The following is a 54,985-nucleotide window of genomic DNA, read 5'->3' on the forward strand; positions in this document are numbered from 1 at the left end:
ATCCGCGCATCCGCAAATCCCCATTCTTCCGGGGAGCAGTGAATCACGCCACTAACGCCTGCGCTAGCACTTCTTCAACAGCCTGCTAAGGGGCTTTGGTCCCTACCGCCAGTTGTTGCGGAGACGTACCGAGCGTGCCAAGCGGCTTGTTGCAGCAGGCAAGACTCCGTTGTCCTAAGTGGCACACGCCTGCGGCTTTGGCAGCCAGAGCCACTTTTCGCCCGCTTCCGAGAGGTAACCGGGCTGATCTGTGGGCGGCTCCCTGCCGCGGCCTGGCGTTTATTGCCGACAGCCAATATCTGAATTGCTATTCTTTGCAGCTTCGAGGAGCGAAGCAGTTCTGTTGATCCAGCCCCCTCCTGAAGCCGCGCCATGCAAGCTATACGTCTTCGCTGCGACACCTGTCACGGTCACGTTCTGTCATGTCGACAATGAAAGCGTTGCTGCAAGCAGCTCGGTCCACCATTGACGAGAGTTGCGACGACACTACGGCTCGACAGAGGCTATGCCTCGACAGCTGGGTCCTGCGGGTCGACTTCGATCGCAAATCCCGCATCGATCGCACTTTGTGCAATGAGATCGCTAAGTTCCCAGTCCGTGAGTTCGCAAAGCGGAAGCATTCTCCTCACGGTGAGACTGACCTCCGATACCGAAATGCTCGGGCTATCAATGTTGTCGATCAGGTAACAGACAATCGCCTGGCGAACGTCTGAGAAGCTGGGCGTCTGCATCAGCGCAGACATATGGTCTAAATCCGGTCCCAATCTGGAAGCAGCCTGCTGCGCACCGGCCGCTTGCCACTGTGGCGCTGCTCTGGTCGAAGAATCCCAGCGTTGTGACGAACATCTCTGGTAACGCCGCGCCTCGAGCCATGAGACGAGCTGGTGCGGTCACGTATGGCAGCGCACGCCGCCGCTCCTCATCGCCGCGGGGTGCTTGTCGGCGAAAAGCAATTTTGAAGATTGCATTCTGGCTTTCACGCAGTTGTAACATCGCCTGGATGTGGATGCATCTTCGGCAGCGGCACTTCAGCATCAAATAACCCAAGCAGCCCGGTCAGTCGGTGGCACCTGTGTACAGCATAGCGCTGCGTGGTCATTTCTCCTCAACGTCCTGGGTCATCCGCTGAAAAATCTGATCGTCACATCATCCAATAGTGGGTCCCTGGACAGGTACTCACCGTATCAAATTTGATGTACATTCCTTTGGGGTAGCTGCGAGGTTGCTCTTGGGCGGGGGTAGTACATGGCATACATTTCACAGCCGTCGTTTCTCGGAATCGAAAGTATTCCATCCTACGTCGGACTTAACAACGATGACATGGCGCTTATCAGGGCGTTGAAGTTCACGCCGAAGTGCTATCCAGCGGAGACGGTTGTCGTCGGTCAGGGCGAGGCCTGCGATCGCGTCTTCATAGTCGACTCGGGCTGGGGCTGCATTTCTCATGAACTCGCGGGCGGGCAGCGACAAATTCTGGATTTCGCCCTGAGAGGCGATATCATTCTGCCTCAGTCAATCCCGGGCAACGCTCTTGAAACTTTTATGGCTCAAACCGAGCTCTCGGTTTTGGTGACTTCCACCGAGACATTTTTCACAGCTGCGATGAAGTCGCCCCATCTTTTCTTCCTTATTCTCGAAACGCTGGTACACCACGCAGCGGTTATCGCTCAACATCTCACCAATGTAGGCCGACGCAGCGCCTTGGCACGGACGGCGCATCTGTTCCTCGAGCTAAGGGCGCGCCTCGAACGAATAGGCTCCGTCACCCGTAACACCTATGAATGCCCTCTCACCCAGCACGATCTCGCGGACGCTCTCGGCCTCACGCCAATTCACGTCAACCGAATGCTGCGGGAACTGCGCGAGCGTAAGGTCCTCGAATTCCGCAAAGGCCATGTTCGCGTGCTCGACCAACCAGGCCTGACGAAGCTCGCTGGATTCCAGAGCGAATACATCGATCGTAGAGGGCATGTCGGTTTACGGCGCCTAATGTTTTAGCGATGCAGAAGCCGACGCCAGGTTACGACATCGACGTCGCTTCCGACCGGGCGCTCGGGCCTCAGAGCCAGCAATGTCGGCTTTCTCTGTCGTAGTCGTGCAGCGATCGATGATGCGTTTCGAACGCCGGATCGGCGCCTGTCGCCAAAAGCAGGCGGATCACGTCGACGCTGCGAACGGCCACCGAATAGCGAAGCGGCATCCAGCCGCCCCACATGCTGGGATTGTCGCAACCTCGATCAGCTCGGATGATTTATGCTGGCTCAATATCCGCGAAACAGGAGTTTCCTGGTTAAATCGACCACACGGTCCCGCTCGGACGTGGGCCAGCCTTGAGGATGGCGCGTCTCGATTGCGAACGCGCCCTCGGAAGTGGCAGTTAACTTGGTATGGCCGTCGCGAAATCTCAGTGCCTTTCTTGTATAGCCAAGGTCCTCCAACGTGGAAGCAACGGCGTCGCCACAATATCCCGAAGTTGCAAAGAGAATGACGCGTGGGGTGAGGGACGCGATCTCCTCCTTCAATGCCGTGAAATGAGGTTCCGAAATTCCCCGCCAGCGATGCGCAGGCGGTGGCCTGGAACCGCCAATCTCGTCCATTTTGCAAATGTTCGTCCACGCGACCTTGCGACGACTGGGATCAATCAAATCCAGCATCTGCCAAAAAGCAGATTTGTTTCTCCTCTCAACCATCCACTTGGTGGACGCGAAAACACTTGCCGCCTGATCATGGTTGCAGGCAACCAACTTACCAAGCGGCCCTGCGCTCTTGCCAACATAAAGCAGTGCAAGCTTACCGCAGGGATCGTATTCGGGGCCGATGCCCGGCGCGAAAACTCCAGATGAAGCCCATCCGGCGTCAACTGAAATGCGATTGCAATCGATGAGCTTTTTCCAAGTTCCTGCGGATATTGGAAGTGCTCGATCCATATTCTCCCCCCAAATTCCGCGATCAAAGCCGCAGCTGAAGGTGGCGTCAAGTCTATCCCCTGTTCATCCGCATATGTGAGTGAGCACGGCGCTATCCGGGCGTGGCTTGGCGGTCCGACAAAATCGCTCGAGCTCTTGTCAGTGACCTCGAATGGCACAAACAGTTTCTCTGGCGTGCTGGGCGATGCGCGTGGTCAGGGCCTGGCGTCACCGAAAGAGGGCACATTAGTGCGGCGCCGATTGCTCCAACTGGCGCGACCGATCTACGCGACCAGGCGCTCGAGCCGTCTGAGATCCGCCCGCACCGACGCTCTCATCATTGCCGCCATGAATGGAACCAGAAGTTTGCGTTGCCATAGTTGCGGATGACGACTTCGGATCCCTCGCCGACCGGCAGGATAGAATAGTCCACTCCGCCGGCAAATGGTCCGGAGACATACTTCATCCGTACCAAGCGTCCTGGTTCGAACTCGGTGACCTCGGTCACCCATGCAAATGATCGGCCAATGAAGGCACCGTGCCGCCGGACCCGCGTGCCAATGCCATAGGGTGGCAGCGCAATCACCTCAACACGCTGTACCCCACCGATCCACTCCGGATCACGGCTGGGATCGAACATGACCGTCGCGATGCTGTCCGCGGCGGCTGCCATCGTAGACCTGACAGTGATATCGACCATCTTCTTGCCTTGGCGCCAGTCTGCCAGCAATGTCATGGGACTGCCATACATCTGGGCTCCATGCACCGGCAAACATCGTGCCCGTCGCTTCCAATGCAACATACCGATCGAATGGACAATGTGGTTGCTATCGAAGGCGCGGCAATCGCGGTGGCTGAGGCCCAGGCGGTCCCATTAGCCACGCGCCCGCGCCTCGCTCCGTGCGCTCAGTCTTGGCAAGCGAATCTTATCTCCTCAGCGGAGGGCCGGTTCGGTTCGTCGGGCAATCCTGGCATGAGATTTGGGCGCCAAGGAATCTGCTATTGTCAGAAGGGCCAAAAACCAGCCGAAAGAACCAGCACTTGACTGCACCACTGCGTCAAGTTTTTGGCACCCGCCGACATCCTTCATAAGCAACCCTGCGGTGCTGCGCTCGGGCCAGCCGCCATGGAGGCCCCCGATCTACGATCGTGTCATCAGGGTCGAGAGCTGGTCGGTGTCGTAGCGGTCTCACAGATCGGCAAGCGCCTTTGGGTGAAATAATGCTCGTGGCCGGGTGGAGAAACGGTCATCAGCACGCGAGTCGGTTTCTCGCTGACATTCGCAGTGTGTGCGGCACTCCGGGCGGGATGAACAGAAACGTTCCGGGCGTTGCGTGAATCGTCTCGTCGCCGAAATGCCACTCACACTCACCCTCGATAAGATAGAAGGTCTCCTCCCGTACCCGGTGGACATGTCGGCCGGTGGCGAACTCCGGCGGCATTGTCCAGTCGAACATGCTCGCGTGTTTTCGCGGTTAGCAAGAAAGTCATAGGATGGCCACGCAGCATGACGCCCTTTTTCTCATCGGGCCTGCGGACGACGGCGTTAGCGCGTCACAGGCCAGCTAGGCTAACCCGGTAGTAGGCGAGCTTGATGATAGAAAGCCCGTCGCAGCAAATGAGCGAAAGCGACGGGCTGACTTGGAAGCGGCTACACCCAAAGGATCGACCGCTACCCTGACAACTGATAGCCAATGAAATGGTTCCGCAATTTTCTTCGTCTCCTTCCCGTTCTGTGCGACAGTGGCCGAGCCGCGTCCGAGGCGGCTGCAATGTCATTCTCGGTTGACAGTGGTGTCTACTGGCCCGCTGATCTGGATATGCTCCAGCGGGTATTTGACCGGTTATGCGTTGAACGTCGCTTAGCTAAGAAAGACCGCGAACAGCGAGAATCCTTAGCCACGGAAATCTTCCAGGTTTTTGAAGACGGGACGAGGGACGAAGAGGACCTTTTGCGGACGCTTTCCAAGCGGCGCAGGCGCTTTTAATAAGCGCCGGGAAAACGACAGGCTTCCCGGTTCTTATGCCTCAATATTGACTTCGCCAAATGGGATCGCCACAGCGCTTTGACTCCTTTTTCCTTGGCTTGCTGGTGGCATGCGAAACATCCAGACAGGCGATCTGCGAAAGCATCTATTGTGATCAGGTAAGAATTCAACCTGACCCACGAGCGCTAATCTGCGTCGCTTGCATAAAAGCTGAATGCGCCGCGCCCGCCCATGTTTGCTGCGGTAAAGGGCGAGGTCGGCTTTCCGTGATAATTCGTCCAAAGACAGACCATCGTCGGGTGCAACGGAAATCCCGATGCCGGTGCCGATCGACACCATACGTCCGCAGACCTCGAACGGCTCCTCCATTGCCGCCACCAGCGACCTGCCAGGACCGTAGCATCTGACGCGCGATGGATATCGGTCTGCACAATGGCGAACTCGTCGCCGCCGAGATGGGCGACCGTGTCGTGCTCGCGAACCGACGCGCGCAATCGGTCAGCGACCTGTCTTAGAAGTGCATCTCCCACCTAGTGCCCAAACTATCGTTGACCAGTTGGAAACGATCGAGATCCAGGCAACGGACGGTTATCGTGCCGCGCCGTTGCTCGGTAGCGTCCAGATAGGTCGTTACGCGACCTGACATGGTCCTATGCGCGACCTGGGCCGTATTCCCCCTTTCGGCATTGAATCGGAACAAATCCTCCATGTTGGGAAAGCCATCAGTAAAAAGCTCCGGCGGATATCCAGCATCGGTTTTTGCTGTTCATTGCAAAGGACCATCCGCAGATCATCGTCAAAGAGCGATATGCTTCCGGGAAAATTGTCGACGACTGCCTCGAGTAGTCGAATTCTTTCCCGCAACAGCTCATCGGACGGGTCGACAGCTTCCTCCCCTGCCGGTTCGCTGTCTTGGACAGCCTTTGAGGCTTGCAAAGCTGACATACGTTTCCCATAGACGGTTGAAGCGGCCATTAGCATTGCGGCATTTCTTTAGATCACGTTTAGCAAATCGGGATTGGGCCGCAGCTGCCCGCGCCCAAGTCCAGATCGTCGTCCAGATGCCGGTCCCATGTGGTCCATCACGCCGAATCCGGGCATGAGCTTTGAAGCGAGGCGTTCCTAGTTCTGTCCTCCGTGGCGGCACCAGCTAGGCGCACGCAGACACACCGATCTTGCCGGTTACGCGTCGCAGAACGCCGCCAAGGACCGTTCGATTTGCCGGTGAACGGCGAAAACGGGTGGCGTTTGCAGACCGGTGGCTTTTCATCGCATGTTCCGCCCGGCTCTTAGGGTCACGCGCCGACCCGCCGAAATCTGGACGATATTATTCGTATCTACGGCGTCATCCCTTATTGTTTTTGCTAAAGTATACTCGCTCCCGCAGGTTCGCTAAGCAAATATTGGCTAAAATTGCAGAACATCCAGGGACCATTCCCAGAACCAATGCAGTTACATCAGGACGAGTCCTGGCTGAAAATCAAATGCTGGGACAGCTCCGAGTTTGATTTGATTGGTGTCAAGCGACAGGCCGGCAAGTGGACCGAGGGGCTGTTCGCACGGGACGGAAAGTACATTGGCAAGGCTGTCATCGCCAGGAACCAACGCAATCAAGGACCGGCTATGGAACCGTGTGCAGAAGGACAAGGCGGGGCCGCCGGTTGGCGTTCCCACGGCGGAGGTCACTCCGGAGGTGGAATGGGTCGAGCCCGGCATCACCGCACGCGTGAAGATCCTGCGCGGCGAGCATAAGCTTCGCTCATGCGACGGTGCAGGATTTTGGGGAAGGAACTTAGCCCTGGATTTTAGGAAGGAACTTAGCCCTAGAAAACTGCGTCGATGAGCACGCGAGGAGTCAACTTTGTCGATGAATGGACAGCAGGATATCTTCCAAATGCCATCACCGATGACGCTGTGGCCATCAGCAATCTTGCAGACGAGGCGAGGAAGGCAGCCAACAAGGTAGTTCCCGCCGACGCGCCGTGAAAAGGGGAATGAAAAGCCGGCGCTCGTCTTGGGGAAGGCGTCGCCGGCAAGTGGCAGGCCGTTGGGCGGGGGTGGGCGGTAGCCTGCCATCCATCGTTGCCGGCAGTATGATCTTAAGTGATCAGACTAGCTAGCGATAATTTAGCGCAAATCCAACTGGTTTCAGATTTGCGCCCCGAGCGCGCCGCCCGGCCATGCGGCCCCACACCCTTTTGACAGAGGGTATGCCAACAACGCGCCGGGCCTGACCGACGAACTAGCCCGCCGGTCATGCGCGGGTCGTCACGCCTACAGCCGGGCAAACTTGTCTAGATACAGGCGTATCCGTTGGCCTTCAGCGAAGGATGACCCTTGCAGTTGGGTATCTCGCTATCCATCGCATTGCCTCCCCGCAACATGAGGACAATCGCGAAATTATATGGGTGCTGAATCGGCAATGCAGGGCTGGGTACAAATCGTACAAACTGTTGGGGGTGCCATCGTCAAGGCCGGTCTGATCTTCGCCTGGCCAGATCCGGAACATTTCTGATAGTTTCCTTGACGGCAGGGGCCCCAACGCTCCTGCAAGTCCCGTGATGCTGGGGCGGCCCGTCGCTGCCGTGAATGGGGTGGCGGGCGTTCTTGCACCACACATTCTTGCCGGCCATCGAGCGGCTCTCCTCCAGCGCTGCTACTTTCAACCGTGGCGATCGTCTTCGGTGCGGGCAGGGTTGCCTTGGCCGGGGGAGGGTGCCAGACGGGGCGCGCTTGCCGCGACTGACATGCTCGCAGACCCGCTCGAAGGCCTACACACGCGGGCCGAGGACGAATATCGCCAGCAGCACAATAAAAAGCACGGCGGCGATCACGACACCCCACTTGAGGACTTTTCTGGTGCCGCGCTGTTCATCGTCGCGAGGTAAATTCTCCGCCATCGCAGAATTCCTACCGGTGAACTTCGATTAATCGAAACGTGGAGCGTCTAGGCCGGTTCCCGTTGCCGCGTGCAAATGCTGTCGCCGTGCTCTTGGTGTTCCAAGCAAAACCAAGGCGATGGCTGTTTCGGTCTGGTAAAGCGCACGCTTCACGCACGCGTCAAACTCGCGGACGTGATTTTCGATCCGCGCTGACGCAGGCGGGACCGCTGTTCCTTCGGCAAGTCACCTCGGTTCATCGCTCATGGCGACAAGATTTCCACAGCACGACCCGATCGACGCCCGCTGCAAATGGCCCGGTGTATCTATGCACGTCATCGGCTGTGCCGGGCCTGGTGCGGGTACCCTGGTCGCCTCTCGCTACGGTTCGAACCAAGGACCAGGAATTCCGTTATCGGCAGGCACTACCGCGGCCATGAGTCCGGCGAGGCGGAGAAGTCGCCGGCATGCCGGCGACACTCGGTTCCCTTGGCGAGCCGACGATGTGCAACAATGCTAGTGGAGTTTTCGCGGCCGTGTAACGACGTGCTGTGCGACGGCCACGCCGTCGAGTCCGGACCACAGAGCACCGGCAGTTTTTTGGGAACATCAGCGCCGACTGGCCGTTTGGTGGGTATCCGATTTGGACAGAGAGGAGCTCAAGAAATGCCAACTCCGAGTGGCCATACCGACGCCATCCGCGCCTCGCGCGTGATTGGCACAACTGTTTACAACACGGCGGGTGAGGAAATTGGTACGATCGATGATGTGATGCTCGAAAAGACCGCGAATGGCATCATGTTCGCAGTGATTTCCTTTGGCGGTTTTCTGGGCATCGGTGAAAGATACCACGCGGTGCCATGGTCCCTCTTGGATTATGATCCGGACCGCGGCGGATACGTTGTCTCTTTCAGCACAGATCAGCTCAAGGCCGCGCCGGCCTACTCGATCGATGAACTCACCGTCGATGATGGAAGGCCGGCCCGCGAAGCTTCGTATCGATATTGGAGGGTCGAACCCTACTGGCACTGACCTTTATGCCAGCAATTCCCTCAGTCGACGGTTGGAAGACGCGCGAAGCAGCGTGGAACGACAGCTTCCAGTCGCTGAGTTGGACAGCGACGCTTTCAATATTCCGTGAGAGCGCCTGGTCACTTCCCGTGGATGCACAACCGGCAGCATGTTCGCGACAGCAATAGAAGGCGGCGGATCCATGGGTCGACAGCCTGCGTCCATGAGGCAAGCAAGATCGGCGCTCTTATGGGCGGAGGGCCTATCGGCGGCTGTCGGCCTCGGCTTGGCGGTCTGGGTCGTCCAGGCAACCTATAGCGAGAGCCTGCGCGAGGCTACGATCATGCAAGCGGTCGGCGGCGATGCCGAGCGTGGCATTCCGGCGATGATCCGCAATGGCTGCGGCGGATGCCACGAAATTCCTGGTGTCCCCGGTGCTCAAGGCACGGTCGGCCCCTCCTTGCGAGGCGTTGCGCGAAGAACATATGCGGCAGGCACCGTCTTGCGAACCTCTCCAGATGCAATGATGCGCTGGATCAGCAGGGCGCGGGACGTCGATGCGAAGACGGCCATGCCCAACACCAACCTATCAGAGCAGGAGGCGCGCGACATCACCGCCTATCTCTACGCACGAACCTGAAACGGCCTGGGTGCATCTTCCTCGCTCGCATTCCCGACGGATAGCCGCTTCACATTTGTCTTGGAACTGCTCCATGGCGCCTCGCGAGCAGGAACGCGAAAATGAGCAGAAATCCCACTCCACCAGCCACCAGAGCCTGGGCTGCCAGCAGCATGACCGTCTGTTCTGTTGTCGAGCCCGCCCGCATCTGGCGCACGTCGGCTGCCGTGACGCTTACTTCGGGATTTCCGAACCGCGCGGTCACATAATTGGCAAGGCTCGTCACCTGGCTGTCATCCAGCCAGTCGCCAAAGGCCGCCATCGATTTGCGGCCGGCCACGTCGCCCGCCCTGACGCCGGCTAGGATCGTCATGACGACGTTCTCGGGAGCAGCGGCGCCGAGCACACTGTTGCGGGTGAGCGACGGATACGAGCCGTCCGCCGATCCCTCTCCATTCACCCCATGGCATCCCGCGCAGAGCGACCGATAAAGATCGGCGCCTGCCGAGTTGCCGCTGCCCTGCGCCGTGGTCCTCGATGAGTCATTGGCCGTGGCAACAGGCGGATTGCTCCATGCGAAACGCGGCCGCTTCTCCTCGCCTGATTGGGCAGGCACATCCCTTAGATAGGTGACCATGGCTCGAATATCGTCATCCGAGAGGTGTTGCAGACTGTTCATGACTGTTTCGGCCATCGGACCGCCCGCATAGGCTTTCCCAGGCACGGCGCCAGTCTTGAGAAATCGAAACAGTTCCTCGTCGCTCCAGCTGCCAATGCCCGCGATCTTGTCATTGGTGATGTTGAAAGCCTGCCAGATGCCAGCGGTGCCGCCGGCAAGCTTGCGATCTTCATCCATGCCGAATGTGGTGTTCCTCGGTGTGTGACAGGCGCCGCAGTGGCCAAGGACCTCGACCAGGTAGCTGCCCCTGTTCCAAGCTTCGGTTCGGCTCCGATCCGGCGCGAAGCCGCCGACATGGACATTCGCAAGTTTCCACAGCCCGAGCGCCCAACGCTGGTTGAATGGAAAGGGAAGGATATTGCTCGGTCGGGGCTGGGCGATCGGCACTTGCGTGAGCAGATAGGCGCGGATCGCCAGCACGTCCTCGCGGGTCATTCTGGCAAAGCTGTCAAAGGGCATGGCCGGGTAAAGATCGGCCCCGTCGCGCCTGACGCCTTCCCGAACCGCCCGCACGAACTCGTCGGCGGAATAGCGCCCGATGCCAGTATCGAGGTCCGGTGTGATGTTGGTCGAATAGACATCGCCGAAGGGGGTTGGCACGCGGTAGCCTCCGGCGAACGGGCGGCTCGGGTTGGACGTGTGGCAGCCGACGCAATCGGCGGCACGGGCGAGATACTCGCCTTTCTGGATTTCATCCGCCCGCAGCTGTGTGCACGGAGCCAACAATGTCAAGGCGACCGTGATGATCTGAAAGACGAGGCCCAAGGGTGCAGGGATTGCGATAAGCCGAAGCGAAGCCTTCCGACAACAGATAGCCGACCGCAAGCTCTTGCGCATGGTCACAATTCGCACCCGGTGAAGATCAGTCCGGCCGCCATTTGCGCCAGCATGATGAGCATGAACAGCGTTCCGATGCCGACCGAAGTTCTGGCTAGAAACGCACGCGTGCGTGCCTTCAGGGGCGGGCTCGTGCCGTGCCTGCGGTCATGGGCGGCGCGCCACGACAACAGGACGCCCGCCGTCGCGACGGCGACACCGATCAGGGAGAACAAGGCGGTGGGGCGAAAGCCGGTGTGGCATTGCCAGTACGCAATCGCATAATCGAGCTGCAGCGATACCGCCCACGCGGTTGGTCCGGCCGCCAGGCCTGCCCAGGAAATACCGGTGCGGATCGCCTGCATCTTAGATCCTCGGAACCCAATAGATGATGAGATAGAGCACGACCCACGAGACGACCACGAAGTCCCAGTAGAAGGCGTTGTCCGACACGTCGCTGAGACGGCGTCCGGCCTTGCCTTTTTGCGTGAACATGAGAGCCGCAAGCACGATTGTGTCCCCGACATCGGTAAGAAGATGTGAGGTGTGAAGACCAAGCAGGAACCAGACAATCGACCCGTAGGCATTCTGGTCCCAGGAGATCCGGAGCGCTGGAAATTCCCAGATGCGAACGATCAGGGGAAGAATTCCGGCAATCGACATGATCACAATGCCGATGCGGACCCTGGTGAGATCCTGCCGCCGCGCCCAAAGCTCCACCAGATGGTTGGGCACGACGCTCGCAAGCAGCATGATCAATATCGTCGTGCCTGGCAAAAGATCGGGCGCCGGCGCGCCGACCGGCCAATGCTTGGCCAGCACGGCCAGATAGAAATAGGTACCGATCGCCAAGGCAAAACCGGTTGCTTCCAGAGCGATGAAGGCAAGGGTGCCCCACCACATGGGGCTTGCGGCGCCGAAATCATATGTCGGCAGATGGCTGACGTCGGCGACCGGGCGGTGTCTCATTCCTCGTCCTCCGGCTCGCCTTTCGGCCAGAACCAGCAGATAAAGCTGATCGAGACCGGTATTGCACCCCACACCACGGCCCATGGCGTGTAGATCGAACCGAGAAACGCGCCGCCCACCGCGATGGCCGAAAGCAGCGGCCAGATCGAATTGCCGGCCGATGGCTGGCGCAGTTGCGGCACCGCGTCGGCGACCGTGCTGGCAAGCACTTCGCGGGCATCGACGCGCAAGCCCTCGACGACCGGAAGCGTGTCGGGCTCACCCCAGAGCGGCTCCCTATGCGTTACGACCGGCAGGCGCGAAAAGTCGTAGGAAGGCGGCGGCGATGTCGTCGCCCATTCCAGCGTGCTCGCCCCCCAGGGATTGTCTCCGGCAATGCTGCCGCCGCGAAGACTGAGCAGGACGTTCAGGAAAAAAAGCGCAAAGGCGGCGAACACCACCAGCGACGAGACGCTGATGAACAGGTTCATCTCGCCCCAGCCGCTTGCCGGCGGATAAGTGTAGACGCGGCGCGGCATGCCCTGCAGGCCGAGAATGTGCATGGGAAAGAAAGTGAGATTGAAACCGAGGAAGACCAGCCAGAAATTCCAGCGGCCGAGCCTCTCGGACAGCATGCGACCGGTGATCTTGGGAAACCAGTAATAAACGGCGCCGAGCAAAGGGAAGACGGCGCCGCCGATCAGCACATAGTGGAGATGCGCGACCACGAAATAGGTATCGTGCACCTGCAGGTCGAGCGGCACCGAGGCGACCATGACCCCGGTCAGGCCGCCGATCACGAAGGTGAAGATAAAGCCGAGTACGAAAAGCATGGGCGTGGCGAAGATCGGCCGGCCACCCCAGATCGTCGCAATCCAGCAGAAGATCTGGATGCCGCTCGGAATGGCGATCATCATCGAGGAGGCGGTGAAGAAACTCTCGCCGAGCTGCGGCAGGCCGGTGGCGAACATGTGATGCACCCACAGCCCAAAGGAAAGCAAGCCAATAGCTATCAGTGACAGCACGATCCCAAGATAGCCGAACACTGGTCGGCGGACGAAGGTGGGCAGGATCGCGGAGACGAAGCCGGTTGCCGGAATGAAGATGATGTAGACCTCAGGATGTCCAAAGAACCAGAAGAGGTGTTGCCACAGCAGCACATCGCCTCCGGCTGCGGGATCGAAAAATTTGGTGCCGACCAGCCGGTCGAGGATCAGCATCGTGCTTGACACCATCACCGCGGGCATGGCGAACAGTATGACGAACGCCATGATCAGGACCGACCAGACATAGAGCGGGATACGATCGAGCGTCATGCCCGGTGCACGTTGCTTGAACACGGTCGCGATGATCTCTACGGCAACCGCCAGTGCCGACACTTCCGTGTAGGTCACCATCTGCGCCCAGAAGTCGGGGCGCTTGCCGATTCCATATTCGGGCCCGGCGACCGGCACGTAGGAGAACCAGCCGGCATCCGCCCCCGTGTCGAATGCGAAGGCGATCCAGATCATCAGGCCACCCGAAAGATAGACCCAATAGCTGAAGGCATTGAGCCGCGGGAACGCGACGTTGCGGGTGCCGATCATCAGCGGCACAAGGTAGATCGCGAACGCCTCCATTATCGGCACGGCGAACAAGAACATCATCGTCGTGCCGTGCATGGTGAAGAGCTGGTTGTAGAAATCGGGGCCGATATGACCGGCCTCGGGCGTTGCGAGCTGAAACCGCATGGCGAGCGCCGACAGGCCCGCCAGGACGAGGAACAGAAAGGCTGTTACCATATAGCGCCGGCCGATCAGCTTGTGGTCGACCGTCACCAGCCAGCCATACAGACCTTTCGGTGTCTGCCAGGCATGCGCCAGAAAGGCGTGCAGCCGCGCCTCCTCGAGGCCGGTGTCGCGTATACCTTTTAGACCCTTTTCCTGCTTTTGCCCGACTGCCTTTCCCGCGATGCCGCTCATTCGAGGCTTCCAAGATAGGTGGCGACCGCGTTGAGATCGTCGGCGCTGAGCGCAATACGCGGCATTTTGGCGCCGGGTTTCGTCGACTGCGGATCGGCGATCCATGCGGCAAGCGCACCGGGTGTCATCGCCAGCGTATCGGCGGCCAATGCGCGTCGGCTTGCGAGATGAGTAAGGTCAGGCCCAATGGTTCCGTTGGCCGGCGTGCCCCTTACAGTGTGGCAGAGCGCGCAGCCGGTGGAAAGAAAGGCTTGCTGGCCGCGGCGTTCTTCGTCTCCGACGGGCGCGGCTGCGGCGGCATCTTGCCTCGATCGCCACATGTCGAACGCCTCGCGGCTTTCCGCGATGACGGTGATGGCCATATGGGCGTGCTGGTAGCCGCAGAACTCGGCGCATTGGCCTCGGTAGACGCCGGGCTTATCGGCAATGAGGGTGAGTTCGCTCGGCCGGCCCGGGATGAGGTCCCGTTTGCCAGCGAGGCCTGGCACCCAGAAGCTGTGAATGACGTCCGGCGAATCGAGCTTGATCTTGACGGGCTCGCCGACAGGGACATGGATTTCATTGGCCGTGACGATCATCCGCGATTGATTATCGCCGGGATAGCGTATCTCCCACCACCATTGATGCCCGGTGATGCGAACGGTGAGCGTCTCTGTCCCGCTCAGCGAGGCAACGGATCGGCCCGCGAAGAAGCTCGTTAACGTCAGCGCAGCCAAGATTAACACGGTCGACGCTGTGGCGCCTACGACAGCGCGGCCGAACCGGCGCTCCCGGTGGTTGTCGATACGCAGCGGCGAATGGCCTGCTCTCGCCCGGCGCCGGTGGAAAAGCGCCATTGCCATTGCCGCCATGACAAGCAGCCATGTTGTCGTCGCAACCGCGCCAAAGGACCAGATGAGATCAAGAATGCTGCGGGCATTGGAACCGCGCGCATGGAGCGCGGATTGCCAGTCGCTGCATCCCGTCAAGGCCAATATTGAGGCGGTGCCGGCCGGGTTCGCGATGCCTGCAAGGTGATTGCCGAACGAGCTTCGAGCTGGATGCGAAAGGCTAGCCGATACGGATGGTCGTCTCCGTTTCCTGGGGCGGACCACCGGGCTCGTGCACCTTGCCATGAAGAAATCACCATCAATGCCAGAGGCCATAACGCGATTGGTTGTAAAAGGATGCCTTGGCAACCACCCTTCAGTTCAAGGAATGTGGAATGGCGGGAAGCTGGGCCTGCCGGCTCAAACGCTAGGCGGACGCAACCAAATGGTCGGTCTGTCGTTCCTCCGGCAAACGCCACGCCGCAAACCGTCAGGACCGAACTCATGAAAAACACAGGCAAAACAATCAGCGGAAACCGGACCGTCCCAGGTAAAGACGATCGCCTCAACCAAGGCCGCGAAAGCAGGGCACGAAAGCCCAAAGAGCAAGCTGATGATCCCGCCAACAACCATCCCGAAGAGGACCCGGCGGAGGGTTCGCGCCACACGGTTGAGCACGAACTGGACCGACAGGATCGATTGGGGCGGGGCGCATCTCAATCCACCGGCGAAGCGAAGCGTGCGCGTGACGAATTGCCGGAGCAGGTCAGGCAGCAGACCGAATTGCCGGGCCGAGGCTCGGCCTGACAAAGTCCGAATTTCGCGACCTTGCCGAGGCGGCGACGCGCGCAGGCTAGCGCGCCGCTCTCGCTACAGATGGCGACCCGATGCTGGATTTTTGAGTGATTATCTCGAAGTCAGGAACGATCCAAACCCTCACGCATTTAGCTACGTCTGCGTCACAGAATTCATCTCTGCCGGGAGCTGCACCGTTGTCCTCCAGGGGCTATGCTTTGGCCAACCAAGAAACCGAGCAAGTTTCGATCGTTGACCTGATACCCGCCTTGCGGGCCTTTGCGCGTACCTTCTGCCGCAGTCCGGACGATGCGGATGATCTTGTCCAGGAAACGTTGACCAAGGGTCTTGCCAACCTCGACAGATTCGAAGCGGGAACCCGGATGAAGTCGTGGCTCTTTACCATCATGCGCAACACCTTCTACACGCGCATAAAAGCTGCCGACAGGGAGAGCCCGGGGCTGCTCGACTGCGCCTCCCTGGTTCCCGTTTCGGAGGCTGCGCAGGAGTGGTCGATCCAGCGCAAGGAAGTTTATAGCGCCATCCAGCAACTACCGAGACAACAACGCGAGGTGTTGATGCTGATCGGAGTTCTCGGCGTGAGCTATGAAGAAACGGCCAAAATCTGCGGCTGTGCGGTGGGAACGGTTAAAAGCCGTCTCAACCGCGCACGCGCCGGCGTACTCGAGCGTCTTGGGGAAAATTCGCTGCAGACGCTGCTGGAAAGGCGCGGTCACGTGTCCGAAGGACGTTTGGGCTTCGGCACACGATAGGCGAGGCAGCTAATTCCTCTTTGCCGCCAGCCGACGCTTTTCGACGAGCGCGTTCTGCAATTGAACCGCCAGGTCTTTCAGCCGATTGGGGACCTTCTCCTGCTCTATCGCCGCCAGCAAGGAGGCTATTTCCCGGTCCAGCACCAGACTGACCTGCGGATCAATGTTATCGTCGCTCGAGCGAGACATCGTGTTCCCTACCAGGTTCTATCCTCGTCATGTTGCCAGCACAGAACCGAACTGCTCAATAACGCTGCAGGGCCGTCTACGCCAACAAAACGAACCCTGGTCATTATTTCCACAACTGCGGGCAGCGTCGAGCCGATCAACGCGCCGGGCTTCGTTTATGACCTGCTATTTTGCGCCGAGCGTCCGCCAGTTTGGACGTCGCGGCTCAGCCGGTATCACATCACCCGACACTTGTCGCAGCAGGCGGAAGCACCGATCGGGGCCAGATCCAAATCGGATCGATGCACTGCCGTCAAGTTGACCTCACGCTGCGCTCTTCATCGACGCCCGAACCCGCGCCGGGCCGTAATGTTCCAACCGGTACGAGCATGAAGGCAGTTCCATCCCACAGGCGGAATGGCCTCTCGCCATCGATCACAACCTGCATGCCGTATGCTTCGGCGAGGTGATTGATCTCGGAGCGATCCAGCGCTGGAGAGCCGCGATAGGAGTAGTTCAGAATTGCAGCCATGCCCGGTCGTTTCAGCACGCGCCCAATCTCCTTCAAGTATCGCTCCGCGAGTCCGGCCAGCACCAGATAGGGAAAGCTGTCGACGGCCAGCACGCAATCGAAGCTGGCGTCGCCGAAATCGGCGAGATCGAGGCCCGAGGTCAGCCGGAGTTCCACATTTGGCAGCGCGGCGCACCGCTCAAGCCCGATCGAAATCATGCTCGGCGATATATCGATCCCGACGACCCGCAGCGCGGCGGGGGAAAGCGCGATTTCAAAACGCCCGATGCCGCAGCCAATGTCCAGTATACGAAGTCCGGCGCCGGTGAAGCCTTGTCCTTGCAGCCACGCGGTGATCTCAGCGGTGGCAGCCGAGAGCTTTTCCTCATCGCCGAGGGACGACAACTGGACGCTTGCCGCCGATGAAATCCTCGCTGCCGCATCGAAGCTCGACGCAAGTCGCTGGACCACCGCTGCATCCGTTTCCGCTTCGTCGCGTCGATGGCTAACAGCAGCACCTGTTTCGCGCAACAGCGCCAAGGTATCGGGCCTGTGACGGAGCAGGCTGGCGACCCGTTGTAGCTTGTCCTGGTTTTGAAGATCCGTCGAAGACATGTCCTGTGCGATCTGAGCCAGCTCGCCAGCGTCTATGCCTGCTTCGAAAAGAAGTGCGAGCCTGGCGATGATCGTTTCGGCGCCGGCGCCTTCCGACATCCAATGCTCGATCGCTTTTCTTGCGGCCGATGCCCGTGGCGAATGTCCGGCCCCGCTCACGGGATCGAGCCTCGAGTCCAGATCCTGTGCTTTGTCCATTGATCGACGGCGCCCCAACTGTACTTGTAAGCCTCGCGCCCGCGCAAAAAGTCGAACTCGCTAGCGCCTTCTCGAAGTGCCTCGGTTATGGCGTGGCCGATTAGGATCGCGCCGGGACTGACCTCGGCATAGTCTGGGTCGAAACCGCCAAGATAGGCATAGGCGCGCTGACGATGGTGAAAGCCGTAATAGGCACCTATGACCTGGTCGTCGATGGCTATGAGCCAGCATCGGACAAGACCATGCGCGGCGAGCGGGGGCAGTGCGTGGCTATGGAACTCTTTGACATTGGGGCCGTTCAGCACGCCGTCACCATAACCGGCCCAGCGCGCGCCGTGCAGGCGAACCAGATGATCGAGGAACAATCGGGGATCGTTCTGTGCCGGCCAGACCGAGACACGGCCGCACCCGCAAGCGGCTCTGTACGCGCGACGCAATTGTCGCCGTCGCCGTGAAGGAACGCAGCCTGCAAGCCGGTCGTCACCGGCAATCGCGAGTACGGGACAAGCCGCATGGTTGACGGCCTCGCTGGCTTCCATCGCGGGATGGCTGATGGCGAGGCCGGCAGCGTCGGCCGGCAGGTCCGGTAGAATCCATTGCGACCATTCGATCTTGGCAACCACGTCGGCAATGATGCCGGCAACAGCCATTTCGATGCCGGGCAGGCAGAGAATGTCCAGATAGTCGCTCAGGGAGATTCCGACCGGAAGCAGCCTCGAACCAGAAATTGCCCGTTCCCGATAAAGCGGCGCCAGTCCTGCCAAATCCTCGTCACGCCAGACCGCAATCGTCGCCAGTTCGCCAGGTGCGAATGCTTCCCACCATGCAAGCAGCCAGGCAGGGGACTGAAAAGGCGTCGCCGTCCGGCTGGATGCCCAGAGCCGCCACCAGTGGGGCTCCAGAGCGGCAAGGGCGGTGGGATCATCGATCACCTCGCCGCGCAGCATGCCCGCTCACCCTGTCGCTACTGCAGGCCTGCTGTGGCCGGTGCCGAGCCGAGCAAGGGCATGATAGGTGTCGATGTACGACGAGACCATGCGATCGAGCGAAAAGCGGTGCCGTGCCGCGGCGCGGCATGTCTCGGGGTCGAGGTCGGATGACGCGATGATGGCCTTCGCCATGTCGTCGACATTGTCGACGAGAAAGCCGGTGCTGCCGTGTTCGACCACATCCGGCAGCGCTCCGTTTGGAAAGGCAATCACCGGTGTGCCGCAGGCGAGCGCCTCCATCGCCACAAGCGAGCTGGTCTCGGGCGCTAGGCTCGGAATAACGAGGCAGCGAGCCGCGTTGAGGAACCGGCGTTTCGCCGCAAAACCGAGCGGACCTAGGAAGCGGCGCTGCCTGTCGATCCGCGGCCGAACCTCGTCGTCGAAGTAGCGCGTGTGGGTCTCGTAGGGATAGACCTTGCCCGCGACAGCAAGCGGGAGACCAGCCTGCTTGGCCGCGTCGAGAGCCAGATGGATGCCCTTTTCCGGACAGATGCGGCTGAGTACCAGCGCGAAGGCGCGCCTGGATCGCCTTTCGTACAATTGATCGATATCGACGCCATTTGGAATCGGCGCAACGAGCATGGCGCCTGGCGGCGCCGTCTTCTGTTGGGAGGCCGACACGGCATGCAGCCATAGATCATCGCGCGCCGGGCGCAGGGCGTCGGCGGGATACCAATCGAGCGGCAGGTGCAACGATACGAGCGTCGGGCCATCGTCAGGCAGATAGGCGTCGAAATCAATGCCGTGAAGGTGGACGACATCGATCGGCCAACGGGCCCGCGCCGCCGCAATCGCGGTGCGATGAGCCTGTCGTGCCCGGATTTTCGCCGCATCGTCGAGCACGCCTGGCTCGGCAGGCGTTTCAACGAGAATGCCTGCTGCCTTGGAGCCCTGGCAGCCGACCACGATGGACGTGTGACCCGCGCGTACCAGCGCCTGGTCGAGCATCGACAGCACTTGTTCGGCTCCGCCGACCGCGTCCGGCCCGGTCGCGGCGAGGGGGTAGGCGACATTCAGGATCGTGAGTGTCATGTCCGATCGAACCAAAGCTTCCTGGAAACAGCGATCCGACGCCAGAACGCCGGACCAGAGCCTCCGCCTGACCAGGCCGGAAAATCATGGGACGCCATCGGGGCGGAACATGTGCTCGATGACATGGTCATATAGCCGTAGCTCCGAATGCCCTGGCCTGCGAAGCGATCACTCCGGGGGCGTAGCGGCGGATCATCGCCGCGCAGAATTCCGCGAACTCCTCCGGCACGAGGGGCGGGCTCGTATGATGCGGCATCATTCCGCGGTGCTCGGGCGTGAAGCAGAAGGTTACGGTCACGTCGAAATCGGCAAGCGCCTCCATCTGCCTGTCGAACCAGTCCAGCGCATTCGGTCTGAAACTGTCGGCCCAGGAAAGCCCGGTACGCAGCTGCGTGACCCCCAACCGCTTCATCCAGGCGACCGCGTCGTCCAGCCTCGGGTCCTCGAAGTGGAACCATTGCGCCAGTCCCATTTCGGGAGTGTGACGAATGAATTCGTCGAGCGCGGGCTTGGGTGTTCCGTCCTGCCGCAGAAGACCCATGTAGAAGTGGCGGTAATAGGAGGAGCCTTCCGCTTCGCGATGGCGCGTCGTTGCTCCCCATTCACGCGGCAGATCGTAGAGGCTGTACCATTGTATGCGTGGCGAATTGCCGAGCAGCAGTTCAGCGGTCCGGCGCAAACCCCAGACCTGTATTTCCTCTGCGCCGAAGCTCGAAACGCCGACCTCGCTGACCCACACGGGAAGATCGGTGACGGTCGAAATCTCGCCAAGCCTCTGGGGCCATTCCTGGATCTGCCAGAGGTTCCAGTCGAGAGGAAAACCATGGACGGCGACCGCATCGACATGGTCGAGCACGCCGAACTGCTTCATCAGCTTCATGAAATCGGCATCGATCGGCGAGATGCCGCCGAGGACCCTGGTCACCGCCGGGTTGGCCACGGCGACTGCCTGAGCGGCCAGGATAGTCATGTCGGCGAAGCGGCGCCATTCGGGGTCCAGCTCAGGGTCCCAGTGAGACTTGTTGTTCGGCTCGTTCCAGATCATCGCGGCTTCAATCATGAAGGTCTCCTTTCGACGGGTAGACGGCGCCGCCGCCGGCGGGTTCGCTTGTGGCGCGGCAGAAATAGACCTCCTGCTCGGGATGCAGCACGATCTCGAAGCCGGCGCTGCGCAGCATCGCTTCGGTGCAGGCACGATTGGGAATCCACCAGTTGGTTGGATCGTCGGCGTAGCGATGCTCGATGAAATGCAGTTTCGGAAATTCCGGTCGATCGAACATATCGTGCGTCCAGAAGGGGTAATTCTGCTCCAGGAGGGGCAGGTCGGAGCTGCCACGCTGCATCGATTGAAAGACCATCAGATCGCCGGCGACGTGCTCGCGGACCAGATCGAGGGCAAGCAGGGGGTGCCGAAGGTGATAAAGCACGCCCATGAACAACACGATATCGAAGGTCTCGCGCAGGATGCCGACGTCGTAGACCGAGAGCAGCTGGAATTCGATGTCGCAATCGGCGATCTCTGCGGCAAAGCGCGCCTGCGCCAGATAGGCCTCGTCGAAATCGATGCCGAGCACGCGGCTGGCGCCACGCCGTTTCATCTCGATCGAATAGAAGCCCGCATTGCAGCCTATGTCGAGCACGGCCTTGCCGGAGAGGTCGGCAGGAATGGCGTCGGCGAACTTGCGCCATTTCACCAATGGATAGTTGCCGAGGAAATGATCAGGCGCGGTTTCGATGCCTGCCAGGTCCATGTTGTGGAACCATGGGCCGAGGGCATCGATGCGACGGCGGATTTCAGCGCTGGACTGGAGCATGGCTAGCCTCCTTCGCCTGGATGAAGCGGTATTTGCGCGTGAGCAGACAGCGAGAGGGGCAGATCCTCAGCTATGTTCAACGTGGCCGTACTGTTCTCCAGCAGCCGAAGCGCCGCGCGGTAGCCGTTGAAGGTGCCGACGTCGACATAGGCTGTGCCTGCCTTGACGCCGAAGGCTTCGCCCCCGGCTGCCAGATAGGCGTTGACAAGCGTGCCGATATATTCGTCGGAACGGTCTCTTTCGCGCCACAACGCCGCAAGCTGGTGAAACACGTGGCCCGGCATCTTGAATGCGCCCCAGATCCAGTTTGTGGCGGCGTCCTGCTGCTTGACCTGGATTGCCTGCACCCGGCCGTCCTGCTCCAGGATGACGGCATCGAAGAGTTCAGGACGGTCTACCGGGAACAGCAGGAACGAAAGCTTGTCATCCGGCAGGCGGCTGAAGCCTTCTTCTGGAAACCAGATCGTATCGGGCAGACCAATCAGGACTGTCTCGTCTGATGCGACGAGGGGCACGGCGCGGAAGATTGCGTCGCAAAGGCCAACGGGGGAGGGCTGCACTACGAAGACAGCGACGGCATCGCCATACCCGGCCGCGTAGTACTCGAGAATATCCGATTTTTCCGATCCGATGATAAAACAGATCTTGTCGGTACCGGCACGCACCATGCGGCGCACCAGATATTCGCTCACCGCACAGGGGCGCTCGGCCGCGCCGTCGATACGACTGCCGACCGGCAAGAGCTCCTTTGAGAAGCCGAGCGGTTGAATGCGGCTGCCGCGCCCGGCGGCAGGCACGATGCCCAACATCAGACTGCTTCCTTCAACGGCTGCTGCGGCGTTGAGCCGTGCCGCGCATCCGACAGGATGCGATCGAGATCCCTGGCGCGTACCGCGGACGTATGTTCATCGAGAACCCGTTCGCGGGCGCGGCGCCGGATTTCGTCGATATCGCTGTCCGGCAAGTGGAGCGCGGCGACCAAATCATCGGTGGTGTCGGCGACGATGATCTCGCTGCCGGGCTTAAAGAAGCTGCTGAGACCTGGCCAGGCGTCGGTGACGATGGCTGCGCCGCAAGCGGCAGCCTCGAACAGCCTGCCCGAGGGACACCAGCCCCTTCTGGCCATTGCCTCGCGTGTTACGTTCAGCGTCAGGCGGGAGGAGCAGAAGAAGGCCGGATGGTCCGCGGGCGGCAGGTGCCTGACGAAGAAGATGTTTTCGCTCCACGGAAACTCCAGTGGATATTGTGCGCCGCCGATGACGAAGCGGCGCTCGGGCAGGCGCAAGGCCGGGCGGACGAGCAGCCTTTCCATACCGGCCTGACGGTCCGCCGCGTAGGTTCCGAGGTAGGACAGATCTCCGGCAAATTCGGCCCTGGCCTCCGCCGGCCGGTGCCGCTCGGGATCGACATGGCCATAGAGCGGCATGACGAGGCGCGCGCCCAGAGTTGTCTTGAGTGCGTCGATTGCGGTTCCGCCGGTATAGCTCAGGACAAGATCGAAATCTCTAAGGCCCTCGGGTCCGAAATAAGGCGGAAGTTCACCTTGTTCGATGCGGGCAAGCGTAACGGGCGTATCCAAATCATAGAATACCTTCAAGCCGCGACATGCGCTTTGGGCCAGACGTGAAGCGTCGACCGCGTCGGGGCAGTAGGAGGTGACGATCACGACGTCTGCCTGCTCGATCGCGTGTTCGGCGATCTGGCGGATGACCTCCCAGTCGGGGTAGACAAGGATATCGCCGCCGTCGAGATGATGGAGATCGCGCGTTCGGGCGTAGTAGGGCGTGTCGTGTTCGAAGAATGTGACCGACCATCCCATCCCGCCAAGGGCACGGATCAGCCCGCGCCACAGCGTGGCATGCCCGTTTCCCCATGAGGACGTGACGGTGAGACCAAAAATGACCATCCGCATCTGGCTGTCCTCATCAGGCCGCTTCGTTCAAGCGGATCAGCTTAGAGCCCCAGTCGCCGGAGACGATTGTCGTGATCGAAGCGGGATCGATGTCGAAGCGAAAACAGTCTCCCGGTGACAGGCCAAGCACGCCGCACACGGCTCCCTTGATCACATCGGCGTGGCTTACCAGTGCGACGGCCTTGTTCTGGTGGCGTTTGCGAAGGCGCTCGATCAGCGAACCAATACGGCGCTGGACGTCCAGCATGGTTTCGCCGCTGGGCGTCATCGCCTCCTGTCGGTGGTCGTTCCATCGTCGCCAGGCGGCGTCGCGGCTCAATTCCTCGAAGGTCCTGCCCGACCAGACGCCGAAGTCGATTTCGTCGAGTTCCTCACAGATAATGCAGGTCCCGGTGCCGCAAAGGGCAGCAACCGGATCCGCAGTCTCCTGCGTGCGCTCGCGCGGGCTGCAAAAGACGGCTGCAATAGGCTCGCTTGCCATGCGGCGGGCCAGGCGCAGGGCTTGGGCCTTGCCTGTCTCGCCAAGGCGAATTCCCGCGATGCGTCCGGCAAGATAGTCGCCGACATGGTCATGCGCCGCGTGGCGGATCAGGAAGAACGTGGTCGTCATTCCGCGGCATCGAGCATCGGCTCGTCCCTGCCGGCGATGAAGGAAAGCGTGCGCAGCCGAGCCTCGGCGTCTGTGAACTGCTCGGGTGGCGACTTCATGAAGTAGCTGCAGGGTCCGGTCAGGGCGCCGGCTATGCCTCGGTCGAGTGCCAGCTTGGCGCAGCGCACCGCATCGATCACGACTCCGGCCGAATTTGGCGAGTCCCACACTTCCAGCTTCAGCTCGGCATTGAGCGGCACGCCGCCGAAAGTCGTGCCCTCGACGCGGATATAGGCCCACTTGCGATCGGTAAGCCAAGGCACATGATCGCTTGGACCGACATGGATATTGCCGGCTTCGAGCGGTACGTCGATCTGGCTCGTCACGGATTGCGTCTTGGAGATCTTTTTCGATTCCAGTCGTTCTCGTTCCAGCATGTTGAGGAAGTCGGTGTTGCCACCGAAATTGAGCTGATAGGTGCGGTCGATGCGGACGCCGCGTTCGCGGAACAAATTGGCAAGCAAACGGTGGACAATCGTCGCACCGACCTGGCTTTTGATGTCGTCGCCGACCAGCGGCAGACCGCGCTGTTCGAAGCGGAGGCGCCATTCCGGCCGTGAGGCAATGAAAACAGGAATGCAGTTGACGAAGGCACAGCCGGCTTCAAGCGCGCATTCGGCGTAGAAGCGTGTTCCTTCCTCGGATCCGACCGGCAGGTATGAGATCAGCACGTCGGCGCCGCTTTGCCGAAGCTGTGCGCCGACGTCGGCGACCGGCTCTTGCGCCTCCTCGATCTGATCGCGCAAATATTTGCCGATGCCGTCAAGCGTCGGTCCGCGCTCGACGCGAACGCCTGTTTTTGCCACGTCGGCAAAGCGGAATGTGTTGTTGGGTGCGCTGTAGATGGCTTCCGCGACATCGCGGCCCACCTTGCCCTTGGCGATGTCGAAAGCGCAGACCACCTCGATGTCATCGACGTGATAGCCGCCGAGATCAGCATGCATGAGGCCCGGGATCGGCTCGTTGCCTCTGGCGTCTCGATAGTATGTGAGACCCTGGACAAGGGAAGACGCGCAATTGCCCACCCCGGCTATAGCAATCCGAACCTTTTTTGATTCCACGAAACTGCCGCCATGTGCTGTTGAGGTAAGTTCCATGGCCGAACTGTCGGCGCCCCAGAATGTTCCTTGCGATACGGAAAAATTACAAAGCTTGCGCTAGCCGCCGCAAAATCGGCCACTTTGAGCGGACCAACAGCGGCCGGTCTCAATCGAGGTTTCGCAGCATGTCGGCTTCCTGCTCGAGAATGGCAGCCACTTCCTCACGTTCGAGGTGCGTCATCATCAGGCTAACGCAACATTCGAGATAAGTAATCGAAGCTCTTCGCAGAAAGGCGGCCGTCTCCTGGGCGGCCATCTGCTCTAAGTCTTTGGCGGATCGTTTTGGCTGCACAGCAAGGCTCTCCATGGCAGGTCCTATGGCTCAACCCCAAAGTCCGGCAGGATGTTCCGTGTTCGTGAAAAAAGTGAACCATGAACTCCGCCAGACCAAAGCCTGCCCGCCGAGGAGCTTGCAGGCGATAAGACGGGCTTAGGCCGGCAGGTCCTGCAGCTTGCCCAGAGAGGGAGGGATGGTTTTTGCAATCGGTGCCATCGGGCCATCCACCCGGCTTGTCTCGAGCTCGGCGAAATAGGCAATCGTTTGCACCAAGCCATGCCGGAGCGGTACCTTGGGCGACCAGCCGAGAAGTGCCTTTGCGCGGGATATGTCGGGCTGCCGCCGGCGAGGATCATCCTGCGGTAAAGGCAGGAACTTCAGAGCGGGCCTGATGCGGGCCATTTCGCTGACCAGTTTCGCCAGCTCAAGGATGGTATATTCTCCCGGATTGCCAAGATTGACTGGCTGGCGTGGATTGGGCTCGGCATCCATGAGCCTAAGCAGGCCATCCACCAAATCGGTGACGAAGCAGAAGGATCGGGTCTGCTTGCCATCGCCGAATATCGTCAGCGGTCGCCTTTCAAGAGCTTGCACGATAAGGTTCGAGACGATGCGGCCATCGGCCGGATCCATTCGCGGACCATAGGTGTTGAAAATCCGCGCGACGCGCGTGTCGGCCTTGCCCGCCCTCAGATAATCGAAGCAGAGGGTTTCCGCCGTTCGCTTGCCCTCATCGTAACAGGCGCGCGGGCCTGTGCAGTTCACATGGCCGAGATAGTCTTCCCTTTGCGGATGCTGCTCTGGATCGCCATAGACCTCACTGGTCGAAGCTTGCAGGAAACGAGCGTTATTTCGAGCGGCGAGATCAAGCAGGTTCAGTGTCCCGATCACGCAGGTCCGGGTGGTATGGATCGGGTCCGCCTGGTAGCGCGGCGGCGATGCGGCGCAGGCCAGGTTGAAGATGCGCTCGACTGGTTCCCCCAGTTTCAAAGATCGGCAAATATCCTGCTCCACCAACCGGAAGCGCGGATGATTCATGATCGGTCGGATGTTCTCCATGCGGCCCGTCAGGAAATTATCGACGCAGATCACACGGTAGCCGCACTCGATCAACTTCTCGCTAAGATGCGAACCGACAAAACCCGCGCCGCCGGCGACGAGCACCGTCGGCGTCCGCCGCGCCTTTGTTTTTGACTGCCGCGTCACGATTTTCTCCTGTCTGCCAATCATGCTGCACTCCCGATGTCCAGGACCGGAGGTTCCTGCCTCGACCGGGTCAACAGCGAAACCAATTCGCGAGCTCTTGCCGCGCCAGTATGTGACGCCAGTACAAGGGCTTGCGCCTTCATGGCCATGCTGAGCCTGGCACGCTCCGATCGGCCGCACAGGATCTCGATCACGTCTTGAGATCGAGCGGCGGTGTGGATCGTCGACTTGGGGAAGAAGCTCTCCAGCCCCCGCCAGCGATCGCTGATGATCGGCGTGCCACAAGCGGCTGCCTCGAAAAGCCTTACGCTCGGCGACCATCCAGCCGTGATCATCGACTGGCGGGTCAGGTTCAGCGTGTAGCGTTGGCGGCTGTAGAACTCAGCATGATCGGTGGGCGCCAAATGCTCGATGCGTTCGACATTGTCCGGCCAGGCCGTATCCGGCGGATATTGCGAACCGGCGACGACAAAGCGTTTGTCCGGCATCTGGCGCGCCGGTTCGAGCAGCAGCGCCTCCAATGCCATCTGCCGGTCCGAGCTGTAAGTCCCAAGATAGCCGAGATCCCAGTCGACTGCGTTTCCGGTTCGATGATGCCGTGCCGGATCGACGGAGCAATGGAGCGGCTCGGCCCGCCGCGCACCAAAGTCCGTGACGAGACGGGCAAGCGTCGGCCCGCCAGTGAAAGAGAAATAGATATCGAAATACGGTACCTGCCGCTTGCTCAGATAGTCGCAGTCATCCTCGACGAGCTTGGCAAGCGTCACCGGCGTATCAATGTCATAAAAGCAGAATTGCCCGACGCAAAGTGCAGCTAGAATGTCGATAACCGCCTTTCCCTCCGGAACGAAGGAGCCAACGACCACGACGTCGGCCCGCTGCAGCTCGCGGGCATAGTTGCGATGAAGCTCGGCGGTTGTTTCATAGTAGCGCAAGGTGCAGAAATCGGGATCGCGAAGATCGCGATGGTTTGCGTACCAGGGTGTCTCGCGCTCCAGGAAAGTGACGCGATGACCGAGTTCGTGAAGGCCTTTTAGCAGCCCTCGAAACGTCGTGGCGTGGCCGTTTCCCCACGATGAAGACAACGACAGGCCGAGAAAGACGATGTCGAGCCGTTTCCTCATTCCGCTGCCTCCACGGTGGGATGTTCGAAATGCCGTTTGAACACCGCGTCGGCCACGGCAGCCCTCAACGCATAGGTGTGTTCAGCCAAGACGCGGCGAAGCGCGGCTGCGCCGATCGCCTTTGCCCGTTCGACCGTCAGGGTGGCCATGATTTCGGCGACATCATCGCCATCGCGCGCCATCAGGATTTCCTCGCCGGGAGTCAGGAACAATTCGACTCCGAGCCAGGCATCCGAGATCAGACAGGCGCCCGCGCCCGCGGCCTCGAAAACGCGCGTGGCTGGCGAGAAGCCGTTCGCTGCCATGCTGTCACGGCTGATGTTCAACACCGCCTTTGGTGTGACATTGAAAGCGTTGTGATCCCGCGTTCCGACATGGCCGAGCCATGAGACATTGGCCGGAAGCGGTTTGTCGCCCCAGCCCGACCCGCCGAGCAGGAAGCGCTGCCCGGCGAGCTTGGCGGCTGGATCTAGGAAAAACGCCTCGACCCGCGTTTCTCGGTCCGGCAGACGATTGCCGAGGAACGCGAGATCGCAGACGAAACGGTTGTCTCTGGCGACGGGATGATGCGTCTCCGGATCGAGTCCATTGTAGATCGGCACGCACTCGGTCGCACCCATCGTGCGGTAGGCCCAGACGACCGGATCGCCGCCGCCATAGGTGAGGACCAGATCAATTTGCCGCAGCGCGTGGTGAAGCGGGTGATCCGGCTCGGCACGCAATTGACCGAGGGTCGCCGGGGCGTCGACATCCCAGAATACGGTAAGGGCATCGGCGCGGGCGTTGTCGAGCACGGCGCGCAGCAGCGCATCATCCTCGAAGCCTACGCCGCTCGCCTTGACGACGATGTCGGCTTCGGCTGCGCGCGCCGCAACCTGCACAAGCGCATTGGCGGTCGCTTCGTAAACGACGACGTTGCACCAGTCCGGTGCATCCATGTCGCGGTTTTTCTGTCTGTCATATGCGTCCGGTTCATAAAAGGTAATTTGGTAACCCAGTCGCGACAGTGCCTTGAGCAGTCCGCGATAATAGGTCGCCGCGCCGTTCCAATAGGACGACAGCAGACTCGATCCGTAAAATGCCATCTTCATGCAAGGGCCTCCTCAGCGACGACTGGATTGTTGGCTTGATGACGCCCGCATTCGGCGAGCACGTCGAACAATTCGCGCACCCGGTGGCGGCAAGTGTGTCGCGCGCGGATGGTTTCGAGGCCGGACCTTGTCAGCGAGGCGGCCAGCTCCGCGTCGTTCAGTACGTCGCGAAGGTGACGGCGCATCTCTGATCCGTCGTGGGCGAAAAGAAAGTCTGTGCCTGGTCTGAAGAGTTCTTCCACGTCGCTCCACGGGGCCGAAATGAGCGGGATGCCGCAGGCGAGTGCCTCGAACATGCGGATCGTTGGTATTCCCGGCAGGCTCTCCCGATAGGGCCGCCGGGGAATGTGGACGGTGAGGCGATGTTCCGCGAAAGCCTTCGGCACGTCCGCGTTGGCGATCCAGCCCTCGTAGCGGAGCCCCGCGGCGGCAAGATCGGCGAGCGCTTCTCGCGGATAACGGACGCCGTGAACGGTCCCGGACAAGCCAAGTTCGCGCACCGGGTTGACGAGGAACTCCTGGATTTCGGCGCTGCGCTCATCGTCGCCCCAGTTGCCGATCCAGATGATGTCGGATCTCGAGTCGACTTCGGGGTGCGGCTGGAACAGTCGCTCATCCGCTGCCTCATGCCAGGTGAACGCACGCTTGCCCCAGCCGGTGCGGAGGTAGGTCTCGCGCAGCGCCTCACCGAAGGCGAGCACGCCGTCATAGTGCTCCAACCGTAGCGCCGAGATCGACTGCGTGGCGGAAACCGCACGATGGTGCGTGTCGTGGAACAAAAGCGTGAAATTGCCCCTTCTCGCCCGCACCTTCCCGATCTCCGCGACAAGTCGAGGGTCCGTCCACTCGTGGACGATGACCACGTCGGCATCCGACAGCCAGCTTTCGTGATCGAAGGCATCCCCATATGTAACCGGCACCAGCTCGGGAAAGTCCTTTCGGAAGCGTTCGACCGCGAACGGACCTTTCTCCGCCAGCAGATTAGAGCGGCTCCAGCCGTCCGCCGGTTCCAGCGCAAACGCCTTGTGTCCGCAGGCAATGAGCTCGCGCATGACGCCCCGCAGGAAATGGGCGTTGCCATGATTCCAGTCGGAGTCGACGGAGTGAGTGTAGAACAGGAAGCGCATCGTCAATGTTCCGCCACGGATAGAGCCGAGCGGCCGTAGATGTCGCGCATGGCGGCGGCTTGTTTTGCAAGCGAGAACCTGCGGGCACGGCGTGCAGCGGCCTGGCCGAGCCGTTTCCTATGTTGATCGTCGCAACACAGACCGTCGACACATTTGGCGAGGTCATGCGGATCGCTGGCATTGTAGAACAGTGCCGCCCCGTCCCATAATTCGCGATAGGTAGGAATATCCGCCAGCACGAGCGGTGTTGCCGATGTTGCAGCCTCCAGAGCGGCAAGCCCGAAAGGTTCGTAAACCGACGGCGACACGAAGACGGCGGCTCGCGCCATCAGCAAACGGACTTCCTGATGTCCGATCGAACCCAGGGCTGCAACGTTGCTGAAATGGGCTACTTGCCCATCGGGACCGTGAACGGACCCGGCAGCAAAAACGGGCCAGCGGATCAGCGATGCCGCGTGGTCGAGGGTGACTGAATTCTTGCCTTCATCCCACCAGCGCGCGGCGGCGAAGACAACGGCTTCCCGCCTCGCGGCCACCGGGCCGGGCCGGGTGCCGTTGTTGACGACGCTGAGGCCCGGAATTGGTCCGTAGCAGGCTTCAAGCATGGCGGCATGGCTTCGGCTGGGCGCAATCACCGCGTTCGCGCGATCGAAACCGGTTCTGTTGCGGTCCCTCTGCCAGGTCCATTCGCCGCCGGCATCCTGTGCCTTCACCGCACGCAGCCATGTCACCACACATGAATGCGACACCGCCACGACCGGGCAGGGGAGATCGAGCCCTACTGCCTGTGCCGGCGCGTTGAGGTGGGCGAGATCGATGGCGTATTCACGAACGAGGGCGCACAGCTCCTGTGGCAGCCCGTCCAGGTCGGCCTCGTTGCGGGTCATCCAATCTGGCGGAGTCTCGAGCCATACCAGCTCCGCGACGGTCTCGGCTTCCTCGGCCTGCTCGGCGGATGGCTTGGGGCCAAGCCCGGCAAGAACGACACTATCGCCGCCGGTGATCAGTTCACGCGTCAGATCGAGCGCATAACGCCAGACGCCGCCGACTGCGTCGACCGTCATCAGGATGCGTCGCTGGCGCGGGATCAGTGACTGCAACATGCGGCCTCCAATTCGGTTAGCGCACGAGGATGCTTTTCCTGGATGTCGCTAAAGGTGCCGAACGAGGCGAGATAATGCTCGTGCGCGCGCTCCCAGGCTAAGTCGTCGGGGTCACCCCAGAGCTCGCGATAGCTCGGTGAACTGGGATAGGGATAGAGCGGCACCGGTTCGTTTGCCCAGACGCCGCGGTCGATGAGATGCTTTCGCCAATATTCGACCAGAGCCGGATCATCTTCGACCGATCCGATGAGATTGGCTTGAACGAAGGGGACATGACGCCGCGCGTCGACAAGCAATGCGGCCAATTCCTCGGTTCCCAGCCGGCAGCGCTTCGCCAGCATGGCGCGTCCTTCCATCGTCAGGCTTTCGAGCCCTGCCTCGATCGAGACACAACCAGCGGCGCCAAGCAGCTCCAGGAGCTCGGGTTTCCAAAGATCGATGCGGGTCTGGACACCGAATTTGACATCGCGATCCACAAGCACTTCCAGCAGCGCCTTCTGCGGGAGGAAAATCTCATCGATGAAGTAGATATAGCCAACACCCTGAGCGATCAGCCGATCAATTTCCGCCGTCACTACATCGTGGTTCCTGCGCCGATACGCATCGCGGAAATCGATCTTGGCGCAGAAGCTGCAATTGTAGGGGCAACCGCGCGAAGCCTCGACTTCGGCACCTAAACCAAACTGCTTCTCATCGAAGCGATGATGGTGATGAGTATGGCTGGCGAGCCAGTCGGACGGCCATTCGAGCGGGGCATGGTGGACAAAGGGGCTGGCGTGGACGAGGCCGTCGCCGGCAAGTTCACCATTTTGCAGATATGCGGTGTACGGAACCGCGCTCCAGTCGTCGCGTCGGCCAAGTTCCGCGACGACCTCCTCGCATTCGCCGCGCACGACGATATCAGCCCCAAGCTTGCGCAGCGTTGGTGCCGGTGTCGCCGAGCCATGCGGGCCGACCGCGACGGTGCGGCCGCCACGGCCGGCGAGACGGTTGAGGAAATCGGCCGGCACGCGCAACTCAGGTGGGGCGCAACGCCAGAACAGATAAGTCGGCGCGGTGCTGACCACGGTCATGGCCGGGCCGAAGTCAGCGACACGCGCGGCAAGCTGGCTGTTGTCCTGCTGCTGGATTTGGCCGTCCAGCATCAGCACGTCGTGGCCATCGGCCTCAAGCATCGCTTTCGAATAGCCCAGTTCGAGCGGCAAGTGCGGCTGACGGCAGCCGAAGTAGATGCTCTCCTCATAGGTCCAGAACGGATTGACAAGGGCTACTCTCATGCCACGCACCTCGCGGGCTCAGGCTGCGGTTCGAGGCGATTGCGCCGCAGCCAATCGGCGAGATGGCGGACCCCTTCGCGCCAGGAGACCGCCGCTTTCCAGCCGAGCGTCATTTCGATCCGACGTGTGTCGGCAACGAAGAACGGCTGGTCGCCGGTGCGTTCGCGCTCATAGCGGATCGAGACGTCACGGCCGGTGATGCCGCTGATCTCCTCCAGCAGCATGCGCAGGCTGATCGCGTTTTTTGGTCCGCCACCGAGATTGAATGCCTGTCCGCTGGCCTCCTCGATCCGGGCAAGTGCCGCGCGATAGGCCGCAACGGCATCGGAAACATGAAGGATGTCGCGCACCTGGTTGCCGTTGCCGTAGATCGTGATGGGGCGGCCGGACAAGGCGCTGAGCAGAAAATGCGCCACCCAGCCCTGATCCTCAGTGCCGAACTGATGCGGCCCATAGATGCAACTCATCCGCAGCACAACGGTCGGCAGCCCGTAGGATTTGGCATAATCGAGCACATATTGATCGGCCGCGCCTTTGGAGCAGCCATAGGGTGTGCAGAAATCCAGGCCGCGGTTCTCGCCGATGCCGTTGGCACGGATAGCGGGATCACTAGGCACCCAACGGTTATCCTGCTCGAACACCGCGATGTCGGGGAGCCCGCCATAAACCTTGTTGGTGCTGGCGAAGATCACCGGGATGCATCGGTCGCTTCGACGGGCGGCTTCGAGAACGTTGAATGTTCCCCGAAGATTTATGTCGAAGTCTTCGCTCGGCTGCACGAGGCTCGTGGTCACGGCCGTCTGCGCGGCAAGATGGAATACAGCCGCCGAATTCGCCACAAGCGGCAGCAAGGCGTCCGCGTCCCGGACGTCGACGGTTTCCACGGCGATGCGATTGCCATGCTTCTGCTTCAGCCATGCCAGGTTCTGTTCGACACCGGGGCGACTGAAATTGTCGATGATCAGAACCGGGGTCGCGTCGGACAGCAGGCTGTCGGCGAGGTTCGAGCCGATGAAGCCGCTGCCGCCGACAATCGCGACGTGGGCTTCGCGAGGGTTGCGCAAGTCGGACGTCATGATACCAGCCCCCGCTCTTCCAGTTCGCGTCTCATGTCGGCGCCGCGGTCGATTGCGACCGTGCCGCGCACCCAAGCGACAAACTCATCCAGGGAATTCTCCAGCTGCAGCCGTGGTTCAAAGCCGAGCAGATCGCGTGCTTTCGAGATGTCAGCAAAGCAGTTTCGAATGTCGCCCGAGCGTGCCTTGCCAAGGATTTCCGGCGAGCGCTCCGGCACATCCATCGCATCGGCCAGCAGCCGGGCGACCTCGCTGACGGCATAGGCGCGCCCGCTGCCGACATTGATGACATGGCCGCGCGCCTGGCGTTGTTCCAGCGCGAGCCGAAAGGCGCGGGCGACATCGCGCACATGCACGAAGTCGCGCTTCTGCTCGCCATCTTCGAATATCATCGGCCGTTGGCCATTGGCCAGCCGCGAGGCAAAATTGGCGAGTACCCCGGTGTAGGGATTTGACAGCGCCTGCCCGGCGCCGAAGACATTGAACAGCCGCAACGCCACCGCATCGATGTCATAGGCTTCTCCGAAGATCAGCACCGCGCGTTCCTGCGCGTATTTGGTCAGGGCGTAGATCGAGGCGAGGTCGACCGCTTTTTCCTCGTCCGTCGGCAGCGGCGACAGGACGTCGCCCTCCGCCGACAAGGGATTCCATTGCCCGTTCCTGACGCCTTCCGGCCGCCGCCGCGCATTGCCGACGCGCCGGCCGTCCGGCGACGCATAGAGACCCTCGCCGTAGACGCTCATTGACGAAGCGACGACGATCCGTTGGACCGGGTGTCTGATCAGTGCTTCGAGCAGGACAGCGGTGCCGAGATCGTTGGTTCCGACATAGCGGGCGATCTCATACATCGACTGACCGACACCAACTTCAGCTGCTAGATGAATGACGGCATCGACGCCCTGCAGCGCACCAGCGAGCGCATCACGGTCGCGCACGTCGCCCCTGATCAGCTCGGCTCCGGCCGGAATGCTTACCGCTTCCCCGCCATGCACCTGGTCCAGCAGCGCGTCGAAAATACAAACTGCGTAATCGTGCTCAATGAGTTCTTGGGCGACATGTCGGCCGATAAAGCCACAGCCGCCGGTGACCAATATGCGTCTCACGACAACTCCTCACGCAAACCCGCCTTGGCGTTCCGAACTTTTTCGCAAAAGCTTTGTTCCCTGAGCATCAACAAAGATCGATCCGCGGTACGCCAAGCGCACGCTGGAACATTGCAGGCTCTTCGATGTTAGAGCCTAGCGATCGGCCCGTTACGGCGCGCCACCAATCATCCGATCATCGGGATTGATGGGTCTGAAAATCGGCGAGGGAAGGCCCGGTTGCTAACCTTGGGAACCGAACGGAGATTTCAATGTCACAAGCAAGGACGACGACCGATCATGACGAAATCCGCCAATGGGTCAGCGACAGAGGCGGCCGCCCTGCCGTGATACGCACCTCGGGCAAGGGCGGTATCCTGCGGATTGACTTTGGCGAGCCGGAGGAAACGCTGGAGCCCATCGAATGGGACGAGTTCTTCCGGATTTTCGACGAGAATGATCTGGCCTTCCTTTTCCAGGAAGAAACGGGCGGCGGTAACGCCAGCCGTTTCAACAAGTTCATCGAACGTAGCCAGAGCGCCTGACGGCTCGTGTCTAGTGCCGACTGCTGAACGAGACCTCGCGCTGCTCAAAGTGTCGCCCGGCTTGGATGCCTCAAGAAACAATCCGCACCGGTACCGACTTTCCGGCTGGGACATGAGCCTTCTTGGCCCGGTGCCAGAGCGGGACCAGTGGGTTGAGTTCCGGATAGTAGCCGGCGCAATTGCCCTCGGGAATCGAATAAGGCGTAACGCGCAGGCCGTGAACGCGCCGCTCTACACCATCATGGGCATGGGTTTCGAGAGTGATATCCTGGCCCGCGCGCAGGCCGAAACGCCGGATGTCCGCCTCGTTCATCAACAGCACCATGCGCGTGCCATGGATGCCGCGCAATCTGTCGCTGTAGCCGTAGACGGTGGTGTTGAACTGGTCATTGGAACGCACGGTGATCAGCGTCAGCACCCGATCGCCGGAAAGGTCGATGTCGGGATTTGCCTCGAGCATGGTCGGCAACTTGAAATTGGCCTTCTTATTGGGCGTCTCCCACACGCGCTTCGACGCCTTGATGTCGCGATGGAAGCCGCCCGGGGTGAGAAACCGCTTGTTGAAGTCGCGAAAATGCTGGGGGTAGCACCGCTCGATCTCATCACGGATATGGGAATAGTCGGCAACCCATTGGTCCCAGGGAATTGAACTCCTGCCGGGCACCGTAGCCATGGCGAGTTCCGCAACGATCTTCGGTTCCGAGAGCAGATTTGGCGAAGCAGGGGGCCGCGAGCCAAAGGAGCCGTGTATGCAGGCGGTCGAATCTTCGACCGAAACCGTCTGGTCACCGCTCGCCTCGCGATCTCGTTCGAGCCGCGACAGGCAGGGTAGCAGATAGGTAACCGCCCCCGGAAAGAGATGGCTGCGGTTAAGCTTGGTCGCGATCTCGACATGCAGGCTGAGTCGACGCCAATGCTTTTCGATCAGGCCGGTCTCGGGCACCGCACGGACGAAATTGCCACCCAGAGCGATAAAGCCCTTCACCGATCCGCCGATGACGCCCTCGCAGGTCTCCACGGTGTCGAGGCCTTTCTGGCGCGGTGGCTGGAAGCCATAGAACTCGGCGAACTTGTCCAGTGGAGCGAGTTCGGGTTTCTCGGTTATGCCGACCGTGCGCTGGCCCTGGACATTGGAATGGCCGCGCAGGGGCGAAATGCCGGCGCCGGGTTTTCCGATATTGCCGCGCATCAGCAGCAGGTTGCACAGCATCTGGACGTTCTCGGTGCCATGCCTGTGTTGCGTCAGGCCCATGCCGTAATTGCCGATCACCGCCTTCGAAAGACTGTAGACTTCTGCGACATGCTCCAGATCGGCCCGCGCAATGCCTGACCGGCCGACAATCTCATCCCAGCGGGCGGCGCGCAGATAGGCTTCGAAATCGGCGAAGCCATGCGTATGTTCGGTGATGAAATCGACATCCAGGAGCCGCTGATTGCCGCGTTCACGCGCAGCGTCGTCGAGCGCCAGCAGAGCCTTTGCAATGCCGGTCATGGCTGCAATGTCGCCGCCGCCGCGGATTTGAAAGAAGTCGCTGGACATCTTGGTTCCCGGGCCGGGTGACAGCATGTCGACGGGATTTTGCGGGTTCTTGAACCGTTTTAGTCCCCTTTCCGGCAAAGGATTGAAGGTGAACACCGGCACCTGGCGTCGACGTGCCTCCTGCAATGGATGCAGCAGCCGAGGCGCGGTTACGCCGGTGTTGTGGCCGAAGAAGAACATCATGTCGCATTTCGCGAAGTCGTCGAGTTGTACGGTGCCCACAGGGGAGCCGATAGACTCCGGCAAACCCACCGAAGTGGATTCGTGGCACATGTTGGAAGAGTCCGGCAGGTTGGATGAACCGTAGATGCGCGCGAAGAGCTGATACATGAAGGAAGCCTCCAGCGAGGCTCGACCGGAGGTGTAGAAAACGACCGATTTCGGATCGAGTCGCCGCAGCTCTGTGGCGATCTCGCGGAACGCACGATCCCAGGCAACCGGCTCGTAGCGGTCGCTGACGGGATTATAGCGCAGCGGATCGGTAAGCCTGCCCTGCTTTTCCAGATCGTGATCAGGCCAGTCGAGCAGCTCCGTCACCTTGTGCTCTGCGAAGAAAGAAGGTCCGCAACGCAGCTTCGTCTGATCCCACATCGTTGCCTTGGCGCCGTTTTCGCAGAATTCAAAAGGCCTTGGCTGGGCCGGTTTCGCCCACGAGCAGGAAACACACATATAACCGTCCGCCTTGTTCTGCTTGAGCAGCGTGCTCCATATCCCTGAAAGCAAAAGGCCTTCGCCGCGCGCCTTGCGAGCCAGGGACCGAAGCGACCCCCAGCCGCCGGTCGGATGGTCGTATTTCTTTATCTCGATGTGATCGGTTACGGCGGGTTTCATGTCAGTCATCCTTGCACGAAGACTAAACAAACCCGACCCGCGACCAATTGTTCCCGCTGGCTCTGCGAAGCCGCAACCTCTTTCGAGCAGAGCCTGGAATGGCGATGTCTCGGAGCGCATGCGACGCGCGGCAGGCGCCGTCGTGGGAACATTTCCTTTGGTCAGCGATTGAAACACGACGCTGAGCACGACCGGAGCGGACGCGATGGGCATCTTGTCAGATATAGACAGAAAGCTGTCGGATAACCTTTACGAGTACGAGACCAGTCTCAGCGATCCTGCAGGGGATCTCCCCAAGGAGGTCGAGGAGAAGGTCGAACTGCTGATGCCGTTCGTCCAGCCTGACGCTCGCGAATTGGTCCGGGCGCAGATCCTGGGCCTCATTCACGAATATAGGAAGGGCGAGGCAGCGTCGCGCTAGGTGCCGGCCGCTGGGTGGGTCGATGACATGAATACCGGGCGATCCAAATCGAAATCACATACCAGACTCGCAGTTGTCTCGCGCCGGGGAGGGCAATCGTGTGACAGCAACGCGAGAAACGCATAGGATATATTCCGCCGGTAAATTCCAAGGTCGACTTCGCTCCCTATGCGTTATGTTGATTGCTACGGCGTTGACCGCATGCACGTCTTCGACAGACCAGGTATACCAGCAGTCGAGAACTGCGGCCTCCGCCGCACAGACGGCATCGATGGTCTTGGAAGCCTGGCTTGCTGGAGCGGCACCCCGGAACTACACGTCGCTGACATTGCAATCCGTCAGCCACATCTGGTCCGATGCCGAAGCGCAAATCCGATCGGCCGGTTCACCGGAGGACTCCGACCGAGCGGAGCTCATCAAGGCTCTCGAGCAGCTGTCGTCGGCGGCAGCAAGAGCGCAGACGGGATTACGGGATCGTGACCGCGCCAAGGTTGAACAAGCGGAGCGGGACCTGCGAAGAGCCGCCACGACGCTGGCCGCCTACGCCAAATCCTTGGCGCCGCAACAATGAAAAAGCTGCTCGAAATATCGTTGGGTGTCGTAACCAGCATTGGCGGCTTTCTCGAGATCGGCTCGATGGCTACGGCGGCTCAGGCCGGTGCGGCATTCCATTTCCAGCTGGTCTGGGCGGTCGTTCTGGGGACGATCTGCATCATCTTTCTCGTCGAGATGGCGGGTCGGTTCGCCGCTATAAGCCATCACACCATCGCCGATGGAATTCGCGAGCGATTTGGCTTCAACGTCTTTCTTTGGCCGCTGCTCGCGATCTTGCTGATCAACTTCCTGGTCATGTCGGCAGAGATCGGCGGCGTCGCCATTGCACTCGAACTCACCACCGGGATCGGTTTCCAGTGGTGGGCGCTGCTGGTGGCGTTGCTGGCGTGGTTGTTTCTCTGGAAAGGGACGTTCGGCCTTATCGAGAAAGGTGTTTCGATGCTCGGTCTGGTCACTCTGTGCTTTGTGGCCGGCGCCGTGATGCTCAAGCCCGACTGGGGTCAGGTCGCGGCGGGCGCGGTTCCCACGCTGCCGGCTCATGACCGGGCCAATTACTGGTTCATGGCCGTCAGTATTCTTGGAGCGTCGATCTCGCCCTATCTGTTCATGTTCTACTCGTCGGGCGCCATCGAGGACCAGTGGGACAGAAGTTATCTCGGTGCCAATCGCGCTATTGCGTCCCTTGGAATGACCTTTGGCGGCACGATCTCCATCGGTGTGCTGATCGTTGCCGCTCTCGTGCTTCCCGCCCACGGCATTGACCAGGTGGACGACTACCATCAATTGCCGCTGATGCTGATCCCGGTATTCGGCTTCTGGGGGTTTGTCCTGTTTGTCGCTTCGCTAGGCATTGCCTGCTTCGGCGCGACGCTCGAGGTCGGGCTGCAGCAAGCCTATCTCGTGGCCCAGGGCTTCGGCTGGACATGGGGCGAGGACCAGAAGCCGCGCGACAATCCAGGCTTCAGCACGGTTTACACGTTGTCGTTGTTCCTCAGCGCCTTGCCGATCGCTTTTGGCCTCGATCCGTTGAAGCTGACGATCTTCTCCATGGCTTTGACGGCTGCCAGCCTGCCGTTGAGCGTGATTCCCTTCGTCTTCCTGTTGAACGATGAACGTTACGTGGGCAAGCATTGCAATGGGATGATCTCGAACGCGGCGGTCGTCTTCATCATCGCACTTGGTTTCGTGCTGGCGGTCGTGACCATCCCATTGCAGATATTCGGAGGCACGTGATGGATCTGGTGCGCGACATTCTGGACAAGCAAGTGGTCGACCGCGAGCAGGTCAAGATCGGCAAAGTCGATGGGCTGGTGGCCGAACTGAGGCCGGGCAAGCCGCCCAGAGTGGCTGCGATCGAACTTGGGTCCATCACCCTGGCGCGTCGGCTTGGTCCGCGGCCCGGCCGCTGGATGATGCGATTGGCGGCAAAGCTGGGCGGCAAGGACCATGGCGAGCCGCATCGGATCGCCTGGAACAAGGTGCGCGACATTGGCGTCGATATCGAGTTCGACATCGATGTGCGCGAGACGGCGATCTTCGATTGGCAGAACTGGCTGCGGGACCACGTCATTGGCCGCATCCCGGGAGCGGGCTGATGAGGACGGTCAATCTCGAACAGCTTGCCGGGCGACGCGTGCTTTCGCAGCGCGGGGAGAGCGTCGGCTATATCGAGGAGATATGCGCCGAACAGGATGGGGATGATCTCGTGATTATCGAGTTCCATGTCGGTATCTATGCCGCATTCGAGCGTCTCTCCGCTTCAGCCATAGGCGCTGCGGTTCTCGACCTGTTCCGGCTACGCCGCGGCGGCGGCTTTTATCGCATTCCCTGGGACAAGATCGACATCTCCGATCCTGCACGGCCCAGGCTGCTATGTTCAAAAAAAGACCTTTCCCGAATGGAAGGCGGCCGCGAACATCCGCAGGGTAAAGGCCAGACCAGAACCTGACGAAAAGAGAGCTTGAAAGCCACGCGTGGAAGATTTGTCCGATGTCGCTAAGTGGCCTTGCTGCTTTCGACGTACTGCGCCAGCTTGTCGAGAGTCTGATAGCCGAATTCGACCGCGCCGAAGCCGATCCCCGCTTCGCGCTGAGCCTTCGTTGGATGCAACGATGCAACTGTCGCAAAGTGATGACGGTCTTTGCGTCGCTCTGTTCGTCAACGTGATGGTGGTGCGGAACAAGCCATGATCGTTGTCTTTTCGGTGCCGTGATTGAACTCGATCAAGTGCGGCCTCTCGATGCGCCGGAATTGCACATGGTTCGTATATCGCTTGCCGTCGAGCGCGGTCATGTCGAACCGCCATTCGCCGCCGACGCGAATATCTAACGATTTCGTATCAATCTTGACCCGGCCGGGCCGAACCACTGGGGAAGATGGCGCGGATCAGCCCATGCGGAGAAACCAGCTCTCGTGGCGCGTTGATCACGCGCGAGAGGACGCTCTCTCGATCAAGCGCGAGTGGACAGAGCCGATTCATTTTGCCTCGCGTTTGCGGGCATTGGGCTTTTCCTCTTCCTTCGTTTCTCTACGCAACCCAGTCGATCCAGCCAGTGCTCCCAGACTTCCCTTTGAGCCGCCAACCAAACCTCGATGGTGCGAGAGCTTCCCTCTGCAACGAGCACGTCCTGACGCGCCCGTTCTTTTCGGACGTAACGAGGCCGCTGCTCGCTAGAATGCCGATGTGCTTCATTAGGCTCGGCAGCGCCATTTCGAACGGCTTCGCCAGTTCTCCGACAGACGCCTCACCCTCACATAGCCGCATGACTATTGCCCGACGGGTCGCGTCGGAGAGGGTCCTGAAAATGTGGTCGAGTTGCATCGATGAAGCTCACTATAACGGGGGCAAACCGTCTATGAACGTTAGCCAGAAAAGCTAACTAAAAACTTGAGAGCATCGTCGTCAATCGAGTTCGCGAACGCATGAATCGACAGCGCATCGGGCCGGTTTATCAGTTCACGCCTTAGCGAAGAATGGCGGCGAGTATGAAGACCGCAGCTGCCACGAGCACGGCTATGGCAATCACCAAGATGGGCCAGTTGTTGCCGGGTAGTATGTCGGCTCGGTTCTCCATCGGCCGCATCGCATTGGCAAAGCTTGCTTGGTTCTTGAACCGCGACTGTCGTTTGGGAGATGGTTGCCCGGCGTCATTGGGTGTATCCGCCGCCTCAGCGTCGGTGCTGGACGGCGCGGCGGCTGGGTCGAACCCCGGCGTCTTGTCCAGCCCCGATTCCGTCCAGGCATGGGCTGTCTTCGCCGCAGGTTTCCGGTCCGTGGATGTGGCCATGATCGCCTCCTTTGCAGTCAGAACTTCTGTCTGGCTCGGAAGGTTCCAATCTATTGGATAACCCGCGGCGGCCTAAATTCCCGGGCAAAATCTCCGGAACATGGTTCTGGCCGCGGCGTTGAACGTCATGACACGAAATGAGCCGAAGAGGGACGGCGTCGCCATCGAAAGGGCAGTCGAATGTATCCCTTTGCTTTTCTGCATGAATTGGCCGCCGCCAGAGGCGATGGCCTTCGGCCCGAACTTGTCCGCCTGATGAAAGCGCGCGCAGTGCTCACAGCGCCGGGAATTGCACAGCTCCGGAAAAGGCGCGGAGACGATTTCGAACAGGCGGGGCCAAATCCCGTTGGACATGCCGGGGCCGCGCTTCCGGACGGGGTTTTGCGTTTTTCCGGCCGGGCCGGCGCGGAACCGCCGCGAGCGAAACGCCGTCGCGGCTCCAGAGCATAATCGCCTGCGGATGGATTCAGGTGATGGATTCAAATGAGGCGTAGGCCGTTCGAAGACTGTCGCCGCCCACTTGCGCGGATCCATAGGGCGGCCAGGAGCAGCGCGGCTCCGCCATAGAGCAGGCCGGCGGGAATCCACATCACCAGGCCAGCGAGTTGCTGATCCTCGAGCGGGCTGAGGTCCCACAGCTTCGAGCCGATGGCATTTTCCGGATACCAGAGCCTCGGCGAGACCACGAGCAACACCCCGAGCAGGCCGGTGTGCACAGAGGTGAAGAAAAGATGCATGACGGCCCTGCCACAGGCTTGTTCGTGGCCGGGCCGAGGCAGCAGCACCCACCAGAACAGGAGCCCGGTGCCGAGGAAGCTGGCGTGCTGGGCATAGTGCAAGGGGCCCTGTTGGAGGGCAGCCTCGAACAATGCCGGCACGTGCCATGCCCATATCGCCGCTCCGTGCAGGATGGTGGCGACCACAGGGCGGCTGATGAATGCCCAGATCGCCCGAAGCATGCCTGCACGCGCGGCCACGCCGAGCCCCTGGCGCACCCGCATCGGCAACGCCCACATCATCGGCGCGGTCGGGCAGGAAGCGACCAGCAGAGGCGCCGCGACCGCCATCAGCAATTCGTGCTCGATCATGTGAGCGGCAAAGATGCGCCCGCCTAGGGCATGGATCGGACTTACCAGCGCCACCGCCAACACGGCCCAGCCGGCGGCAAACAGCAACGCCCGCCGTGATCGCATGGGGCGCCCGCGTCCGCTCCGCCGCCAAAGCCGGATGGCGCCCGCAGCGTAGAGCGACGCGGCTGCCGCGAGCGGCAACGTGATGGGAAGCGCCAGCGTCCAGCCGGCTTCGGGGGCGCCGCTGCCATAACAGATCGAAGTCGAGAAGAGCGCGTCGAAGCTCATCGCCCGCACCCGCCGGGGAACAGCACCGATGAAGTCTGATTGCGATCCGTCACGCGGGACATCCATTGAAGATGCTTCAACGCGCGAAAGGCCCGGAAGTGGCAGTAGCCGGCAGTAAAATTTATCTTCGATGTGCCGCGGCCGATCTGGGTTATTTCGCTGTCAAAATCAGTATGCATGCGACGGAACCGGCGCACTGCAGAAATGTTTACCCGTCATGCAATCGGAGATGTGTCATGACCGAGGACGAAAACCGCTATGAAACCGGCGCGACCAAACACCCCGCCAAAGTCGGCGCGGATGCTGCGGATGAATTCTCCCAGGCTGCGGCCGGCAACAGGAAGCCTCCCGGTGGGATTGGGCTGACGCGGCGGATGGGCGAGGTGGACGACAAGACGCGCCAGTCGGAAGGGCAAGACCCGCCAAGGAAAAGCGCGCCTAAGCAAGCCACCCCGAGCCCGGCAACCGAAAAGACGTCCGGCGCCGGCCCGGCGGTCGCCGAGCGCTCGAAGGACGCCAAGGCTCCCAAGGGCGGCCGGCAGCCAGGCGCTTACGTCAAGACGTGATTGGCGGCGCGGGACAGGGTCAGCCCATCATCGTCTTCAGGGGCTCCTGGGCAAGGTTCTTTTCTATCTCCTGTCGACCCGGCGTTTCCTTCAGCGCGGTGCGCATGTTCTTGCGGTATTGATCCGGCATGCGCGGCGGCAGCATAGGCTCGTAGGCGTCGACGACGGCCTCTATGATCACGGGGCCCACGGTGGCGAAAGCGGCATCAAGAACGCCTTCAATGTCCTCGGGCCGGGTGATGCTGTAGCCGATGCCGCCCATCGCCTCGGCGGCCAGGGCGAAATCGATCGGCTGGAGTTCGCAGGCAAATTGCGGGTTGCCGAGAAACATCATCTGCTCCCAGGCAATCTGGTTCAGCATGTTATTCTTAATCACGAGGAGCTTGAGCGGAACCTTGTAGCGCACCGCCGTCGAAAATTCGCCAAGCTGCATGGCGAGCCCGCCGTCGCCAACCACTGCGAAGACTGGCCGGCCCGGGAAGGCTATCCCGCCGGCAATCGCATAGGGCAACCCACAGGCCATCGATGCGAGCGACCCGGAGACGGCGAAGTCCTGACCCGCCTTGATATCGATATGGCGGGCGGCAAGTTCGGTATTTTGGCCGGAGTCGGTGGCGAGGATGGCGTTGGCCGGCATGCGGTCGCCGAATGCCTTCACCACGCGTTGCGGCTTGAGCGGCACGTCGTCCTTGCCTTCAGCCTCGGCCATCATGCCGCGCCAGCGCCGCACACTCTGCCGGGCCTGTTCGAGAAATGACCTGTCCGTTTTCTGCTTCAATCTCTTGTTGAGCAATTGCAGCGTGACGGCGGCGTCGCCGACCAGGCCAGCCTCGACGGGATGCCGCAGGCCTATGCGCTGCGCATTGCGGTCGATCTGGATCCCGCGCGCCTTGCCGGGCTTGGGGTAGTATTCGATGTAGGGAAAGGTCGAGCCGACGATCAGCAGCGCCTCGCACTGCTCCATTATTTCCTGGGAGGCCAAAGTTCCCAATATGCCTATGCCGCCGACGACGTTCGGATGATCGTCCGGCAGCACGGCTTTGCCGAGCAGGGCCTTGGCGACGGGTGCGGCGAGCAGATCGGCGGTCCTCTCGAGCTCCGCCTTGGCATGCAGCGCGCCGCGTCCTGCGAGGATCGCTACTTTCGAGGCCGTGTTGAGAATGTCGGCCGCGAGATCGAGCTGGGCCTCGTCTGGTTGTTTGCTTCCTTCGAACCACCGGTCCGGCGTGTGCTTCGGCAGGTTGCGCATCGAGCGCTTCGCCGATGTCTGCTCCTGGACGTCGCTTGCTATCGACAGATGGGAAACGCCGCGTCCGGCAAGCGCGGAGCGGCAGGCCAGGCCGGCAACGCTTTCCATATGCGCCGCGTCGGCGACATGGGCGTTAAAGACGGTGACGTCGTTGAAGACACGGGTCAGATCGACATCCTGCTGTGTGAAGGTCTCGATCAGATCGTGGAATTGCATGCCGGTTATGGCCAGAACCGGCGCCTGATCGAGCTTTGCGTCGTAGAGGCCGGTGAGCAGGTGGGTGCCGCCCGGTCCGGAGGTGGCGAGACAGACGCCGAGCTTGCCGGTCCATTTTGCATAGGCCGTCGCCATGAACGCCGCCGATTCCTCGTGCCGCACCTGAACAAAACGGATCTTGTCCTGTCTGGTGCGCAGCGCCTCCATGATCCCGTTGATGCCGTCTCCCGGCAGGCCGAAGATCACGCGCACATCCCATGCGATGAGCGTGTCGACAAGTATCTCGGCGGTGTTGGGCATCGTAGCCTCCTCTGGTGTTGATGTGCTTGGCTTGGCCGGCGTTGCGGCGAACGGCACCTCGCTTCCAGCCGTTCGAACGCGCGGGCGTGGACATCTCGCGACCAGCGGCCGAACGGCGGACGGGCCGGGTTGTTCCATCGAAGCGGCAAAGCTGCCGCGAGCGAAAGCGCGGAACCGACACGGCATTTCGATGCAGCTTTCGCGAGGCAGTCCGGGGAGTCCGATACCCGCAGTCGACAAAGCGCTTGTTCGACGCCGTTCGGAACGATCCAGCCGCCTTGCCATTACCAAGAAAAGGCCCGGGTCCGAACACCTTGAGGAAGCGATGACCGGACGCCGAACCCATGAGCAGCAAATCCGCATCATCGAAGAACGGGAGAACACCAAGAATGCCGGCAAGGATTTTGATGCGAAGGCAGACCTGAAGCGGTCGGCCGCGGAACGAGAAGCGTTGCGCAAGGGATCGGATATCAGGACCGACACATCTGACCTGGTCGATCCCGACGACCGCGATATCCTTCGCGGCAAAAATCAGGAGAGCGTCCACAATTAGAACCGTGCCGACGAATAAGCACGGTTCCTTGCAGATCACTGGATACAGATGGAGCGTGAAAGCAGCGATCGGCGATCGGGCCGGAACCTTACCCGAACGGCATTCGTTCTTCGGTCGACGACTGCTCGTTCGCGCCGGTTGATACTGGCGCCAGACCCACCGTCGCGAGCCGAGAGCCGGCCTCGCGCCGGCAATCCAGCGACCGCCGATAGATCCGTTCGCGATGCCGGACACAAATGAAATCAAAGCAAACGAAAGCGAGAGCCGGCAGCAGCTCCTGCAGATGATGACGACGGAGCATTTCGTGCTGGAGACCGCCAGGGCCGCCACCATCCAGGAGGCCAACCAGCGCGCCAATCTGTTCTTGACGTCGGTGTCGAGCGCCACGATCGCGCTCGCCTTCGTGGCGCAGGTGACCAGGATGGGGCTGCCCTTCGTCCTGTTCAGCCTGATCATGCTGCCTTGCCTCTATTTCATCGGACTGGTGACCTTCGTCAGGGCCGTGCAGGTGGGCATCGAAGATATGGTCCATGCCCGTGGCATGGCACGCATCCGGCACTACTACACCGAGATCGCTCCCTCGATGGCGCGATATCTGGTTCACTCCACCCACGACGATCATCTGGCCTTGTTGGCCGATGTCGGCCTCAGGCCCAGACCCTGGCAGGCCTTCACCAGCACGGCGGGCATGGTGAATGTCGTCAATGGTGCAATCGCCGGCGTCTTTGCGGGCGTCATGATCAAGGCAGTCATCGGGTCGACGCTCGGTCTCGCCGTGGTTGCCGGCATTCTCGCCTTTGCGGTGAGTAATTGGTGCCTGTGGCAATATCATTCGCACAGCTGGGCAGGCGCGGAGCACAAGTTGAAGGTGCTGTTCCCGAGCGGGCCGGATCGTAGTGGCGCGGCCGTGCAACGATCCGAGGGAAGCATCGGAAGAGATGGTGAGCCCGAGGCAGGAAGGGGGACGCAATGACCGATCAGCCGGGGGTCCGCGGAATCTCGGCCACCTGTCGAAAGCGGCCGTTCTCCACCACGTTGAGCTAGTTTCCAATCGGTCCAAAACGTGCCGCATAGCGCTCTGCGAAATTGCTGGAACCAGGGACCCTGCCCAGTTCCGGCGTGGCGGAGAGTACGAGCACGCTTTCCGCAGTGGTCGCGGCCTCTCCAGCGGGCTCGAGAAAGTTCGTCATGTCCCAGCAGCCGTCGCCTGTGGCAAAGAGCTGGCCGAAGCCGGTGTAACGCAGAGCCCTCAAGATAGAGACCGACAAGGATCCCACACCCAAGACCACGACGGGTGGCGATCAGCCTCGAACGCCGCCGGCGCGCGGCTCTCCTCCAGCGCTGCTACTTCAAAGGTGGCGATCGTCTTCGGTGGGGCAGGGTTGCCTTGGCCAAGGGAGGGAAGCCAGAAGGGCGCGCTTGCCGCGACCGACATGCTCGCAGACCCGTTCGAAGGCCTACACACGCGGGCCGAGGACGAATATCGCCAGCAGCACAATAAAAAGCACGGTGGCGATCACGACACCCCACTTGAGGACTTTTCTGGTGCCGCGCAGTTCATCGTCGCGAGATAAATTCTCCGCCATTGCAGAATTCCTACCGGTGAACTTCGATTAATCGAAACGTGGAGCGTCTAGGTGTGGAGCCTCAACAGGTTGTCCTCGGTTAAGGCGAGGCGACTGATGGGCGGTTTTGACTTTAGGCTGCCGTGGAGGCGATGCCAATTATATCTGTGCAGCCAGACCGGCAGTTCGGCGGCGCGGTGGTCGGATGTCGGATAGGCAATGGCGTAGGCCCACTCCCTGAGCGCCGTCTGGATGAAGCGCTCGGCCTTGCCGTTGGTCTTGGGCGTATAGGGCCTTGTCGTGACATGCTTGAGGCCGAGATCGCGGCAGGCCTTGGCGAAGGCCTTCGACCTGTAGCAGGAGCCGTTGTCGGTCATGACGCGGGCGATCGCGACGCCGAGGCTGGCGTAGTAGGCAACCGCCGCCTTGAGGAAGGCGATGGCGCTTTCTTTTTTCTCGTCGGGCAGGATTTGCGAGAAGGCGATGCGGGAGGCGTCGTCGATGCAGACATGGACGAACTCCCAGCCGGCGCCACGCGACTTGCCCTTTTGCGGATCGCCGGTGATGCGATGGCCGACCTGGCTGAAGCGGCCGAGCTTCTTGATGTCGATGTGGATCATCTCGCCGGGGTGCGTAGCGCCGGACCGGTTCGGCCGGCTCGATATCCTTGAGCCGCGACAGCCCGGCGCGCTTGAGAACCCGGCTGACGGTGGCGGGCGAGACACCGACCTCCATGGCGATGTGCCTGCCGGTCCAACGCTGCCGCCGCAGCGCCACGATACGCTCGGCGATCGACGTGGCGGTGGCCTGTGGCATACGGGCAGGTCGCGAGGAACGATCGATCATGCCTTTGCTGCCCTCGGCCTTGTAGCGCTCGACCCAGCGCGCCACGATCTTGGCCGACACGCCGTAGGTGCGCGCCGCATCGGCTTGGGAAAGACGTCCCTCAATGACCGACAGCGCCATCTCCTCTCGACGCAGCGGCGTCAGACGGGCATTCTTGTGGATGTTCATTCGGACCCTCCGGTGAGTGCTGCAGCTTGGTAACTCCAGTCTCCTCGGTCCGGTCCGAATGGACAACCCTCTGAAAGCTCACATCTAGGCCGGTTCCCCTTGCGCGTGCAAATGCCGTCGCCGTGCTCTTGGTGTTCCAAGCAAAACCAAGGCGATGGCTGTTTCGGTCTGGCAAAGCGCACGCTTCACGCCGCGTCGCACTCGCAGACGTGATTTTCGATCCGCGCTGACGCACGCGGGACCGCTGTTCCTTCGGCAAGTCACCTCGGTTCATCGCTCATGGCGACAAGATTTCCACAGCACGACCCGATCGACGCCCGCTGCAAATGGCCCGGTCGGGTGTATCTATGCATGTCACCGGATTCCCCCAAAAAGCTCTAAAGCCTTAATTTGGTCCTCAGCGACCACGCCCAGTTGCGCAGGACGGCGCGTTTCTCTTCGACGGTCAAAAGAGGGTCGACGACAACTTCCATCGACGAGGCAAAAAGTGGCTCCGGGTCCGTCAATGCGGGCCGATAATGCGACGCCTGCGAAACAGCGCCGTAACTGGTCTGTAGCAACCCCAACTGGAGGCGGTTCCAGACAAGATCCGCGCCGGGCTGCAGCCGCTTCTCAGCATCGGAAGGTTCGACAATGGATTTTTCGGCCGCCGGGCTTCCTTGAACCCTGTACGCGAGGCCCTGACGTTCGGCATAGTCGATGGCCGCCTGAGCCGTCGAAAAATCGAGCTCCACTTGGGTCAGCGTGTCACAGCTTCCGGTGTAACCCATCAGGGGCTCGATGACGGATGCGATACGCCGCTCGAACACCAGCCGCCATCCTTTCGGTCGCGCACGGCCCGAGGTCATGACCGACCGGCAAGGCTTGTAGATCCGCGCGACCGCATCAGGCGGGAACTCGGATCTGCCGAATGACAGCGCTCGCCCGCAGTTGTCGTTTGCCGGGCCGAGACTTTGTACGACTGGTGTGACTTCACTTGCTTGCACTTCATTCGTCCCTCCCGTGGAGCGAAGGATGCGCCGGAGGCAGCTAGGTGCCGCCTCCGGCCTGCTCTATGCGTCAGTGGGTGATGGGGATACGCTTCACCTTCGACTGCGCATTCGGGTTCTTCGGCAGCGTCAGGGTGAGAACGCCATTGGCAAAGGACGCGCCTTGACGTTGTCATCCTCGACTTCATAGCCGAGGGGGATGCGCCGCTCGAAGTGGCCGTAGAATCGCTCGGAATAGCCCTTCTCTTCGGTCTCCGACCGCTTCTCGCCACGCAGGGTCAGCACGTCCTCATCGAGCAGGACTTCGATATCCTTCTCTTCCATACCGGGAACCTCGGCGGTGACGCGAAGCTCATTATCCGACTCCGAAATCTCCACCTTCGGCCAGCCGCCATCGAAAGGCGAAAGCTGCCCCGCAGTAGGCAAGCGCGTCTCGAAGCTCCTCAACACGTCATCAAAGAGCCTATTCACTTCGCGGTGAAGCGAAAGAAAGGGATCGCCACCGCTATAGATGCTCTGGGCCTGGTTGTTGTTACGGCCCCACGGGATAAGATCACGCATATTCATCTTCGTTAACCTCCACGTTCAATCGCGCGGCACCGGACGATTGCCGGTGCCTGTCGCTTCTGATTCACGCTGACTTCAGGCCGCGTTCTTTTCGGCTTCGATCTGCCGCGGCGCTGCCTTTGCCGTGCTGCCGGCGATGGCGATCCGGCGCGGTTTCATCTCTTCGGGAAGCTCGCGCTTGAGATCGATGTTCAGCAACCCATTGTCCAGGCTGGCGCCGACGACCTTCACATGGTCGGCCAGTTCGAACCGACGCTCGAAAGCGGGCCCGGCAATGCCGCGATAGAGGTACTGGCCATTGTCCTCGCCAGGTTGCGACCCACTCACAACCAACAGGTTAGGCTGATGAGTGATTGTCAGCTGATCCTGCGAGAAGCCGGCGACCGCCATGGTGATGCGATAGTCGTCCTCACCTGTCTTGGCGATGTCGTAGGGCGGCCAATTGTCTGTCGCGGTGACGCGGCTCGCATTTTCCAGCATGTCGAAGACGCGGTCGAAGCCGATGCTGGACCGGAACAGGGGGGCAAAACCAAGGTTTGTCCTCATAGCCATATCCTCCTTTGAGCAACATGGTTTGCAACAAGGCCTAAGAACCTCCTAGGCTCTACCGGCCCCATCTGGCGACCGGCAATTAGCTATTTATAACAGGACCTTGTGGCTTCAAGAGGGCGCATAGGAAAATTTTCAGCGAGCAGTGAAATTTCTTCGGTGCCCGGTAGATTTCGGATCATAAGGCCGAAGGCTAGTGTCCATATATCAAAACAAATTCGACAATGAGGAAAACCACGCCCCAAGCGATTTTGCAGCCTTCCACCTCGATCGCTGTCCTGCGTGGTTTCGATGGAAGGACATTTCACGCTGGCGGGCCTCGGTGAGAAATGAGTTCGCCGCACACGCTACCGGCTCTCTTGGCATCCGCCATTCACCTACGATTTCGCGCAACCAAGTCAGTTTGCCAGCATTATTAAAAAAAAGCACCGAAGGAAACCCATGTTGCACCATAGCATGCCTCGGGAATTTGAGATCGGTGACGAAGTGGCGCTGACCAGTACGGTGATCACGGTTCTCCCCAGCGGGCGCGCTAGAGTAAGCATCCCATCATATAACCATCCCTATGCGATCGATCCGCCACCTAAAACCCGAGCAGGAGATAAGGTCCTTCTCGTTGGAGATGTTACTCGCGTCGATCGCGAAGCCGATAAATTGACGGTGCGGATTGATTGCGGAGGCCTGATTACCGTCGACAAGGCGGCGATTACCAGGCTGAAGAAGCACCGCCGAGCTCAAGCGGGTTGAAGCCGGACAGGGAAGTTTCTGCGCACGATGCGCTCGTGAAATTCCGCCGTGAACGGCACGTCCTGATCGGAGTTCCGGCAACGCAACGCTCGAAGCCTCGCCAATGACGGCCGATAGGTGCTTATCAGCTGTCCGCCGCAGCTGGAATACGCCGTGAGCTTGAGGCCAGGAAGGGATACCACAAATCTGTTACGCCGTCCGAGCGTCGCGGCAACCGTCTACCAGCCTTGCCTGCCATACCACTCGTCAATGTCCCGGCGAACCTGATCCTTCTCCAGGCCGTAACGCTCCTGAATGATGCCTTCCAGTTGGTCGCGTTTACCGCCGATGCGGTCTAGGTCGTCGTCCGTAAGTTTGCCCCACTGTTCCTTGACCTTGCCCTTAACCTGCTTCCAATTTCCTTCGACGCGGTCCCAATCCATGGCAGTGTTCTCCTGGTTTCCGAAATGAAAACGTTATCCGGTAAGAGAAGTTCCTGCTGATTTTGAAACGCGGGCTCACATAGGTACCGCGCCGTGCTTGCCACCAGCACGATCGTTACGCTCGAAAGGCCTTTGCGATCCCTCATGACGCTGCAGAAATCCGTGCCCAAATGCTGGCCCATGCCGGCAAGAGCGGCCGCAGGGTCGTCTCAGCCTTCATCGGCACCGCTTTCGCCCAGGAGACGCCCGAGGCCGCGTCCGTACAATGGCGCACCGTCGCCGACCAGATCCGGCCGAAGGTGCCGAAATTGGCGACAATCATGGACGACGCCGAGCCCGACGTGCTGGCCTACATGACCTTCCCGAAGGAACATCGCGCCAAGCTCCACTCGACGAATCCGATCGAGCGTCTCAACGGCGAGATCAAGCGGCGCACCGAGGTCGTCGGAATCTTCCCGAACGACGATGCGATCGTGCGCCTCGTCGGCGCCCTGCTGCTCGAACAGAACGATGAATGGGCCGTCCAGCGCGCAAGATACATGACACTGGAAACGATGTCGCAGATGAGCGATGATCCTCTGATCAGCTTGCCAGCCGTGGCGCGCTGATCAGCCCGGCCAATGCCGGAGAGCACGGCGACCAAAGCCGTCAGCTACACCACTCCCAGGGACACGATCCGAGAAGCCGCTCACGCGGGCATCCCTGAGCATCTTCAGAGCCTCTTCTTTGGTGAGGCCGCACTTGCGCGCAAAATAGTTTGCCTCGATCGCTCTTTCACGATCCGCCTGAGACTGCCTGCATTGCTTAGCCTTTTTGCTCATCGATCTATCTATCGTTTCGCTGACGGGACCGATTAATCGGGTTGCGAATGTCCCACCCGCGCGAGAGCGCGCAGGAACGTCGCCAATACCAGCGAGCCCAAAATTGCCCTCATCCACAGTTGCCATAAAACCGGGGTCCTAAAAGCCCCGCGCAGGGACGGAGGGCACCGCGAATACTCTCCAACGCGTGCGGTTCGCGAAAGTGCCATCCGGCTAAAAGATTCTGTTCTTCGCGTGCTTTGCGGCGGCGGTCCAGGCGAGCGACTGCGGATTTGCCTGTGGTCGAGGAAACAATGGTTGGAACAGAAGAGGCATTCGCCAGTTTGCTGGCATGCAGTCGGTGTTCGAACAAATTGCGCGGTCGCTGAAAAAGCGGAGAGCCATGCTGTTTGTTGGCGCTGGAGTGTCGATGAGCGTCGGCTTGCCACCGTGGAGAAAACTCATCGAGCACATGGCAGATGATCTCGGCCTGGACGACCAGACGGTCGGCATGCCTGACACGACCTACCAGGCCCTTGCCGAATACTACCGCCTCAAGCACGGCAGCATCGGCCCCCTGCGCAGCTGGATGGACCGCGAGTGGAGCGTTTCTCGGGACAAGGTAAAGCGATCGGAGATCCACAAGCTGATCGTGTCGCTCGATTTCCCGATCATCTACACCACCAATTACGATCGAAACCTGGAAGCTGCTTTCGAGATCTATGGCCGGCCGTTCGTCAAAATCGCCAACGCGAAAGACATCGCCAAAGTCAACGGCGACCTGACACAGATCATCAAATACCATGGCGATTTTGACGACGACACTTCCCTTGTGTTGGCAGAGACGGACTATTTTGACCGGCTTTCATTCGACTCACCACTTGATGTGAAATTCCGGGCAGATGCACTGGGGCGCACCATCCTGTTCATCGGCTACAGCATGTCGGATATGAACATCCGCCTGCTGTTGCACCGTCTGTGGCAGACCTGGCGCCTATCGGGTTACGAGCGGGACCGTCCAAAGTCATTCGTGTTCATGCCGGGCCCGAACGTGGTTCAGGAGGCGGTCCTAGGACGCTGGGGGCTCAACGTCGTGGCTGGGGACGATGAGGATCCGCAGCAGAGCTTGGCAGCTTTTCTCAGCAAGATCGCCGAAGCGAAATGACGGGAGGCCTGGTGTATGCCGCGCACGCATGCATGGGCGTTCCGGTCCATCGAACGTGTCCGCCCCAAGATAGAGCGCTCGTGGGTTCAGAGCTGCCGATAAGATGCGCCGTTTTTCGACGGTGGCTGAATGGCGCCCAGATCTCGACTGCGGCGAAACGGCGAAGCATCGAATCTGCTCTGGAAGGAACCGTGCCGACGCGGCCGAAATGTCCAAGTGAGGACGATTGCCGCTGGGCGCGCCGTTGCGGAAGCGCCTCTCCGCGACATCTGCCAAGCTGCTTCGCGATCGGCAACCCCGTGTCGGTCACCACTTATTTGCGGTCACCGCCCTCGGGCAGGCCGAAGAAGACGACGTTCACGATGGCGAGCCGAAGCTAACGGAGATCGGGCGCGATCCTGGATGCGCTGTCGCCGCGATCTTGGATCCCGGCTCGGTCAAGCGGGAAAACTCTGATTTGCTCGCTTCCCGCAACAGCCGCAAGATTACGGCCGGCGCGGGCGGATCCCGCGATCGTCTTGGTTTTCCATCGCAGCAGCAGAACCGGCAGCCACCTTCGGACTGCACGCTTCTTGCCCGGACCTGTTTTCAAGCAAGCATCTGAGCCGGGGGATCGTGGGATGGCCAGGCTACGGAGGCCAAGTGGCAAGCAAGTGTCGACGATGGTCAGCGCTTAGCGCTCTCGCTTTGCGTATCGGCTCGCGCAAGGAAGCGCTCGGTCGTAGACGGGAGATGGTCTTTCAACCAGTCGGCCATGGCGATTTCTTCTCGCAGGTTCTGCTCGCATACGCGCGCGACCTCGGTCTCACCCAGGGATCGAGCAGCGGCGATGAGAATTGTGTAGGAGGCGATCTCCATGTGCTCGAACGTGTAGCTCGCAAGCGATCCTTTCATGACCTCGTCGCCAGCGAAGATGCCGCTCATTGATTGCGCCATCGCTGTCAGCTTTCCACCGGCATCCTTCAGCCTGGAGGGTCCTTGCCCGATGCGGTCGAGGCAGGTCTTGAGCCGAGCGGCCTGCTGCACCGTCTCTTCGAGATGTTGCCGAATTCGGCTGCTGAGCTCAGGATAATTTTCTATACGGCTCACTTGCCCGTTGAGCATGGTCTCAGCTTGCTCCTCCATGGCATGAGCATCCCTGAGCCACTGCACAAACCATTCGCGCGATTCTGACATTTCGTTGCTCCTTCATAAGCGCTCCAAACTTGCAA

General features: G+C 60.7%; 58 protein-coding genes and 5 pseudogenes. 18 read left to right on the forward strand and 45 right to left on the reverse strand.

The features are described from left to right. Positions 1-503 precede the first annotated feature (503 nt). A complete protein-coding gene (locus NKJ89_RS28960) occupies positions 504-743 on the reverse strand; it encodes a hypothetical protein (RefSeq protein ID WP_352607559.1) in 240 nt (79 codons plus the stop codon). A 502-nt stretch (positions 744-1,245) separates the two neighbouring features. Here NKJ89_RS28960 and NKJ89_RS28965 point away from each other — a divergent pair. Then, positions 1,246-1,998: a Crp/Fnr family transcriptional regulator gene (locus NKJ89_RS28965; RefSeq protein WP_352607561.1), complete on the forward strand. Its 753-nt coding sequence runs from the start codon at positions 1,246-1,248 to the stop codon at positions 1,996-1,998. 61 nt (positions 1,999-2,059) lie between these two features. Here the strand turns inward: NKJ89_RS28965 and NKJ89_RS28970 are convergent, their stop codons facing one another. The 6 genes and pseudogenes from NKJ89_RS28970 to NKJ89_RS28995 form a co-directional block, all read right to left on the reverse strand. Beyond that, a complete protein-coding gene (locus NKJ89_RS28970; protein WP_352607563.1) occupies positions 2,060-2,200 on the reverse strand; it encodes a hypothetical protein in 141 nt (46 codons plus the stop codon). 61 nt (positions 2,201-2,261) lie between these two features. Then, complete coding sequence (locus NKJ89_RS28975; RefSeq protein WP_352607565.1) at positions 2,262-2,927, reverse strand: hypothetical protein; 666 nt, start codon at positions 2,925-2,927, stop codon at positions 2,262-2,264. 316 nt (positions 2,928-3,243) lie between these two features. Further along, positions 3,244-3,657: an SRPBCC family protein gene (locus NKJ89_RS28980; RefSeq protein WP_352607567.1), complete on the reverse strand. Its 414-nt coding sequence runs from the start codon at positions 3,655-3,657 to the stop codon at positions 3,244-3,246. A 499-nt stretch (positions 3,658-4,156) separates the two neighbouring features. Next, positions 4,157-4,363, reverse strand: coding sequence for a cupin domain-containing protein (locus NKJ89_RS35825; protein ID WP_502904173.1), 207 nt, complete (start codon positions 4,361-4,363; stop codon positions 4,157-4,159). 564 nt (positions 4,364-4,927) lie between these two features. Next, a pseudogene (locus NKJ89_RS28990) lies at positions 4,928-5,424 on the reverse strand (diguanylate cyclase domain-containing protein). A gap of 2,241 nt (positions 5,425-7,665) precedes the next feature. Beyond that, positions 7,666-7,794, reverse strand: a complete 129-nt coding sequence (locus tag NKJ89_RS28995; protein WP_352607569.1) for a hypothetical protein — start codon at positions 7,792-7,794, stop codon at positions 7,666-7,668. 645 nt (positions 7,795-8,439) lie between these two features. Between NKJ89_RS28995 and NKJ89_RS29000 the strand changes: the two genes are divergently transcribed. Together NKJ89_RS29000 and NKJ89_RS29005 are read left to right on the forward strand one after the other, a co-directional pair. Continuing rightward, on the forward strand, positions 8,440-8,805 hold the full coding sequence (locus NKJ89_RS29000) for a PRC-barrel domain-containing protein (RefSeq protein WP_023758279.1): 366 nt from the start codon (positions 8,440-8,442) through the stop codon (positions 8,803-8,805). A gap of 202 nt (positions 8,806-9,007) precedes the next feature. Continuing rightward, entirely contained in the window at positions 9,008-9,424 is a 417-nt protein-coding gene (locus NKJ89_RS29005) for a c-type cytochrome (protein WP_352607571.1), read from the forward strand. Positions 9,425-9,473: 49 nt separating this feature from the next. On the opposite strand, the gene NKJ89_RS29010 is transcribed toward NKJ89_RS29005, so the two are convergent. The 5 genes from NKJ89_RS29010 to coxB all read right to left on the reverse strand — a co-directional run bounded on the left by NKJ89_RS29010 (position 9,474) and on the right by coxB (position 14,781). Continuing rightward, a complete protein-coding gene (locus NKJ89_RS29010) occupies positions 9,474-10,682 on the reverse strand; it encodes a c-type cytochrome (protein ID WP_352607573.1) in 1,209 nt (402 codons plus the stop codon). A 239-nt stretch (positions 10,683-10,921) separates the two neighbouring features. Then, positions 10,922-11,263 (reverse strand): hypothetical protein, encoded by a 342-nt coding sequence (locus NKJ89_RS29015; RefSeq protein ID WP_023758286.1) that lies wholly within the window; start codon positions 11,261-11,263, stop codon positions 10,922-10,924. A 1-nt stretch (position 11,264) separates the two neighbouring features. Beyond that, positions 11,265-11,867: a cytochrome c oxidase subunit 3 gene (locus tag NKJ89_RS29020; RefSeq protein ID WP_352607575.1), complete on the reverse strand. Its 603-nt coding sequence runs from the start codon at positions 11,865-11,867 to the stop codon at positions 11,265-11,267. After that, entirely contained in the window at positions 11,864-13,807 is a 1,944-nt protein-coding gene (ctaD, locus tag NKJ89_RS29025; RefSeq protein WP_352607577.1) for a cytochrome c oxidase subunit I, read from the reverse strand. Before ctaD ends, NKJ89_RS29020 begins: the two co-directional genes overlap by 4 nt. After that, the gene (gene coxB, locus NKJ89_RS29030) at positions 13,804-14,781 is read right to left on the reverse strand and encodes a cytochrome c oxidase subunit II (protein WP_352607579.1); all 978 of its coding nucleotides are present in this window, start codon (positions 14,779-14,781) and stop codon (positions 13,804-13,806) included. The genes ctaD and coxB overlap by 4 nt, the downstream gene beginning before the upstream one ends. 339 nt (positions 14,782-15,120) lie before the next feature. Between coxB and NKJ89_RS29035 the strand changes: the two genes are divergently transcribed. Then, positions 15,121-15,423 (forward strand): hypothetical protein, encoded by a 303-nt coding sequence (locus tag NKJ89_RS29035; protein ID WP_352607581.1) that lies wholly within the window; start codon positions 15,121-15,123, stop codon positions 15,421-15,423. A 206-nt stretch (positions 15,424-15,629) separates the two neighbouring features. Then, complete coding sequence (locus NKJ89_RS29040) at positions 15,630-16,184, forward strand: sigma-70 family RNA polymerase sigma factor (RefSeq protein WP_023758291.1); 555 nt, start codon at positions 15,630-15,632, stop codon at positions 16,182-16,184. Positions 16,185-16,193: 9 nt separating this feature from the next. On the opposite strand, the gene NKJ89_RS29045 is transcribed toward NKJ89_RS29040, so the two are convergent. The 19 genes from NKJ89_RS29045 to NKJ89_RS29135 form a co-directional block, all read right to left on the reverse strand. Next, positions 16,194-16,373, reverse strand: coding sequence for a hypothetical protein (locus NKJ89_RS29045; protein WP_023758292.1), 180 nt, complete (start codon positions 16,371-16,373; stop codon positions 16,194-16,196). Between the two features lie 292 nt (positions 16,374-16,665). Next, entirely contained in the window at positions 16,666-17,403 is a 738-nt protein-coding gene (locus NKJ89_RS29050; protein ID WP_352607583.1) for a class I SAM-dependent methyltransferase, read from the reverse strand. Between the two features lie 230 nt (positions 17,404-17,633). Then, the gene (locus NKJ89_RS29055) at positions 17,634-18,623 is read right to left on the reverse strand and encodes a GNAT family N-acetyltransferase (protein ID WP_352607585.1); all 990 of its coding nucleotides are present in this window, start codon (positions 18,621-18,623) and stop codon (positions 17,634-17,636) included. A 6-nt stretch (positions 18,624-18,629) separates the two neighbouring features. Further along, positions 18,630-19,697 (reverse strand): glycosyltransferase, encoded by a 1,068-nt coding sequence (locus NKJ89_RS29060; RefSeq protein ID WP_352607587.1) that lies wholly within the window; start codon positions 19,695-19,697, stop codon positions 18,630-18,632. Positions 19,698-19,824: 127 nt separating this feature from the next. After that, the gene (locus tag NKJ89_RS29065; protein ID WP_023758296.1) at positions 19,825-20,757 is read right to left on the reverse strand and encodes a glycosyl hydrolase; all 933 of its coding nucleotides are present in this window, start codon (positions 20,755-20,757) and stop codon (positions 19,825-19,827) included. Beyond that, positions 20,750-21,511 carry a TIGR04290 family methyltransferase gene (locus NKJ89_RS29070; protein ID WP_023758297.1) on the reverse strand — a complete coding sequence of 254 codons (762 nt, stop codon included), beginning with the start codon at positions 21,509-21,511 and terminating at the stop codon, positions 20,750-20,752. Before NKJ89_RS29070 ends, NKJ89_RS29065 begins: the two co-directional genes overlap by 8 nt. A 2-nt stretch (positions 21,512-21,513) precedes the next feature. Continuing rightward, the gene (locus tag NKJ89_RS29075) at positions 21,514-22,320 is read right to left on the reverse strand and encodes a sugar phosphate nucleotidyltransferase (protein WP_352607589.1); all 807 of its coding nucleotides are present in this window, start codon (positions 22,318-22,320) and stop codon (positions 21,514-21,516) included. After that, entirely contained in the window at positions 22,320-23,423 is a 1,104-nt protein-coding gene (locus NKJ89_RS29080; RefSeq protein ID WP_352607591.1) for a CgeB family protein, read from the reverse strand. The genes NKJ89_RS29075 and NKJ89_RS29080 overlap by 1 nt, the downstream gene beginning before the upstream one ends. Before the next feature lie 13 nt (positions 23,424-23,436). After that, positions 23,437-24,033 carry a histidine phosphatase family protein gene (locus NKJ89_RS29085; protein WP_352607593.1) on the reverse strand — a complete coding sequence of 199 codons (597 nt, stop codon included), beginning with the start codon at positions 24,031-24,033 and terminating at the stop codon, positions 23,437-23,439. Beyond that, entirely contained in the window at positions 24,030-25,133 is a 1,104-nt protein-coding gene (locus NKJ89_RS29090) for an inositol-3-phosphate synthase (RefSeq protein WP_023758301.1), read from the reverse strand. The genes NKJ89_RS29085 and NKJ89_RS29090 overlap by 4 nt, the downstream gene beginning before the upstream one ends. 145 nt (positions 25,134-25,278) lie before the next feature. Next, entirely contained in the window at positions 25,279-25,479 is a 201-nt protein-coding gene (locus NKJ89_RS29095) for a hypothetical protein (RefSeq protein WP_352487395.1), read from the reverse strand. Positions 25,480-25,602: 123 nt separating this feature from the next. Further along, positions 25,603-26,679, reverse strand: a complete 1,077-nt coding sequence (locus tag NKJ89_RS29100) for a UDP-glucuronic acid decarboxylase family protein (RefSeq protein ID WP_352607657.1) — start codon at positions 26,677-26,679, stop codon at positions 25,603-25,605. After that, positions 26,676-27,779, reverse strand: a complete 1,104-nt coding sequence (locus tag NKJ89_RS29105) for a CgeB family protein (protein WP_023758304.1) — start codon at positions 27,777-27,779, stop codon at positions 26,676-26,678. Before NKJ89_RS29105 ends, NKJ89_RS29100 begins: the two co-directional genes overlap by 4 nt. Then, positions 27,776-28,870 carry a CgeB family protein gene (locus NKJ89_RS29110; protein ID WP_023758305.1) on the reverse strand — a complete coding sequence of 365 codons (1,095 nt, stop codon included), beginning with the start codon at positions 28,868-28,870 and terminating at the stop codon, positions 27,776-27,778. The genes NKJ89_RS29105 and NKJ89_RS29110 overlap by 4 nt, the downstream gene beginning before the upstream one ends. Further along, entirely contained in the window at positions 28,867-29,997 is a 1,131-nt protein-coding gene (locus NKJ89_RS29115; protein ID WP_352607595.1) for a CgeB family protein, read from the reverse strand. Before NKJ89_RS29115 ends, NKJ89_RS29110 begins: the two co-directional genes overlap by 4 nt. Positions 29,998-29,999: 2 nt before the next feature. After that, positions 30,000-31,100 (reverse strand): glycosyltransferase family 4 protein, encoded by a 1,101-nt coding sequence (locus NKJ89_RS29120; protein ID WP_352607597.1) that lies wholly within the window; start codon positions 31,098-31,100, stop codon positions 30,000-30,002. Next, positions 31,085-32,377 (reverse strand): TIGR04295 family B12-binding domain-containing radical SAM protein, encoded by a 1,293-nt coding sequence (locus NKJ89_RS29125; protein ID WP_352607599.1) that lies wholly within the window; start codon positions 32,375-32,377, stop codon positions 31,085-31,087. The genes NKJ89_RS29120 and NKJ89_RS29125 overlap by 16 nt, the downstream gene beginning before the upstream one ends. Continuing rightward, a complete protein-coding gene (locus tag NKJ89_RS29130; protein WP_352607601.1) occupies positions 32,374-33,453 on the reverse strand; it encodes an NAD-dependent epimerase/dehydratase family protein in 1,080 nt (359 codons plus the stop codon). The genes NKJ89_RS29125 and NKJ89_RS29130 overlap by 4 nt, the downstream gene beginning before the upstream one ends. Continuing rightward, positions 33,450-34,556 carry an NAD-dependent epimerase/dehydratase family protein gene (locus tag NKJ89_RS29135; protein ID WP_352607603.1) on the reverse strand — a complete coding sequence of 369 codons (1,107 nt, stop codon included), beginning with the start codon at positions 34,554-34,556 and terminating at the stop codon, positions 33,450-33,452. The genes NKJ89_RS29130 and NKJ89_RS29135 overlap by 4 nt, the downstream gene beginning before the upstream one ends. A 251-nt stretch (positions 34,557-34,807) precedes the next feature. Here NKJ89_RS29135 and NKJ89_RS29140 point away from each other — a divergent pair, with 251 nt between their 5' ends. Next, entirely contained in the window at positions 34,808-35,080 is a 273-nt protein-coding gene (locus NKJ89_RS29140; protein WP_352607605.1) for a hypothetical protein, read from the forward strand. Between the two features lie 70 nt (positions 35,081-35,150). On the opposite strand, the gene NKJ89_RS29145 is transcribed toward NKJ89_RS29140, so the two are convergent. Continuing rightward, on the reverse strand, positions 35,151-37,451 hold the full coding sequence (locus NKJ89_RS29145) for an FdhF/YdeP family oxidoreductase (protein WP_352607607.1): 2,301 nt from the start codon (positions 37,449-37,451) through the stop codon (positions 35,151-35,153). 205 nt (positions 37,452-37,656) lie between these two features. On the opposite strand from NKJ89_RS29145, the gene NKJ89_RS29150 reads away from it, so the two are divergent. The 5 genes from NKJ89_RS29150 (at position 37,657) to NKJ89_RS29170 (ending at position 40,375) form a co-directional block, all read left to right on the forward strand. Next, complete coding sequence (locus NKJ89_RS29150; protein WP_352487382.1) at positions 37,657-37,872, forward strand: hypothetical protein; 216 nt, start codon at positions 37,657-37,659, stop codon at positions 37,870-37,872. A gap of 271 nt (positions 37,873-38,143) precedes the next feature. Next, positions 38,144-38,443: a hypothetical protein gene (locus NKJ89_RS29155; protein WP_352607609.1), complete on the forward strand. Its 300-nt coding sequence runs from the start codon at positions 38,144-38,146 to the stop codon at positions 38,441-38,443. Then, on the forward strand, positions 38,440-39,660 hold the full coding sequence (locus tag NKJ89_RS29160) for an NRAMP family divalent metal transporter (protein ID WP_352607611.1): 1,221 nt from the start codon (positions 38,440-38,442) through the stop codon (positions 39,658-39,660). The genes NKJ89_RS29155 and NKJ89_RS29160 overlap by 4 nt, the downstream gene beginning before the upstream one ends. Beyond that, positions 39,660-40,022 carry a hypothetical protein gene (locus NKJ89_RS29165; RefSeq protein ID WP_352607613.1) on the forward strand — a complete coding sequence of 121 codons (363 nt, stop codon included), beginning with the start codon at positions 39,660-39,662 and terminating at the stop codon, positions 40,020-40,022. Before NKJ89_RS29160 ends, NKJ89_RS29165 begins: the two co-directional genes overlap by 1 nt. Next, positions 40,022-40,375: a hypothetical protein gene (locus NKJ89_RS29170; RefSeq protein ID WP_352607615.1), complete on the forward strand. Its 354-nt coding sequence runs from the start codon at positions 40,022-40,024 to the stop codon at positions 40,373-40,375. Before NKJ89_RS29165 ends, NKJ89_RS29170 begins: the two co-directional genes overlap by 1 nt. Before the next feature lie 47 nt (positions 40,376-40,422). Here NKJ89_RS29170 and NKJ89_RS29175 read toward each other — a convergent pair. From NKJ89_RS29175 to NKJ89_RS29195, 5 genes and pseudogenes are all read right to left on the reverse strand, one after another. Then, positions 40,423-40,906, reverse strand: a pseudogene (locus tag NKJ89_RS29175) (SRPBCC family protein). Positions 40,907-40,954: 48 nt separating this feature from the next. Then, a complete protein-coding gene (locus NKJ89_RS29180; RefSeq protein WP_352607616.1) occupies positions 40,955-41,248 on the reverse strand; it encodes an ArsR/SmtB family transcription factor in 294 nt (97 codons plus the stop codon). Between the two features lie 142 nt (positions 41,249-41,390). Beyond that, positions 41,391-41,714, reverse strand: coding sequence for a hypothetical protein (locus NKJ89_RS29185; RefSeq protein WP_352607618.1), 324 nt, complete (start codon positions 41,712-41,714; stop codon positions 41,391-41,393). A 72-nt stretch (positions 41,715-41,786) separates the two neighbouring features. Next, positions 41,787-42,068 carry a hypothetical protein gene (locus NKJ89_RS29190; protein WP_352607620.1) on the reverse strand — a complete coding sequence of 94 codons (282 nt, stop codon included), beginning with the start codon at positions 42,066-42,068 and terminating at the stop codon, positions 41,787-41,789. A gap of 125 nt (positions 42,069-42,193) precedes the next feature. Next, complete coding sequence (locus tag NKJ89_RS29195) at positions 42,194-43,138, reverse strand: cytochrome c oxidase assembly protein (RefSeq protein ID WP_352607622.1); 945 nt, start codon at positions 43,136-43,138, stop codon at positions 42,194-42,196. A gap of 170 nt (positions 43,139-43,308) precedes the next feature. Between NKJ89_RS29195 and NKJ89_RS29200 the strand changes: the two genes are divergently transcribed. After that, complete coding sequence (locus tag NKJ89_RS29200) at positions 43,309-43,638, forward strand: hypothetical protein (RefSeq protein ID WP_352607624.1); 330 nt, start codon at positions 43,309-43,311, stop codon at positions 43,636-43,638. 19 nt (positions 43,639-43,657) lie between these two features. Here NKJ89_RS29200 and NKJ89_RS29205 read toward each other — a convergent pair whose 3' ends face one another. Next, complete coding sequence (locus tag NKJ89_RS29205) at positions 43,658-45,403, reverse strand: thiamine pyrophosphate-dependent enzyme (RefSeq protein ID WP_352607626.1); 1,746 nt, start codon at positions 45,401-45,403, stop codon at positions 43,658-43,660. 325 nt (positions 45,404-45,728) lie between these two features. Here NKJ89_RS29205 and NKJ89_RS29210 point away from each other — a divergent pair, with 325 nt between their 5' ends. Both NKJ89_RS29210 and NKJ89_RS29215 read left to right on the forward strand, forming a co-directional pair. Next, positions 45,729-45,956, forward strand: coding sequence for a hypothetical protein (locus NKJ89_RS29210; RefSeq protein ID WP_352607628.1), 228 nt, complete (start codon positions 45,729-45,731; stop codon positions 45,954-45,956). A gap of 223 nt (positions 45,957-46,179) precedes the next feature. After that, on the forward strand, positions 46,180-46,929 hold the full coding sequence (locus NKJ89_RS29215) for a hypothetical protein (protein ID WP_352607630.1): 750 nt from the start codon (positions 46,180-46,182) through the stop codon (positions 46,927-46,929). Between the two features lie 484 nt (positions 46,930-47,413). Here NKJ89_RS29215 and NKJ89_RS29220 read toward each other — a convergent pair whose 3' ends face one another. The 5 genes and pseudogenes from NKJ89_RS29220 to NKJ89_RS29240 all read right to left on the reverse strand — a co-directional run bounded on the left by NKJ89_RS29220 (position 47,414) and on the right by NKJ89_RS29240 (position 50,637). Beyond that, on the reverse strand, positions 47,414-47,542 hold the full coding sequence (locus NKJ89_RS29220; protein WP_352607632.1) for a hypothetical protein: 129 nt from the start codon (positions 47,540-47,542) through the stop codon (positions 47,414-47,416). A 47-nt stretch (positions 47,543-47,589) separates the two neighbouring features. Then, a pseudogene (locus NKJ89_RS29225) lies at positions 47,590-48,535 on the reverse strand (IS481 family transposase). 377 nt (positions 48,536-48,912) lie between these two features. Next, entirely contained in the window at positions 48,913-49,521 is a 609-nt protein-coding gene (locus tag NKJ89_RS29230) for an NADH dehydrogenase ubiquinone Fe-S protein 4 (protein ID WP_352607634.1), read from the reverse strand. Between the two features lie 73 nt (positions 49,522-49,594). Beyond that, positions 49,595-50,091 (reverse strand): annotated as a pseudogene (locus tag NKJ89_RS29235) (Hsp20/alpha crystallin family protein). A 75-nt stretch (positions 50,092-50,166) separates the two neighbouring features. Continuing rightward, positions 50,167-50,637 (reverse strand): Hsp20 family protein, encoded by a 471-nt coding sequence (locus NKJ89_RS29240; protein WP_352607636.1) that lies wholly within the window; start codon positions 50,635-50,637, stop codon positions 50,167-50,169. A 444-nt stretch (positions 50,638-51,081) separates the two neighbouring features. Here NKJ89_RS29240 and NKJ89_RS29245 point away from each other — a divergent pair, with 444 nt between their 5' ends. Then, on the forward strand, positions 51,082-51,387 hold the full coding sequence (locus NKJ89_RS29245; RefSeq protein WP_352607638.1) for a hypothetical protein: 306 nt from the start codon (positions 51,082-51,084) through the stop codon (positions 51,385-51,387). A gap of 218 nt (positions 51,388-51,605) precedes the next feature. Here NKJ89_RS29245 and NKJ89_RS29250 read toward each other — a convergent pair whose 3' ends face one another. Beyond that, entirely contained in the window at positions 51,606-51,809 is a 204-nt protein-coding gene (locus NKJ89_RS29250; RefSeq protein WP_352607640.1) for a CsbD family protein, read from the reverse strand. Between the two features lie 173 nt (positions 51,810-51,982). On the opposite strand from NKJ89_RS29250, the pseudogene NKJ89_RS29255 reads away from it, so the two are divergent. The 3 genes and pseudogenes from NKJ89_RS29255 to NKJ89_RS29265 form a co-directional block, all read left to right on the forward strand. Beyond that, a pseudogene (locus tag NKJ89_RS29255) lies at positions 51,983-52,417 on the forward strand (transposase); the annotation flags it as partial. A 544-nt stretch (positions 52,418-52,961) separates the two neighbouring features. Continuing rightward, a complete protein-coding gene (locus tag NKJ89_RS29260) occupies positions 52,962-53,774 on the forward strand; it encodes an SIR2 family NAD-dependent protein deacylase (RefSeq protein WP_352607642.1) in 813 nt (270 codons plus the stop codon). 226 nt (positions 53,775-54,000) lie between these two features. Beyond that, positions 54,001-54,378: a hypothetical protein gene (locus NKJ89_RS29265; protein ID WP_352607644.1), complete on the forward strand. Its 378-nt coding sequence runs from the start codon at positions 54,001-54,003 to the stop codon at positions 54,376-54,378. Between the two features lie 62 nt (positions 54,379-54,440). On the opposite strand, the gene NKJ89_RS29270 is transcribed toward NKJ89_RS29265, so the two are convergent. After that, positions 54,441-54,950: a ferritin-like domain-containing protein gene (locus NKJ89_RS29270; RefSeq protein ID WP_352607646.1), complete on the reverse strand. Its 510-nt coding sequence runs from the start codon at positions 54,948-54,950 to the stop codon at positions 54,441-54,443. Positions 54,951-54,985 lie beyond the last annotated feature (35 nt).

It is taken from the genome of Mesorhizobium sp. M0047 (assembly GCF_040323315.1).
In the GTDB taxonomy this organism is placed as follows: Bacteria; Pseudomonadota; Alphaproteobacteria; order Rhizobiales; family Rhizobiaceae; genus Mesorhizobium.

Excerpts from the sequence above, each read along its gene's own strand:
- NKJ89_RS28960 (WP_352607559.1), bottom strand. The coding sequence starts at position 743 with ATGTCTGCGCTGATGCAGACGCCCAGCTTCTCAGACGTTCGCCAGGCG.
- NKJ89_RS28965 (WP_352607561.1), top strand. The coding sequence starts at position 1,246 with ATGGCATACATTTCACAGCCGTCGTTTCTCGGAATCGAAAGTATTCCA.
- NKJ89_RS28970 (WP_352607563.1), bottom strand. The coding sequence starts at position 2,200 with ATGCCGCTTCGCTATTCGGTGGCCGTTCGCAGCGTCGACGTGATCCGC.
- NKJ89_RS28975 (WP_352607565.1), bottom strand. The coding sequence starts at position 2,927 with ATGGATCGAGCACTTCCAATATCCGCAGGAACTTGGAAAAAGCTCATC.
- NKJ89_RS28980 (WP_352607567.1), bottom strand. The coding sequence starts at position 3,657 with ATGTATGGCAGTCCCATGACATTGCTGGCAGACTGGCGCCAAGGCAAG.
- NKJ89_RS35825 (WP_502904173.1), bottom strand. The coding sequence starts at position 4,363 with ATGTTCGACTGGACAATGCCGCCGGAGTTCGCCACCGGCCGACATGTC.
- NKJ89_RS28995 (WP_352607569.1), bottom strand. The coding sequence starts at position 7,794 with ATGGCGGAGAATTTACCTCGCGACGATGAACAGCGCGGCACCAGAAAA.
- NKJ89_RS29000 (WP_023758279.1), top strand. The coding sequence starts at position 8,440 with ATGCCAACTCCGAGTGGCCATACCGACGCCATCCGCGCCTCGCGCGTG.
- NKJ89_RS29005 (WP_352607571.1), top strand. The coding sequence starts at position 9,008 with ATGAGGCAAGCAAGATCGGCGCTCTTATGGGCGGAGGGCCTATCGGCG.
- NKJ89_RS29015 (WP_023758286.1), bottom strand. The coding sequence starts at position 11,263 with ATGCAGGCGATCCGCACCGGTATTTCCTGGGCAGGCCTGGCGGCCGGA.
- NKJ89_RS29020 (WP_352607575.1), bottom strand. The coding sequence starts at position 11,867 with ATGAGACACCGCCCGGTCGCCGACGTCAGCCATCTGCCGACATATGAT.
- ctaD (WP_352607577.1), bottom strand. The coding sequence starts at position 13,807 with ATGAGCGGCATCGCGGGAAAGGCAGTCGGGCAAAAGCAGGAAAAGGGT.
- NKJ89_RS29035 (WP_352607581.1), top strand. The coding sequence starts at position 15,121 with ATGAAAAACACAGGCAAAACAATCAGCGGAAACCGGACCGTCCCAGGT.
- NKJ89_RS29045 (WP_023758292.1), bottom strand. The coding sequence starts at position 16,373 with ATGTCTCGCTCGAGCGACGATAACATTGATCCGCAGGTCAGTCTGGTG.
- NKJ89_RS29055 (WP_352607585.1), bottom strand. The coding sequence starts at position 18,623 with ATGCTGCGCGGCGAGGTGATCGATGATCCCACCGCCCTTGCCGCTCTG.
- NKJ89_RS29060 (WP_352607587.1), bottom strand. The coding sequence starts at position 19,697 with ATGACACTCACGATCCTGAATGTCGCCTACCCCCTCGCCGCGACCGGG.
- NKJ89_RS29065 (WP_023758296.1), bottom strand. The coding sequence starts at position 20,757 with ATGATTGAAGCCGCGATGATCTGGAACGAGCCGAACAACAAGTCTCAC.
- NKJ89_RS29070 (WP_023758297.1), bottom strand. The coding sequence starts at position 21,511 with ATGCTCCAGTCCAGCGCTGAAATCCGCCGTCGCATCGATGCCCTCGGC.
- NKJ89_RS29075 (WP_352607589.1), bottom strand. The coding sequence starts at position 22,320 with ATGTTGGGCATCGTGCCTGCCGCCGGGCGCGGCAGCCGCATTCAACCG.
- NKJ89_RS29080 (WP_352607591.1), bottom strand. The coding sequence starts at position 23,423 with ATGCGGATGGTCATTTTTGGTCTCACCGTCACGTCCTCATGGGGAAAC.
- NKJ89_RS29085 (WP_352607593.1), bottom strand. The coding sequence starts at position 24,033 with ATGACGACCACGTTCTTCCTGATCCGCCACGCGGCGCATGACCATGTC.
- NKJ89_RS29095 (WP_352487395.1), bottom strand. The coding sequence starts at position 25,479 with ATGGAGAGCCTTGCTGTGCAGCCAAAACGATCCGCCAAAGACTTAGAG.
- NKJ89_RS29100 (WP_352607657.1), bottom strand. The coding sequence starts at position 26,679 with ATGATTGGCAGACAGGAGAAAATCGTGACGCGGCAGTCAAAAACAAAG.
- NKJ89_RS29105 (WP_023758304.1), bottom strand. The coding sequence starts at position 27,779 with ATGAGGAAACGGCTCGACATCGTCTTTCTCGGCCTGTCGTTGTCTTCA.
- NKJ89_RS29110 (WP_023758305.1), bottom strand. The coding sequence starts at position 28,870 with ATGAAGATGGCATTTTACGGATCGAGTCTGCTGTCGTCCTATTGGAAC.
- NKJ89_RS29115 (WP_352607595.1), bottom strand. The coding sequence starts at position 29,997 with ATGCGCTTCCTGTTCTACACTCACTCCGTCGACTCCGACTGGAATCAT.
- NKJ89_RS29120 (WP_352607597.1), bottom strand. The coding sequence starts at position 31,100 with ATGTTGCAGTCACTGATCCCGCGCCAGCGACGCATCCTGATGACGGTC.
- NKJ89_RS29125 (WP_352607599.1), bottom strand. The coding sequence starts at position 32,377 with ATGAGAGTAGCCCTTGTCAATCCGTTCTGGACCTATGAGGAGAGCATC.
- NKJ89_RS29130 (WP_352607601.1), bottom strand. The coding sequence starts at position 33,453 with ATGACGTCCGACTTGCGCAACCCTCGCGAAGCCCACGTCGCGATTGTC.
- NKJ89_RS29140 (WP_352607605.1), top strand. The coding sequence starts at position 34,808 with ATGTCACAAGCAAGGACGACGACCGATCATGACGAAATCCGCCAATGG.
- NKJ89_RS29145 (WP_352607607.1), bottom strand. The coding sequence starts at position 37,451 with ATGAAACCCGCCGTAACCGATCACATCGAGATAAAGAAATACGACCAT.
- NKJ89_RS29150 (WP_352487382.1), top strand. The coding sequence starts at position 37,657 with ATGGGCATCTTGTCAGATATAGACAGAAAGCTGTCGGATAACCTTTAC.
- NKJ89_RS29155 (WP_352607609.1), top strand. The coding sequence starts at position 38,144 with ATGGTCTTGGAAGCCTGGCTTGCTGGAGCGGCACCCCGGAACTACACG.
- NKJ89_RS29160 (WP_352607611.1), top strand. The coding sequence starts at position 38,440 with ATGAAAAAGCTGCTCGAAATATCGTTGGGTGTCGTAACCAGCATTGGC.
- NKJ89_RS29165 (WP_352607613.1), top strand. The coding sequence starts at position 39,660 with ATGGATCTGGTGCGCGACATTCTGGACAAGCAAGTGGTCGACCGCGAG.
- NKJ89_RS29170 (WP_352607615.1), top strand. The coding sequence starts at position 40,022 with ATGAGGACGGTCAATCTCGAACAGCTTGCCGGGCGACGCGTGCTTTCG.
- NKJ89_RS29180 (WP_352607616.1), bottom strand. The coding sequence starts at position 41,248 with ATGCAACTCGACCACATTTTCAGGACCCTCTCCGACGCGACCCGTCGG.
- NKJ89_RS29185 (WP_352607618.1), bottom strand. The coding sequence starts at position 41,714 with ATGGCCACATCCACGGACCGGAAACCTGCGGCGAAGACAGCCCATGCC.
- NKJ89_RS29190 (WP_352607620.1), bottom strand. The coding sequence starts at position 42,068 with ATGTCCAACGGGATTTGGCCCCGCCTGTTCGAAATCGTCTCCGCGCCT.
- NKJ89_RS29195 (WP_352607622.1), bottom strand. The coding sequence starts at position 43,138 with ATGGATGTCCCGCGTGACGGATCGCAATCAGACTTCATCGGTGCTGTT.
- NKJ89_RS29200 (WP_352607624.1), top strand. The coding sequence starts at position 43,309 with ATGACCGAGGACGAAAACCGCTATGAAACCGGCGCGACCAAACACCCC.
- NKJ89_RS29205 (WP_352607626.1), bottom strand. The coding sequence starts at position 45,403 with ATGCCCAACACCGCCGAGATACTTGTCGACACGCTCATCGCATGGGAT.
- NKJ89_RS29210 (WP_352607628.1), top strand. The coding sequence starts at position 45,729 with ATGACCGGACGCCGAACCCATGAGCAGCAAATCCGCATCATCGAAGAA.
- NKJ89_RS29215 (WP_352607630.1), top strand. The coding sequence starts at position 46,180 with ATGCCGGACACAAATGAAATCAAAGCAAACGAAAGCGAGAGCCGGCAG.
- NKJ89_RS29220 (WP_352607632.1), bottom strand. The coding sequence starts at position 47,542 with ATGGCGGAGAATTTATCTCGCGACGATGAACTGCGCGGCACCAGAAAA.
- NKJ89_RS29240 (WP_352607636.1), bottom strand. The coding sequence starts at position 50,637 with ATGAGGACAAACCTTGGTTTTGCCCCCCTGTTCCGGTCCAGCATCGGC.
- NKJ89_RS29245 (WP_352607638.1), top strand. The coding sequence starts at position 51,082 with ATGTTGCACCATAGCATGCCTCGGGAATTTGAGATCGGTGACGAAGTG.
- NKJ89_RS29250 (WP_352607640.1), bottom strand. The coding sequence starts at position 51,809 with ATGGATTGGGACCGCGTCGAAGGAAATTGGAAGCAGGTTAAGGGCAAG.
- NKJ89_RS29260 (WP_352607642.1), top strand. The coding sequence starts at position 52,962 with ATGCAGTCGGTGTTCGAACAAATTGCGCGGTCGCTGAAAAAGCGGAGA.
- NKJ89_RS29270 (WP_352607646.1), bottom strand. The coding sequence starts at position 54,950 with ATGTCAGAATCGCGCGAATGGTTTGTGCAGTGGCTCAGGGATGCTCAT.